This is a genomic window from Bacillus sp. Au-Bac7 (assembly GCF_021341655.1).
Lineage (GTDB): Bacteria > Bacillota > Bacilli > Bacillales > Cytobacillaceae > Niallia.
On the sequence record NZ_JAJTTG010000009.1, the window covers coordinates 57672 to 115342 of the forward strand.

Annotated in this window: 47 protein-coding genes and 2 pseudogenes (2 of these 49 cut by a window edge); 7 read left to right on the forward strand and 42 right to left on the reverse strand. The window is 40.6% G+C overall.

Going from position 1 to position 57671, the window contains the following annotated elements:
* The 8 genes and pseudogenes from LXM54_RS20680 to LXM54_RS20710 all read right to left on the reverse strand — a co-directional run.
* A protein-coding gene (locus tag LXM54_RS20680) for a PTS sugar transporter (RefSeq protein ID WP_233317132.1) crosses the window boundary here: on the reverse strand, positions 1 to 1448 show its 5' portion. The gene continues 136 nt to the left of window position 1, outside the view; the window shows 1448 of its 1584 coding nt (coding positions 1-1448); the start codon lies at positions 1446 to 1448; its stop codon lies off the left edge, out of view.
* 289 nt (positions 1449 to 1737) lie between these two features.
* The gene (locus LXM54_RS28570; protein WP_442780517.1) at positions 1738 to 2739 is read right to left on the reverse strand and encodes an Ig-like domain-containing protein; all 1002 of its coding nucleotides are present in this window, start codon (positions 2737 to 2739) and stop codon (positions 1738 to 1740) included.
* Positions 2722 to 3882, reverse strand: a pseudogene (locus LXM54_RS28575) (arabinogalactan endo-1,4-beta-galactosidase); the annotation flags it as partial. The gene LXM54_RS28570 and the pseudogene LXM54_RS28575, both read right to left, overlap by 18 nt.
* A 725-nt stretch (positions 3883 to 4607) precedes the next feature.
* Positions 4608 to 6671, reverse strand: coding sequence for a beta-galactosidase (locus tag LXM54_RS20690; protein ID WP_233317134.1), 2064 nt, complete (start codon positions 6669 to 6671; stop codon positions 4608 to 4610).
* Positions 6672 to 6702: 31 nt separating this feature from the next.
* Positions 6703 to 7554, reverse strand: coding sequence for a sugar ABC transporter permease (locus LXM54_RS20695; protein ID WP_233317135.1), 852 nt, complete (start codon positions 7552 to 7554; stop codon positions 6703 to 6705).
* Positions 7555 to 7557: 3 nt separating this feature from the next.
* Positions 7558 to 8814, reverse strand: coding sequence for a carbohydrate ABC transporter permease (locus tag LXM54_RS20700; RefSeq protein ID WP_233317136.1), 1257 nt, complete (start codon positions 8812 to 8814; stop codon positions 7558 to 7560).
* An 89-nt stretch (positions 8815 to 8903) separates the two neighbouring features.
* Complete coding sequence (locus LXM54_RS20705) at positions 8904 to 10181, reverse strand: sugar ABC transporter substrate-binding protein (protein WP_233317137.1); 1278 nt, start codon at positions 10179 to 10181, stop codon at positions 8904 to 8906.
* A 186-nt stretch (positions 10182 to 10367) separates the two neighbouring features.
* Positions 10368 to 11360, reverse strand: a complete 993-nt coding sequence (locus LXM54_RS20710; protein WP_233317138.1) for a LacI family DNA-binding transcriptional regulator — start codon at positions 11358 to 11360, stop codon at positions 10368 to 10370.
* A gap of 264 nt (positions 11361 to 11624) precedes the next feature.
* On the opposite strand from LXM54_RS20710, the gene LXM54_RS20715 reads away from it, so the two are divergent.
* Genes LXM54_RS20715 through LXM54_RS20725 form a run of 3 tightly spaced genes read left to right on the forward strand, consistent with a single transcriptional unit; the run spans position 11625 to position 15292 of the window.
* Entirely contained in the window at positions 11625 to 12794 is a 1170-nt protein-coding gene (locus LXM54_RS20715; protein WP_233317139.1) for a galactokinase, read from the forward strand.
* 15 nt (positions 12795 to 12809) lie between these two features.
* The gene (galE, locus tag LXM54_RS20720; protein ID WP_233317140.1) at positions 12810 to 13811 is read left to right on the forward strand and encodes a UDP-glucose 4-epimerase GalE; all 1002 of its coding nucleotides are present in this window, start codon (positions 12810 to 12812) and stop codon (positions 13809 to 13811) included.
* Complete coding sequence (locus LXM54_RS20725; protein ID WP_233317141.1) at positions 13808 to 15292, forward strand: UDP-glucose--hexose-1-phosphate uridylyltransferase; 1485 nt, start codon at positions 13808 to 13810, stop codon at positions 15290 to 15292. Before galE ends, LXM54_RS20725 begins: the two co-directional genes overlap by 4 nt.
* Positions 15293 to 15333: 41 nt before the next feature.
* Here the strand turns inward: LXM54_RS20725 and LXM54_RS20730 are convergent, their stop codons facing one another.
* From LXM54_RS20730 to safA, 3 genes are all read right to left on the reverse strand, one after another.
* The gene (locus LXM54_RS20730; RefSeq protein WP_233317142.1) at positions 15334 to 16491 is read right to left on the reverse strand and encodes an ROK family transcriptional regulator; all 1158 of its coding nucleotides are present in this window, start codon (positions 16489 to 16491) and stop codon (positions 15334 to 15336) included.
* Between the two features lie 94 nt (positions 16492 to 16585).
* A complete protein-coding gene (locus LXM54_RS20735) occupies positions 16586 to 17470 on the reverse strand; it encodes a cation diffusion facilitator family transporter (RefSeq protein WP_233317143.1) in 885 nt (294 codons plus the stop codon).
* 270 nt (positions 17471 to 17740) lie between these two features.
* Positions 17741 to 18331, reverse strand: coding sequence for a SafA/ExsA family spore coat assembly protein (gene safA, locus LXM54_RS20740; protein ID WP_233317144.1), 591 nt, complete (start codon positions 18329 to 18331; stop codon positions 17741 to 17743).
* Between the two features lie 164 nt (positions 18332 to 18495).
* On the opposite strand from safA, the gene LXM54_RS20745 reads away from it, so the two are divergent.
* Positions 18496 to 18888, forward strand: a complete 393-nt coding sequence (locus LXM54_RS20745; protein ID WP_233317145.1) for a tautomerase family protein — start codon at positions 18496 to 18498, stop codon at positions 18886 to 18888.
* Positions 18889 to 18930: 42 nt separating this feature from the next.
* Here the strand turns inward: LXM54_RS20745 and LXM54_RS20750 are convergent, their stop codons facing one another.
* The 4 genes from LXM54_RS20750 to LXM54_RS20765 form a co-directional block, all read right to left on the reverse strand.
* Positions 18931 to 19227: a putative quinol monooxygenase gene (locus LXM54_RS20750; RefSeq protein WP_233317146.1), complete on the reverse strand. Its 297-nt coding sequence runs from the start codon at positions 19225 to 19227 to the stop codon at positions 18931 to 18933.
* Positions 19228 to 19317: 90 nt separating this feature from the next.
* On the reverse strand, positions 19318 to 19752 hold the full coding sequence (locus LXM54_RS20755; protein WP_233317147.1) for a MarR family winged helix-turn-helix transcriptional regulator: 435 nt from the start codon (positions 19750 to 19752) through the stop codon (positions 19318 to 19320).
* Positions 19753 to 19890: 138 nt separating this feature from the next.
* Entirely contained in the window at positions 19891 to 21105 is a 1215-nt protein-coding gene (locus LXM54_RS20760) for a Bcr/CflA family multidrug efflux MFS transporter (RefSeq protein WP_233317148.1), read from the reverse strand.
* Positions 21106 to 21230: 125 nt separating this feature from the next.
* The gene (locus tag LXM54_RS20765) at positions 21231 to 22253 is read right to left on the reverse strand and encodes a C45 family autoproteolytic acyltransferase/hydolase (RefSeq protein WP_233317149.1); all 1023 of its coding nucleotides are present in this window, start codon (positions 22251 to 22253) and stop codon (positions 21231 to 21233) included.
* 173 nt (positions 22254 to 22426) lie between these two features.
* Between LXM54_RS20765 and LXM54_RS20770 the strand changes: the two genes are divergently transcribed.
* Positions 22427 to 22774 (forward strand): hypothetical protein, encoded by a 348-nt coding sequence (locus tag LXM54_RS20770; RefSeq protein ID WP_233317150.1) that lies wholly within the window; start codon positions 22427 to 22429, stop codon positions 22772 to 22774.
* Between the two features lie 73 nt (positions 22775 to 22847).
* Here LXM54_RS20770 and LXM54_RS28580 read toward each other — a convergent pair whose 3' ends face one another.
* Positions 22848 to 23795 carry a methyl-accepting chemotaxis protein gene (locus LXM54_RS28580; protein WP_442780518.1) on the reverse strand — a complete coding sequence of 316 codons (948 nt, stop codon included), beginning with the start codon at positions 23793 to 23795 and terminating at the stop codon, positions 22848 to 22850.
* Positions 23790 to 24560 (reverse strand): annotated as a pseudogene (locus tag LXM54_RS28585) (MCP four helix bundle domain-containing protein); the annotation flags it as partial. The gene LXM54_RS28580 and the pseudogene LXM54_RS28585, both read right to left, overlap by 6 nt.
* A gap of 245 nt (positions 24561 to 24805) precedes the next feature.
* Between LXM54_RS28585 and LXM54_RS20780 the strand changes: the two are divergent.
* Entirely contained in the window at positions 24806 to 25774 is a 969-nt protein-coding gene (locus tag LXM54_RS20780) for a Gfo/Idh/MocA family protein (RefSeq protein ID WP_233317152.1), read from the forward strand.
* Between the two features lie 37 nt (positions 25775 to 25811).
* Here LXM54_RS20780 and LXM54_RS20785 read toward each other — a convergent pair whose 3' ends face one another.
* The 22 genes from LXM54_RS20785 to LXM54_RS20890 form a co-directional block, all read right to left on the reverse strand.
* Complete coding sequence (locus tag LXM54_RS20785) at positions 25812 to 26627, reverse strand: histidinol-phosphatase (protein ID WP_233317153.1); 816 nt, start codon at positions 26625 to 26627, stop codon at positions 25812 to 25814.
* Between the two features lie 117 nt (positions 26628 to 26744).
* On the reverse strand, positions 26745 to 27212 hold the full coding sequence (locus tag LXM54_RS20790) for a PTS sugar transporter subunit IIA (RefSeq protein WP_442780515.1): 468 nt from the start codon (positions 27210 to 27212) through the stop codon (positions 26745 to 26747).
* Positions 27213 to 27242: 30 nt separating this feature from the next.
* A complete protein-coding gene (gene treC / locus LXM54_RS20795) occupies positions 27243 to 28916 on the reverse strand; it encodes an alpha,alpha-phosphotrehalase (protein WP_233317154.1) in 1674 nt (557 codons plus the stop codon).
* 196 nt (positions 28917 to 29112) lie between these two features.
* Complete coding sequence (gene fba / locus LXM54_RS20800) at positions 29113 to 29982, reverse strand: class II fructose-1,6-bisphosphate aldolase (RefSeq protein WP_233317155.1); 870 nt, start codon at positions 29980 to 29982, stop codon at positions 29113 to 29115.
* Positions 29983 to 30018: 36 nt separating this feature from the next.
* Positions 30019 to 30864 (reverse strand): sugar phosphate isomerase/epimerase family protein, encoded by an 846-nt coding sequence (locus LXM54_RS20805; RefSeq protein ID WP_233317156.1) that lies wholly within the window; start codon positions 30862 to 30864, stop codon positions 30019 to 30021.
* Between the two features lie 14 nt (positions 30865 to 30878).
* Positions 30879 to 31754: a sugar phosphate isomerase/epimerase family protein gene (locus LXM54_RS20810; RefSeq protein WP_233317157.1), complete on the reverse strand. Its 876-nt coding sequence runs from the start codon at positions 31752 to 31754 to the stop codon at positions 30879 to 30881.
* A 90-nt stretch (positions 31755 to 31844) separates the two neighbouring features.
* Positions 31845 to 32882, reverse strand: coding sequence for a Gfo/Idh/MocA family protein (locus tag LXM54_RS20815; RefSeq protein WP_233317158.1), 1038 nt, complete (start codon positions 32880 to 32882; stop codon positions 31845 to 31847).
* A 62-nt stretch (positions 32883 to 32944) separates the two neighbouring features.
* Positions 32945 to 34366, reverse strand: a complete 1422-nt coding sequence (locus tag LXM54_RS20820; protein ID WP_233317159.1) for a sugar porter family MFS transporter — start codon at positions 34364 to 34366, stop codon at positions 32945 to 32947.
* Positions 34363 to 35277 carry a myo-inosose-2 dehydratase gene (gene iolE, locus LXM54_RS20825; RefSeq protein ID WP_233317160.1) on the reverse strand — a complete coding sequence of 305 codons (915 nt, stop codon included), beginning with the start codon at positions 35275 to 35277 and terminating at the stop codon, positions 34363 to 34365. The genes LXM54_RS20820 and iolE overlap by 4 nt, the downstream gene beginning before the upstream one ends.
* Positions 35278 to 35292: 15 nt before the next feature.
* Positions 35293 to 37203 carry a 3D-(3,5/4)-trihydroxycyclohexane-1,2-dione acylhydrolase (decyclizing) gene (iolD, locus tag LXM54_RS20830; protein WP_233317161.1) on the reverse strand — a complete coding sequence of 637 codons (1911 nt, stop codon included), beginning with the start codon at positions 37201 to 37203 and terminating at the stop codon, positions 35293 to 35295.
* Between the two features lie 11 nt (positions 37204 to 37214).
* Complete coding sequence (gene iolC, locus LXM54_RS20835) at positions 37215 to 38210, reverse strand: 5-dehydro-2-deoxygluconokinase (protein ID WP_233317162.1); 996 nt, start codon at positions 38208 to 38210, stop codon at positions 37215 to 37217.
* Between the two features lie 18 nt (positions 38211 to 38228).
* Complete coding sequence (gene iolB / locus LXM54_RS20840; RefSeq protein ID WP_233317163.1) at positions 38229 to 39047, reverse strand: 5-deoxy-glucuronate isomerase; 819 nt, start codon at positions 39045 to 39047, stop codon at positions 38229 to 38231.
* An 84-nt stretch (positions 39048 to 39131) separates the two neighbouring features.
* Entirely contained in the window at positions 39132 to 40601 is a 1470-nt protein-coding gene (iolA, locus tag LXM54_RS20845; RefSeq protein ID WP_233317164.1) for a methylmalonate-semialdehyde dehydrogenase, read from the reverse strand.
* A gap of 508 nt (positions 40602 to 41109) precedes the next feature.
* Positions 41110 to 42348: a sn-glycerol-1-phosphate dehydrogenase gene (locus LXM54_RS20850; protein WP_233317165.1), complete on the reverse strand. Its 1239-nt coding sequence runs from the start codon at positions 42346 to 42348 to the stop codon at positions 41110 to 41112.
* Between the two features lie 45 nt (positions 42349 to 42393).
* Positions 42394 to 43440, reverse strand: a complete 1047-nt coding sequence (locus LXM54_RS20855) for an aldose epimerase family protein (protein WP_233317166.1) — start codon at positions 43438 to 43440, stop codon at positions 42394 to 42396.
* 43 nt (positions 43441 to 43483) lie between these two features.
* A complete protein-coding gene (arfA, locus tag LXM54_RS20860) occupies positions 43484 to 44992 on the reverse strand; it encodes an arabinosylfuranosidase ArfA (RefSeq protein WP_233317167.1) in 1509 nt (502 codons plus the stop codon).
* Positions 44993 to 45036: 44 nt separating this feature from the next.
* On the reverse strand, positions 45037 to 45309 hold the full coding sequence (locus LXM54_RS20865; RefSeq protein ID WP_233317168.1) for a DUF6171 family protein: 273 nt from the start codon (positions 45307 to 45309) through the stop codon (positions 45037 to 45039).
* A gap of 4 nt (positions 45310 to 45313) precedes the next feature.
* Positions 45314 to 46804 (reverse strand): alpha-N-arabinofuranosidase, encoded by a 1491-nt coding sequence (locus tag LXM54_RS20870; protein WP_233317169.1) that lies wholly within the window; start codon positions 46802 to 46804, stop codon positions 45314 to 45316.
* Positions 46805 to 46990: 186 nt separating this feature from the next.
* Entirely contained in the window at positions 46991 to 48484 is a 1494-nt protein-coding gene (araA, locus tag LXM54_RS20875) for an L-arabinose isomerase (protein ID WP_233317170.1), read from the reverse strand.
* Positions 48485 to 48504: 20 nt separating this feature from the next.
* Entirely contained in the window at positions 48505 to 49230 is a 726-nt protein-coding gene (gene araD, locus LXM54_RS20880) for an L-ribulose-5-phosphate 4-epimerase (RefSeq protein ID WP_233317171.1), read from the reverse strand.
* Positions 49214 to 50917, reverse strand: coding sequence for a ribulokinase (araB, locus tag LXM54_RS20885; RefSeq protein ID WP_233317172.1), 1704 nt, complete (start codon positions 50915 to 50917; stop codon positions 49214 to 49216). Before araB ends, araD begins: the two co-directional genes overlap by 17 nt.
* A gap of 263 nt (positions 50918 to 51180) precedes the next feature.
* Positions 51181 to 53415, reverse strand: coding sequence for a glycoside hydrolase family 127 protein (locus LXM54_RS20890; RefSeq protein ID WP_233317173.1), 2235 nt, complete (start codon positions 53413 to 53415; stop codon positions 51181 to 51183).
* Between the two features lie 354 nt (positions 53416 to 53769).
* Here LXM54_RS20890 and LXM54_RS20895 point away from each other — a divergent pair, with 354 nt between their 5' ends.
* Entirely contained in the window at positions 53770 to 54879 is a 1110-nt protein-coding gene (locus LXM54_RS20895) for a GntR family transcriptional regulator (protein WP_282581422.1), read from the forward strand.
* 38 nt (positions 54880 to 54917) lie between these two features.
* Here LXM54_RS20895 and LXM54_RS20900 read toward each other — a convergent pair whose 3' ends face one another.
* From LXM54_RS20900 to isdG, 3 genes are all read right to left on the reverse strand, one after another.
* Entirely contained in the window at positions 54918 to 56195 is a 1278-nt protein-coding gene (locus tag LXM54_RS20900; protein ID WP_233317174.1) for a glycoside hydrolase family 27 protein, read from the reverse strand.
* Between the two features lie 100 nt (positions 56196 to 56295).
* Positions 56296 to 57177 (reverse strand): helix-turn-helix transcriptional regulator, encoded by an 882-nt coding sequence (locus LXM54_RS20905; RefSeq protein ID WP_233317175.1) that lies wholly within the window; start codon positions 57175 to 57177, stop codon positions 56296 to 56298.
* Between the two features lie 214 nt (positions 57178 to 57391).
* On the reverse strand, positions 57392 to 57671 hold the 3' portion of the coding sequence (gene isdG, locus LXM54_RS20910; protein ID WP_233317176.1) for a heme oxygenase. Its footprint extends 53 nt past the window's final position; the window shows 280 of its 333 coding nt (coding positions 54-333); its start codon lies beyond the right edge, outside the window — the gene reads right to left on this strand; the stop codon is at positions 57392 to 57394.

Sequence of the window (57671 nt, forward strand, 5' to 3'; positions counted from 1 at the left end):
AGGAATGGTGCTGTAAAGGATGGAACATAAGCTGTTCCTCTTACATTGAATAAGCCGACAAGACCTCCGCCAATTCCTGCTGAAACAAGTGCTCCGCTAAAGACGATTTTATTGGAGAACATGAACGGATACGCTGATTCTACAAATGTCCCAAAGCCCATATTGATTAAAAAGCCCGGTGCAGCTACAGCACTCTCTCCTCTGTCTCTTGGCGCAACGATGTTCGCAAGATTAATTCCTGCAGCCACCATTACTAAGCCAACCATATCGACAGCTCCTAAAAAGCTGTTTCCTGTTTTCTCCATTTCGAGCAGCACAATTGGCAAGATTGCTGCATGATAAACCCCGCCTAAAATTGCAGGCCATATGAGCACGCCGGCTAGTACACCGGCAAGTATCGGATTAAAAGCTACCGCTTGTTCAATAACATCCTTAATAAGGTTGCCAGCCTGTAAAGCAATCGGACCGATTAAATAGTAAACGAATAAGCCAGCAATTAGTCCAGATAAACCGCCGCTGACAATATTGACAGTCGTGATTGGGAATTTCCACTGTATGCATTTGCGGAAGAAAAATTGTACAAGAAGACCTGCTGCAATCCCGCCGATTATTCCGCCAATAATACCGCCTTGAACAGACAATATCCCAGCAATAACACCCGCGATAATAGACACTTCATCCAGTTCAGAAACCTGTTTAGCCGCTATAACTGCAAGCATTACTGGTAAGGCATTTATCATTAAATCAAATATGTCACTTAATCCTTTCAGCGCTGGAATCTGGCTAATAGCGAGAATAAGCGCCATTGCGATAAAGCCTGGCAGTGATGAAACCATAATGCCCCTTATATTAATGTTTTTCCACGGAACTGTATTTGTTGCTTGCGTCTTTTCGTATGAGCCGATGATGGGATTAAATTTTATGTTCCAATGCTTACACAAGGAGGATATGAACGAAATGGCTCTTGTTCTGCTTGTTGATCCTGTCGTACCAGAGGAAGAAATAACATTGGCGCCCATTGCTGTCATTGCAGCCATAGAGGTTCCTCCTGTACCGACAATTGGCAGCTTTCTCTCAATGGCGGCAGCTAAAGTCTCCTTGTTAACAGCTTTTGTGTCAGCACTCATCGCAATGATGCCGTCCACTTCCCCTTTTCTAATACTTGCTGCAATCATGTTATCAAGCTTTGCTGCTTCAAGATTAACCTCTTTTAAAGAAGCCTCAAACAAAGATTGCACCTCATTGTCTTTATAGCCGTAAATAGCCGCATTCGTATGGTCCTTTGCTGTATCCATCGACTCTTTCGCAGCGATAAACTGGATATTAGCTACATTCAATCCATCTGCATGTGCTTGTTTTAATATTTCTTCCAATAGCTGTACTGGTTTTGCGCCGCCGAGGTTAAACAGATTTCCGCCGCTGCTGCCAATAATGACAATATTCTTCATTGCACATCATCCCTTTAATTAATATATGTATAAATAAACACTTCTTTAGTTTGGTAGTTTGGTAAAGTGCTACCATACTAAAATAACATATACAGGTTAAATTCTCTAGTTATTTTTTGATAATTTAGAAGTATTTAAATTCATAAAAGTGTCATAACTTGTACACCTTTGCCGAAATAAATAAATAAATAAATAAATATATATATAATTAAACTAGTAATATTCTCCTTTTTTATTAAATAAAATCAAAAAAGCCTGTCACTTCTCTCAAAAAGTGACAGGCTTGCTTTTATATTTTATACAAAATTGCGCCGCTAACTAAAAGAACAGAACCTAACAGCAAGAAGTTAAAAATGCTTGTAGCTGTATCAGGCAGGCTGTTGCCTTTTTGCTCTTGGTGTGTGTTTTCCTCTTTCACTTGCTTATTTGTTTCATGCTTTTCTGTTTCTTGTTTTGGTTCCTCTTGTTTTACAGGAGTTTCATTGTTTATCTCTTCACCTGCTGAAACTTCCTCCTGCTCATCTGAGTCCTCTGCTTGATCATCCTGTGCAGGCGGTGTCTGCTCCTCCTCTTCTACAGCTTCCTCGTAATCAGCAGTTTTTACGAAGGAGAAATCATCCAAGCTTCCCCATGCGCCAGCGTTCGCCTGAATGCTTGCACCGATCGTAACAGTTCCATTCAATATAAGAATATCGCTGATTTTAGGATCTGCCCAAATATTCCACCCAGTAACATTAGTTGGCACATCATATTGTTTATCATTCGTTTTTACATACAGCTTCATATTGGCAGCAGCTGCATCTCCGCCTTGAATGAACATGGAAGCATCATAGTAGCCTGGAGTCAGTCCTGTGATTGTCTGTTCAACAGTAAAGTCTACACGGTCTGCTGAATAGAAATGCAAAGAATGTTCACCAGATTTAGCATCTGCGGGATTTTTTAGAAAATCGGCATGTGGTGCTAAATCATTCGGATACGTAATTTTCCACATGCTTTTATCTGCCTCTTCAAAGCTTGGATTTTGCACAAAGTTTTCCGGTTTAATTGTAAGATTTGCCTTAACTGACAAACCGCCCTCTACTGTCCCGTTAATAACATACTCACCGATGCCTGCATTAATTGCCTCGATTAAAGCTTGCTCATCCCAAGTGACAGCAATCGGCCCTTCTGTGCCATCATTATAAACAGCTGTTACGGTTTCAGGGAGCTTGATGTCTTCCCCTGCTGCTGCCTCAATTGTAACGTCTGTCAGCTTCTCTATTTTAACTGGGGCAACTGCTCCTGTGTTCACGTATTTAAACACATTTAACGAAGCGAGCGGTTTTCCGTTAAAGTCGAATAATGCCTGGTTATCGACTGCACTTCCGCCAAACCACGCTCCGGCATCATGGGGATCATATTCTGCAGCATAACTTGACGCCCAGCCAGAACCGTATTTCTCCCATATGGCTTTATTTTGTGCTAACTTATCTGGACTGCCGACTGGTATCCAGGCAGGCTCCCAATAAAACACGCCGATGCCTGCATCTCCCACATTAGCGACCGCTTCTATCACATCCCGGACCGCTGTTGCTTGTCCTTGAACAGTGACAGGATAATTTAATGTTTGTCCAGAGCTTTTTGGTGCTGTATTTTCATGGCCATCTCCATCAATACTTGTATATGTATAGGATGTTTCGGCGACCATTACTTTTTTACCGTATGTGTCTGCGACATTTTTCAAAACAGATGTTAAATTGCTTAATGACCCATGCCAAAATGGATAGTAAGAGCTTGCAAATACATCATAATCGACATTGTTATCATCGAGTGTCTTTGCTATTGATGCATAGCGGCCTGCTGTTTCCGGATTAGTGAAATGCAAGGCTGTCAGGATGTTAGGATCCACTTCCTTGATTGCCTTGCTGCCTTCATTAAACAGCTCAGACATTTTTGTCCAGTCCTTTTCGCCCACAAATCCACCTGTCGTTTCATTGCCGACCTGGACCATGCCGATGTTGATTCCTTCGTTAAGCAATGCTTGCAAACTGTCCTTCGTATACGAGTACAACGCCTTTTTCTTGTCTTCAAGACTTAAATTGGCCCAAGCTTTAGGTGCCTGCTGTTTAGCAGGATCTGCCCAAAAATCCGAATAATGGAAGTCTACTAACAGCTTCATTCCATTCGCTGTCGCTCTTTTTCCTATTTCCTTTGCTTTTTCCAAATCATTATTTCCGCCGCCATATCCGTTTCCGCTTGCATCATACGGATCATTCCAGATGCGGACACGTACATAATTAACGCCTGAATCTGCCAATGTTTTGAAAATATCCTGCTCTTGTCCTGCTTCATTGTAATATGTAACACCGCTGTCTTCTTGGGTAATAATGCTGGAAACATCGACTCCCTTGATAAAGTTATCGTTTAAGCCCTCAACTTTTTCAACGAAAATATCACTTTCCACTGGTTCCGTTGCACTGCCATCGACCTTTTTCAGAGAAAAGCCGTCCAAATAACCCCAAGTATTCGGCTGGCCTGCAATTTCAGCGCCAAACTCAAAGTTTGCTGTATCCTGAGACAGTTCAAACGTCAATGACTGTGTCTCCCAGTTGTTATAGCCTTTTGTAGCTGCCTGACTTGTTTTGCTTGAACCTGCGAATAACGCTACCTGTCCAGCTTCTTTATCTGCTCCCCCCATCGTTTGCACGGTTAATTCGTACTTTCCGGCAGGAAGTGAGGCAGCTGTTTGCTTCACTTTAAAGGTTTGAGCACTGGCATTGTCCTTTATCCAGAATTTCAAAGCATACTGTCCTTCAGCAGGTTTTATCCAAGTATCTTCTGCATAAGCAAAATGATGTACCTCAACCTGACTATCATCTAAATCTTGAAAGCTCCAAGAACCATCTGTCCAGAAGTCTGTTTCCATTCCACCATTCACTGCATAGCTGTTTTCTGCTGCTTTAGTGTTTGTCGGCATTAGACTTATCATTAATATCAATACATACAATAAAGGAAGTACTTTCCTCCATTTACCGCACTTCTTTTTCATCAACATCACCTTCTAATTGGAGAATTTTACAACAAAAAGAGAATACGAGTTACAGCACAGTGCTTAATACATTCATTTTTTTAAAATGATGCATGATACTCCTTGCTGTTCTCGCATTCTCTTCCTAAAAATTAGCCTTTTACTTTCTCTACTATTCTCACTTCATACTTATCTAGCTTTATACTGCCATGAAGCTGCTCACCAGTAATAACATCCTTTACTTCACTGCCAAGGACAACTGGCTGCGTATCTTCTGTAAAGTTCATAATAAAGAGATACTCTTTACCTTCATCTTGTCTTGCTTGAACAGATACTCCGCTGCCATGTGTTATCGCGTAATCTGGCTTTAATGACAATTCTTCAATAAGCTTGCCGTAGAAAGCACGATGAAACTCATCATCTAATCGGCCGCCAATATAGTAAGCTTTCCCATTCTCATAAGCATTGCTTGTTACTGCTGCTGTGTTTGCATAAAAATCTTCTTTATACACACCTTCCACATTAGCAGAGGCAATATTTACAACGGTTGCATAATCCTTCAGTACATAATCCTTTCCTTCGTAATGGACAGTGTTAGCATCTTTCGGATAAAGTGTATCTGTTTCAATTGGATTTAGGCCAAACATGTCTTGCAGATCTTGATGCCAGCCTTCCATATACGTTAAGTCATGCTCATTCACGATTCCGCTTATATATGTCATGATTAACGTACCGCCATTTGCTACATACGCTTTTAAGCGGGCAATCGTCTCTTCACTTGCTAAATAGAGCATCGGCACAATCAACAGACGGTATTTAGAAAAATCGTTTTCCTTTGTGATTACATCAACTGGAACATCCTGCTCCCAAAATGTGCGATAATGCTGCTGCAATGTTTGCGGATAGCGCTTCGTGTCTAATCCGTAGCCTTGCGCATCATTCAGCGCCCAGTTATTTTCCCAATCATACAGGATGGCTGTATCTGCTACACGATTTGTACCGACAATATCGGTCAGCTTTTCCAGCGTTGTACCGACCTTGGCAACTTCCTGGAACACCCGGTTATCCGGGCTGTTATCATGGTCAACAACTGCACCGTGAAACTTCTCTGACGACCCACGCGATTTGCGCCACTGGAAGTATAAAACGCTGTCAGAACCATGGGCAACCATCTGCATAGAAGAAAGCAAATGCATGCCTGGACGTTTCGCTTTATTGACTTTATGCCAGTTGACAGCACTTGGTGTTGACTCCATCAGCAAAAACGGCTGCTCTTTTAAACTGCGGAATAAATCATTAATGAAGCCAACCTTCACCGCTAAATCCGCTGTTGTTTCCCAATCATTATGCCAAGCAGGATATGCATCCCAGCTTATCACATCTACGTGACGCGCAAACTTGCTGTAATCAAGACTTTGGAATGGAATCAAATCAAATGTATCTGCCATCAAATTTGTAGTAATCGGAATATCTGGTGAAATCTCTTTAATTGGAACAATTTCATTCTCAAAAAAGTCAATTGTCTGGTCTGTCACAAATCGGCGCCAATCCAAGTTTAAGCCGTGCACTGCATTCTCACCGATTGGAGAAGGAGATTCAATCTGTGACCAGTCACTGTATGTGTGGCTCCAAAACGGCCCCCACCAAGCATCATTGACAGCCGTCAAGTTATTGTCGTACTTTTTCTTCAGCCATTGTCGGAAGGCTTCCTGACAGGTATCACAATGACATTCCCCGCCATATTCATTGGAAATATGCCACATCAGCAAAGCCGGATGGCTGCCGTATCTTTCAGCAAGCAATCTGTTAATCTGCTGTGTTTTTTCTCTATAAACACTAGAAGAGAAGCAGTGATTATGGCGCCCGCCATGGAGCTGCTTCCTTCTAGCTCCGTCAACACGCAGCACCTCCGGATATTTATGGGACATCCATGCAGGTCTTGCACCGCTTGGCGTAGCCAAAATCACTTTGCCGCCAATACCATGAATTCTTTCTATCACCTCATCAAGCCATTCAAAATGGTAGACACCTTCCTCTGGTTCCAAGGCGCTCCACGCAAATATCCCAAGCGAGAAAGTGTTTGTGTGGGACAGCTGCATCAGCTTAATGTCATCCGCTAAAATATCTGGACGGTCCAGCCACTGATCAGGGTTATAATCGCCGCCATGCAGCATAAATTTAGCATCTGTAACAAATGTTTTCTCTTTGTTTGCCATAAAAGTCTCCTTTTTGTTTCCTTATTTTTAGTTAACCTTTTGTTCCACCTGCAGTCAGACCTGATACAAAGTTCTTTTGCAGCAGAATAAATATGATGGCAATTGGAATGCTTATTAAAATGGCTCCTGCAGCGAATGTTGTATAGCTTGCACCCATCACTTCATTAACAAGATTATAGAGTCCAATCGGCAATGTGTAAGATTCCGGTGTGCGCAGGATAGTTGATGACAAAACGAAATCTCCTAACGGTCCTGTGAATCCATTCATTGCTACAACGGCAATCATCGGTCTTGATAACGGCATGAGGATTTGCCAAAAAATTCTTGTATTGCTTGCGCCATCAATTTTGGCACTTTCATCAAGATCCATCGGAATGGAATCCATATAGCCCTTCATTAAATACGTATTCATTGGTATTTGTCCGCCAATATATAGTAAGATCAAAAGCCAATGGCTGTTCATAAGCCCAAGAAGCTGAGCTAAAACGAACAAGGCAATCAATGCAGAGAACTGCGGAATCATTTGCAGCAGCAAGAACACTGTAAGTGCATTTTTTCTGCCTTTAAAACGGAAACGAGAAAACGCATATGCTGTGAACGATACGCTGATAACCGTTCCTATCATGGTAAAGACACTGATTTTTAGCGAGTTCATATACCAGTTGGCATATTGCAGACTCTCTTTGCCTGCGAACAGCTCTTTATAATGATCCAATGTCGGATTGCTCGGAATAATGGACGTACTAATAAGACTGTTGCCAGGATTAAAGCTTGCTCCGATTGTCCAAAGCAAAGGATAAATGATGATTACTGTCATAAAAGCTAAGATGCCATAGGAGACAAGGAGCCGAAAGAATCTTTTTTGCTTCATGTTTGTCTTCATCTCTTACGCTCCTTCTTTAAATGAATTTGTGCGTCTGAACTGCCATAGAGCAATCGCAATAACAAATACAGAAAGCAGAATCGTTAATGCGGCAGCCAAAGAGTACTGGCTTGATTGCATTGTCAGCTTATAAATCCACGATACTAAAATATCGGTGCCGCCCGCTGTTGAACCAGGCACTGCAGGGCCGCCGCCATTAAATAGATAGATAATATTAAAGTTATTAAAATTGAACGTAAACTGTGTAATGATGATTGGCGCCATTGCGATTAAGATCATCGGCATTGTTATATGCTTGAACTTTGCAAAAATACTCGCACCATCAATCGTTGCTGCTTCGTATAAATCGTCTGGAATAGACTGAAGCACACCTGTTGTTACTAGGAATATATATGGGAATCCAAGCCAGCCCTGCATTAAGATTAAGGCAACTCTTGACCAGCTAGCATCTGTCAGCCACGGTATCGGCCCTATGCCTAATGCTGAAAGAATATCGTTGTTGACTGCACCGAAACTGTCATTGAATAATCCTGCAAAAATCAAAATCGTAACAAAACCTGGCACTGCCCAAGGCAATACTAGAATTGTGCGGAAAAATTTCTTAAAGCGGATTTCCTTTTGGTTAACAAGGACTGCCAGCCCAATACCAATGCTAACTTGCACAGTTGAGGCAACAATTGTCCACACAACCGTCCATGCAAGCACATCGAAGAATGTCGAACGCCATATATCTACTGTGAAAATTTCAGCGAATGTTTTCAATCCGACCCAATCTGTCAAATGTGCCGGCGGAGAATGGTATAAGTCATAATTCGTAAAGGCTAACGCGAAACTGAAAAGGATTGGGAAAATTACCGCAAAAATTAAAATGAATAAAGAAGGTCCGCTTACAAGATACGGATATCCTTGCGCAACCAGATTATGGTATTGTTCTTTCAATGAACTTAATTCCATGTTTTCATCACGTAATTTTCCGTTTCTATAAGCATCTCTTAAGTTAAAATAATATACCGCTAATCCAAAGCATGTAACTATGATGGCAATGATTCCTTCTGCTAAAAGGAAAATAGAATTATCACGAGGTACTTCTGTTCCTAAAGTAAAGATTCCCCAGAAACCCATATTAAGCAAATCTCCAAATACTAAAAAGAACATTATGCCTGTTAAAAGCAACAGCAGACCCTTTACCCATTGCTTGTTATAGAACTGCCCAACTCCTGGAATAATTGATAGAATAAGAGCTTTATTGCGATGTTGCACCTTTTTCACCCCTTGATTATTCTTACTTTATGTAATGAGCCGGAATTATGCAGTGCCAAACAATTTTTGTTTGGCACTGTCAGTAAATTTTAGTTGCTGCTATGCTTTGCTTCAATTTGACCTTTAACTGTCTCAACTGCCTGATTCAAGGCATCCTTTGGCTCTGCTTTGCCTGTTGCGATTGTCTGCAGGGCAGCATCAACCGGTGTCCAAACTTCATTCATTTCCGGAATATTCGGTGTCAATTCAGAGAATTGCGACTGTTCAGCAACTGCTTTTGCTATTTCGCTTTCCTTCACAGCCGGATCATCAGCTAATGCCTGTACAGCCGGTACTTCCTGTGTCAATTCGTATCTTGTTTTTGAATTTTCCTCATTAGTCAAATATACTGCCAGCTTTTCAGCAAGCTCTGCGTCTTGAGAATAAGAGCTGACATTGTAGCTTTTCACGCCGATGAATGCACTCATATTTTTACCGTTAGAAAGCTCTGGCAATTTCACAACACCATAGTTGATGCCAGCTTTTTTAAATGGCTCAACATTCCATGGTCCGGAAATAATTGCAGCAGCTTTTCCTTCTGTGAATAATGACTCTAGCACATTGATTCCTTGTTCGCCGATAATTCCAGCTGGAAACAGTCCTTCTTTATAGAACTTCTGAATATATTGTGCACCTTCTAATGCCCCAGCATTGTTTAAACCAATGTCATCAGGCTTATAAGCACCGCTTTCATCTTCACCAAAAATATAACCGCCGTAACCGCTTAACACGCTTTGTGCATAGTAAATTTGGTCAAATAAAGCAAGGAATCCGTATTTGTCCCCAGATGTGTTTTGCTTGGAATATTCATACCATTCATCCAATGTTTTTGGCAGTTCTTCTTCTGAGATCAAATCTTTGTTATAATAAAGCACTGTCGTTTCTACTGCTTTTGGCAAACCGTATACTTTTCCGTCCACTATTTGTGACTGCAGAGCAGACTCTGTATAGATGGATTTTGTGCTGTCATCAACAGCAAGCTCTTTAATAAGTCCTTCCGTAACTGCTGTTCCGATTTGGTCGCCAGCCATTGTTAAAACATCTGGACCAGTTCCTGCAGGACCATCAAGGCGTAAATCCTCGATTTGCTGTGCGTACGGTTTTTCCACTACTTTTACTGTAACATCATTTTCTTCTTCAAACTTAGCAACGATATCTTTAATTCCTTCTGATTTTTCAATATCTTCCCAGACTAATAGATCGTAGTCTTTATTAGATGAAGCTTTCTGTCCGCTTGAACCTTCGCTGTCTTGAGGTCCGCAGGCTGCCAGTGATAAAGTTAAAGCGATGCCTCCAATCAGGCTTAAATACTTTTTAGACTTTTTCATATATAGGACATCCTTTCCAATAGTTTTCCTAATTGCACCAATTGATGTGAAAGCGTTTCACTAAAATCAATATAGCACCGGTAAAGAAATATGTAAACAATTATTTTACTTTATTAAGTAAATTTTTTTACGAAATTATTTTTCTTCACAAAAAAAAGCAGCACTCTTTACAGTGCTGCTTTTAGCTTAATTCGTGCTTCTTCTTATAATAAGCTCTGAGCCTAAATATAAGGTTTTAACCACTTTTCTTTTCTCCACTACCTGCTCTAACAATAAGGTGATGGCGTTTTTGCAAATTTCCTTCATATCAATATGAAAAGTAGTCAGCGGCGGCGATACATATTTGGCAATACTGATATTATTTATGCTGATAATACTGACTCTGTTAGGTATGGATATACCGTGCTCATTCAATGCCTGCAGGCAGCCCACCGCAATTGGATCAGCAGCGGTGAAGAACGCCGTCGGCATATCGTCACCAAGCTTTTTAATGGCCCTGCCCATCAAAGTATAGCCGTTCTCCACAGAAAAGCCTCTTCTGCAGAAAATGTAGCTTTCGTTTAAAAGCCCTCTTTCCGCCATAATTTCCCGGAAGATTTTTTCCCTGACATCCATTTCATCCTTATCTGTATTGGGGTTATGATAAGTACCACTGACTAAGCCAATTTCCGTATGTCCTTTTTCCATTAAGAAATCTATCGTTTTTTTCGTAATTTGCGCCAAATCAGGCCGAACAGAATCAAAATGATCCGGATCAGGAGTAGTATCAATAAATACCCCGTTTGTGGTAATCTTTCTTAAATAAGCTAACTCTGTTTCTGTAAAAGAACCGACAGCAATAAATCCTTCTATTGTATCTGGTATGCTAATGATTCCTTCTGATATTTTATATGTAGACATTTCAACATTTGCTTTCTTTGCTGATTTTTCAATCTCAATCCGCATTTCCTTGAAATATATATCTTCAAGCTCTTCTGTGTCTGTGAGCCAATATAAAAAAGCAATGTTTTTAACTAGCGGTCTTACTGTTTTCTTTCGGTAATTGAGCTTTTCTGCCACTTCATAAATTTTTTCTCTTGTCTCATCTGGAACAGATAAACTTTTATCATTATTTAATACACGGGAAACCGTCGAAACCGAAAACCCTGATTCTTCTGCGATATCTTTAATGGTAGCCATCTTTTACCTCCATGCCTTATCATTCACCATTTTCATCTATGTAATGAACTTTAATAGCTCTTTTTAATCAGTAAATTTTTTTACTTATTTTTTACTAAATTATATTAAATAATAATGATGATGTAAACTGTTTTTTCAAAATGCCACGAATTTAAAAAAATCACTATATTTTTTATTGCGTCCTCTGCAGAATAGTAGTAATCTGAACATAGACTTAATTAAATTAATTAACAAAGTTAAAACAGTCGATAACAGGAGGCTATTATGAATACTAACTATCCTTTACTTGAAACATATCAGTCTATTTTTTCTACAGATACTACGCCTCGGAAGTTCTTTGCTCCAGGCAGAATCAATCTGATTGGTGAGCATACAGACTATAATGGCGGCCATGTCTTTCCTGCATCCATCTCTTATGGAACTTACGCACTAGCTACAAAACGGGATGATTCTGTCTTTCGTTTCTATTCTGTTAACTTTTCTGATAGCGGTATCATTGAATGTGACCTGTCTTCATTAGCATACGATAAGGCTCATGACTGGGCAAATTATCCAAAAGGCATGATTCATCATTTACGAGAAGCCGGCTTTTCAATCGATACTGGTGCAGATATCTTGTTTTACGGCGATATTCCAAACGGCGCCGGCCTCTCTTCTTCTGCTTCAATCGAGCTTGTGACAGGTGTACTCCTTCAAGGTCTGTTCGACCTTCCAATTGAGCGCATACCGATGATAAAACTTGGGCAAAAAGTCGAAAACAGCTATATTGGAGTTAACAGCGGGATAATGGACCAGTTTGCAATTGGAATGGGTAAGAAGGATTCTGCTATTTTGCTAGACTGTCAAACATTAGAGTATAAGTATGCACCGATTAAGCTGGCAAACCATGTAATCATGATCATCAATACAAATAAACAGCGCACCCTTGCTGGTTCAAAGTATAATGAGCGCCGCTCCCAATGCGAAGCCGCCTTAAGTGATCTTCAGACAGAGCTGTCCATTGAAAGCTTAGGTGCTTTGACGGTTGAGGAATTTGATAATGCAAAACATCTTATTAAAGACCCAGTTAATCTATTGCGTGCAAAGCATGCTGTCTATGAAAATGCGCGAACATTGGAAGCGCTGTCCGCATTAAACAATGGCGACCTTAATAGATTCGGTGAGCTGATGAATCAATCACATGTCAGCTTAAAAGAAGATTATGAAGTGACTGGAACTGAACTGGACACAATTGTCGAAGCAGCATGGAATCAAGCTGGCGTTATCGGGGCACGTATGACTGGTGCAGGCTTCGGCGGATGCGCGATTGCGATTGTGGAAGAAGATAAAGCAGAGGATTTCAAAAAGAATGTTAATGAAATTTATCTAAAGAAGATTGGTTATGAAGCAACCTTTTATAAAGCGACTATCGGCGACGGAGCAAAAGAAATTTAAAAAGGTGGGTTATTTATGAGCATTTTAGTGGTAGGCGGAGCAGGCTATGTTGGATCGCACGCTGTGCATCAGCTGCATGATCGTGGGCAAAAAGTAATTATTATCGATAATTTAGAGACTGGCAACAAAGAGGCTATCCATCCTGATGCATCATTTTATGAGGGAGATATTCGTGATATGAATTTCCTCCGTTCTGTTTTTGCACAGGAAGAAATTGAGGCAGTTATTCACTTTGCTGCCAACTCTCTTGTCGGCGAATCAATGGAGAACCCGCTTAAATATTATGATAACAATGTTCACGGTACACAAATGCTGCTTGAGGCAATGGTAGAGTTTAACGTAAAGAATATTGTGTTCTCCTCGACCGCAGCAACTTATGGCGAGCCGGACACAGTTCCTATTACAGAGGATATGGCAACGAATCCAGCTAATCCTTACGGAGAAACGAAGCGGGCTATGGAGAGAATGATAGAATGGGCTGACAAGGCTTACGGCATAAAGTATGTATCACTGCGTTATTTCAATGTAGCAGGAGCAAGAGAAACAGGGGAAATTGGAGAAGATCATGATCCTGAAACACATCTTATCCCGATTATTCTGCAGGCTGCCTTGAACAAGCGCCCATTTGTTACCATATATGGTGATGACTATAACACTCCGGACGGTACATGCATAAGAGATTATATTCACGTGGAGGATCTCATTGACGCCCATTTACTAGCCGTACAATATTTACAACAAGGCGGCAAAAGTGATATTTTCAATCTTGGCAGCAGCCAAGGCTTCTCTGTTAAGGAGCTTGTCGATACAGCCCGTACAATAACAGGCAAAGAAATCCCTGCTGTTATCGGTCCGCGCCGTGCCGGCGATCCGAGCACCTTAATTGCAAGTTCTGCTAAAGCAAAAGAAGTTCTTGGCTGGAAGCCGAGCAGAACTTCCATTGAGCAGATTATGAAGGATGCCTGGAACTGGCACTTGTCCCATCCGAACGGATACAAGAAGGAAGTGGCCAGATGATATATGCTTATATAGACAAACTTGTCCAAAAAGCAAAGGAAGCAGAGTTGATTGAAGCTGCGGATGTCATTTATGTAAGAAATCAAGTAATACAGCTTTTTAAACTGGAAGCTTTTCCAGAAGAATCTGCTGTCGAGAAACTTTCTGATGACCTTTCTATTCATGATGTAATCGACTGGCTTGTTTCCTATGCCACTGATCAAGCTATTATCGAGAACTTATTGGATATGAAGGACATTTTCGCCGCCAATTTAATGAATTGTTTTGTAGCTCGTCCTTCAGCGGTTAGGGAGACGTTTTACGATAAATATAAACAAGCACCGACAGCTGCAACAGCTTACTTTTATCAATTAAGTAAGAACAGCAACTATATACAAATGAACAGAATAAAAAATAATATTTCCTATAAAATTGATACAGCATACGGCGTTATGGATATTACCATTAACCTGTCCAAGCCTGAAAAAGATCCAGAGGAAATTAAGCGGGAACGTGCGATGAAGAAGGATGTTCATTATCCAAAATGCCTGCTTTGCAAAGAAAACGAAGGCTATGCCGGCCGTATCGGCCATCCTGCCAGATCGAACCATCGGATTATTCCAATTGAGCTTGCAGGTGAAACTTGGAACTTACAATATTCACCTTATGTTTATTATAATGAGCACAGCATTGTCTTTTCAGACGAACACAGAGATATGAAAATTGACCGTCAAGCATTCGAAAGACTGCTGCATTTTACCGAGAAATTTCCTCATTATTTCATCGGTTCTAACGCAGATTTGCCGATTGTCGGCGGCTCTATTCTCAGTCATGACCATTATCAAGGCGGCTGTTATGAATTCGCGATGACTCGAGCAGAGGACAGCTTCCAATTTCCCTTAAATAATTTTCCTGACGTCACTGCGTCTGTCCTTAAATGGCCGATGTCAGTGATTCGATTGAGAGGGAAAAGCAGCATAGAGCTTGTCAATGCTGGAGAGCTAATTCTAAAATCTTGGAGAGGCTATTCTGATAAAGCAGCACATATTCATGCATTTACAGAAGCTGTGCCTCATAATACCATTACGCCGATTGCCAGAGTTCGAAACGGGTCCTTTGAGCTTGACCTTGTTTTAAGAAACAATCGGACAACAGCTGAACATCCGCTCGGTATTTTCCACCCTCATGCTGATGTGCATCATATCAAAAAAGAAAACATCGGCTTGATTGAAGTGATGGGGCTGGCAGTCCTTCCGCCCCGCTTAAAAGAGGAGCTTGGTGAAATCACAAAGCTTTTACTCGGGAAAGAAAATACGGTTAAAGATTATCATCAGCAATGGGCTGATGCTATTGTTCAAGAATACGGGATCATCTCCACTGTTTCTGAAGCAGAACAGATTGTCAAAAAAGAGTTAGGCAAAAAATTCGTGAGAGTGCTTGAAGATGCTGGTGTCTTTAAAGAAAAGCAATCCTTTCAGCGCTTCCTCGATATATTAAACTAAACGTACAAAAAAAGCTGAACCTAAGTGCAGGTTCAGCTTTTTTAACTTTGGTCAAACAGCTCGACAAGCAGCAAGGACACAGCTCCTAATACAGTAGCATCATCTCCTAAGCTCGTTGCCACCACTTCTGTTTTTGCTGCTTCTTTCGTCAATGCTGTTCTTTCGATTTTTCTTTGGATGGCAGGCAGCAAATACTGCTCGCTTTTCATGACGCCTCCGCCCAGCACAATTTTATCAGGGTTGAGCAAATGAATTAAATTCGTCAAGCCGATTCCAATCATTTCGCCGATTTGCGAAAGGAAGTCGGCATGAACCTCGCTGCCTGCCTGCGCTAAAGCGAATATCTCCTCACCACTTATCCGCTCGCCGCAAATACCAATCGAGCGCTCTTCTATTGCGTTGCCGCTTATTAATGTTTGCAGGCAGCCTTGATTTCCACATTCACATACTGCACCATGGAGATCAATCGTCATATGGCCGAATTCTCCAGCTATTCCCTGTGCCCCGTGATGGAGCTTGCCATTCAAAACAAGTCCGGCACCGACACCTCTGCCAATATTTATTGCCACCATGCTGTTCACACCACCATGCCCGCCAAACCATGACTCTCCTAATGCCATTGCCCTTGCATCATTTTCCACTCTTATCGTCATGCCGAATTCTTCCTCGAAAAGCTCTTTAACACGTATATTGCGTAAGCTTATATTCGGAGCAACAAGCACCTCTCCTGCATCGACATCAACTACACCGTGCATAGCCATGCCAATCCCAATAACTTGCTCCTTATCAATGCCGGAACAAAGAAATAGATTTATTACAGCTTGCTTTAACGTTCCAATAAACGCTTCATTCGTAATTGGCAACTGCAATTTTGCTGTGCTGCGATCATAGATCTTCCCTGTTAAATCTGTAAGCACACACTCAACTGTTTCTGGTCCCGCATCCACTCCAACTGCAAAAAAAGCTGTGCTGTTAATATGCAGCATTGTCGGTTTGCGGCCGCCGCTCGATTCGCCAAGCGTACTTTCCACCACAAGCCCTTCTGTCATCAGCTCTTTGACAATACTGCTGACAGTCGGCGGAGTAAGGCTTGTTTCCTTCGCAATCTGCGCTCGCGAAATCGGCTCTGACATCCTGATTTTATTAAGGATGATTGTCTTGTTAACAGACTTCATCCATTGAAAACTGCCACGCTCCACAAAAAAATCCTCCATCTAAAAGTCCTTCTATATATCTTTCATTATACCATAACAGCCTGTGGCCGCCTTCATACTTAGGCGTCCACAGGCTGTTTTAATAGTAAGGATTTAAGTGAATAAGCACTTCTTCAATATTATCATGCTTTTTCATCAGCTTTTGCTTTATTTCTCTCGATAAATCATGCCCCTCCTTGATTGTCTTGTCATGATCGATAGAAATCCGCAAATCGACAAGCACATAATGACCATGTTCACGTGCTCTGAGCCGGTCTATTCTTTTTACCTCTGAAAAAGAAGAGATGATTTGCTCATAATCACTTAAGATAGCAGAATCAATATTGCGCTCAAGCAGAATATCAAAAGCTTCTTTGAGCATTTCCCTCGATATTCTGAAAATCAAATATGCCACAATAATACTCGCAACTTTATCGCCAAACAGCAAAAGCTTGATGTCGAACTTATCTCCTATAATGGAGAGAATAACACCAGCTGCTGCTGCAATACTTGCAACAATATCAGCTTTATGATCATACGCGATTGCCTCGATTGCTTTACTTTTTTGGTCATTAGCAATTTTCATGCTGTACCTGTATAAGTATTCCTTGGCGCCATATGAAATAATAGCAATCCACATAGCAAGTATATTCGGAGCTGTAATCGGGTGAAACAGGCCGATGATTGCTTCATAAACAACATATAAAGACACCGCAAACAGAACAATTCCAACAATTCCAGAAACAATGATTTCCGCTTTTCCATGTCCGTATGGGTGTTCAAGATCTGCCGGTTTGTTTGCTATTTTAATAACAAACAATACAATGACAGAAGCAAAAACATCTGCAGCTGAATGAATACCATCTGCAAACACAGCGTCACTGTTTGCCGCCCAGCCGACTACCAGTTTTCCTATCGTTAATATTACATTGCTTATAACGCTAATCCAAGCTACTTTTTTCGCAATTCGTTCTCTTGTCGACAAAGCAATACTTCCCCTCTAAAAAAATCACCTTTGTATCTTAACAAACGCGAACCTTATGGGTCTAGAGAAAAATTGTTGGTCATTACCACAACTATTCACCTAGCCAAAATACAGATACGTTAACCGTTTATATGACGGAAAGCCAAAAAGATGAGACACCATTCATTATTGGAAATTTTCTTCAATTTAAACAGAGGAATCGTTAATTAGATATAAGAGGGATTATTGCCGCCTGCTATTTTTAGTAAGTTGGCGGCAATAACCAAAGGCTTATTTAGAAATGAACATTTGAGTCCAATGATGTCCTGTTGCATAGTAACCTACACCTATTTGAGTGAAGGAGCTGCTTAAAATATTTGCTCTATGGCCGCTTGAATTCATCCAGGAATTTACGACCTGCTGCGCCGTTGTCTGTCCTTTAGCAATATTTTCACCAGCTGATCTATAGCTGATTCCATATGCTTTCATCATGTCAAAAGGTGATCCATAAGTTGGACTCGTATGACTGAAATAATTCTTTTGTGCCATATCCATCGACTTGTCTCTTGCTACTCTCGATAATTCCCAGTTTTCTGTTAAAGGAGCAAGGCCTGCTTTTTGTCTTTCGATATTACATAATCTAATTACTTCACGTTCTACTGTTTTAACAGAATCGATATTCGGAATGTTTAAGCTTTGGCCAGGGTAAATAAGGCTTGGGTTTTTAATTTGAGGGTTAGCTCCAATAATTTCCCTTAAGCCTATTTGATATTTAACAGCTATTTTCCACATAGAATCTCCGCTTTTGACTGTATATGTATCAGCAAAAGCCATTGTAGGAACAGCAAATAAACACAGAAGCGCCATTACTAGTTTTTTCATGTTTTCACCTCCTTATCGAAGATAAGATGCGTCTTTTCCGGTAAAAATATTCAAAAAAATATCCCGATTCTTATTCCAGAAAAAAAGATAATATCTTGGTGACATCTTGGTTAATTAATGATAATATTATGGTATATTAAATCATAAACATTGGGGAGGATAATATGCCGTTAATACGCTTCGATATGTATGAAGGAAGATCTGAGACAGAAATCAAAAAAATACTTGATGTATCTCACCGTGTCATGGTAGAGGCATTTCAGGTGCCAGAAAGAGACAGATATCAGATTGTTTCCCAGCACAAATCATATGAAATGGTCATTGAGGATACAGGGCTTGGTTTTTCGAGAAGTGAAAATGTCCTCATAATAAGTGTGACAAGCAGATACCGCACCCCTGATCAGAAACAGACTTTTTATAAAAGCCTGACAGATGAACTTGAACGCCAATGCGGGATTACCCCAAATGACGTTATGGTATCCTTTACGATAAACAATGATGAGGATTGGAGCTTTGGGTTTGGAGAAGCACAATTTTTGACTGGTAAGTTGACATAGTAAAAAGGGCAGAGTGGATTCTCTGCCCTTTTTGTTATGTTGTTATCTTTCGATTTTCTCTGCATGGTATAATTCTGCTTCAAGCGGTGCAGCTAAATATTCGCCTGCTTTAGAAACAAATCCTTGGAAATGGCTGCTTTTGTTGTGGCTTTCGATAGCAGCTTGGTCTTTCCAGCCTTCAATCATTAAATAAGTGTTTTCTTCTTCTACACTTTTCACAAGATTATAGGCAACATTTCCTTCTTCTGCTTGTGATGCTTTAACTAAAGCTTGTACCTCATTTAAAAATGCTGCTTCTTTACCTTCTTGTAATTTCATTTTTGCGTGAATAATGAACATAGTTATTTCCTCCTTATAATTTGTATAATAAGCGGCTGCAGCTGACTTGCTTAAGGCAGGCAGCCGCACTTAAACTGTATCTAAGCTATCTTATATTTCAACCGTAGACACATTTTTACTCAAGCGGGAGAGCATATCAAGCAATGTTTCCTGCTCGCTTGAACTAAAACCGTTTAACGTCTGTTCAATAAAGCTTTTTTTCGCCTGAAGGGAAACGGTAATTTCCTCCCGGCCGCCTTCTGTTAAACTAACTAACGTGACACGGTTATCCTCCGCTTTTTTACGGCGCGATATTAGTCCTGCTGCTTCAAGCTGTTTTAAATGCCTTGTAACTGCTGCATTATCAATGTTAACTTCCTTCTGCAGGGCACTCTGGCTTATCTCATCAGCATTATAGAGGCAATGCAAGATCTCAATCCTTGTCGGACTGGAGCCTAAACAGGACTCAAACTTTGTATTTACATTATTATTCAGCTTTTGCAGCTGATAAAAAATCTGGAGCTGTATGAGGCAATCATTACTCATGGTATTCTCCTTCCAAACAATTAGTTGACATGTCAATAATTGATACATCAAATATAAACCTATTTTCTCCAATTGTCAAAGAATTAATTCGAAAAACCGCTTCTGTTTAAGAAGCGGCTTATCTATCATCTGTACAAATTACTGTGGTGAGCCAACCACACGGCTGCCCCTTCTTACAAAGCCGTAATAAGACAGCAGCGCCAAAAAGCTCGCTAAAAACATAATCACACCCATCGGAAGGGCTGTTTGCTCGCCGGCAATACCTACTAGCGGCGCGGATATGGATCCTAAAATAAATGGAAGCAAACCGAGCAATGCAGATGCACTTCCTGCAATATGACCTTGTGTTTCCATCGCTAATGAGAAAGATGTTGTTGAAATAATTCCAATGGACGACACAAAAAAGAAAATGGGAATAACAATGGCTAGCAATGGGGCATGAAGCAACAGGGCAATGAATAAGGTAATACCTGAAAGATTGGCAATAAGGAGGCCAATTTGCAGGAAAGTCCTCTCAGAAACAGTATCTGCAAACCTTCCGACAAGCTGGGAGCCAATCATTAAAGCAATTCCGTTCATTCCAAACAGCAGACTGAATGTTGTTGGCGAAACGCCGTAAATATTTTGATAAACAAACGGTGTCCCTGAAACATAGGCAAAGATCCCTGCTACAATAAAGCCTTGTGTAAGTGCATATCCTCTGAATTGGCGATCCTTTAGAAGCGTCCCGAAATTCCGCAAAATTTGCCCTATATTACTCGGCACTCGTTTCTCAGGAGGCAATGTTTCCTTAAGACGCAAAGAAACAGTAAGTGATAGGATTACTCCTACACATGCAAGCACAAGAAATACAACATTCCAATCGCCAAACTTGAGTATCGTGCTTCCTGCGACAGGTGCTAAGATTGGTCCCAAGTTATTAACAAGCATTAATAACGCAAAGAATTTCGTCAATTCCTTGCCGCTGTATACATCGCGGACAATCGCCCTTGAGATAACAATCCCGCCGGCTGCTGAAAAGCCTTGGACAAAGCGTGCTACAATAAAGAAGTAAATATTTGGGGCAAAAGAACAAATGACAGAAGCGATTAAGTAAACAATCAGGAAAATGACTAAAGGTTTTCTCCGTCCTATAACATCACTCATCGGCCCTATTACTAGCTGGCCCGCTCCTAAGCCAAGCAGACAGGTAGTCAAGCTAATCTGAACTAGGGAGGCTGTCGTGCCGTAATCCTTCACAATGGTCGGGAAGGATGGCAGGTACATATCGATCGTAAGCGGACCTAAAATAGCCAGTGAACCAAGCAGGAATGCTAAACGCAGCCTTTTATTTCTTTCCAGTACATCGGACAAAATCTTTCCACCTTCCTATATTTTTAATTAACTTTTGCTAGCTTCTATCATAACTTGATATCCTCCCTTTGAATAGCTGAAATCGTTATTTTTAGATAAAATATTTCTATATACTAAGGATTATGCTAACCTTCGTTGATTTCCCCTGTCAGCACTGACTCAACAATGTCATCTCCCCCCACCCACTTTTTAAAATCAAGTACTAACGGATGAGCGCTTTTAGCAAGAGCAGTCTTAATTAAGCCTTGATTGAAAGCATAAGAGAAAGTATGAATGGTTCCGAAGAAGTCCTGATAATCTGTGAAAAACAGCGGAGATGTGTCCTCACTGAAATGCTCAAATAATTTAGTCTGATTCCAGCTGCTTCCCATCAATTTCGCCAAATGAGTCTGCCTTTGAAGCGATCCCGCTATATTTGTACGGTTTTTTGTGGTCATCTTCTTATGCTTGAAGTGATTTGTACATGCTAGTGAGCCATTCCCCCAAAGAACTTCAACTTTTTCGGGACAGGTTTCCACAGTTGCCATATTTCCTTTTTCATCACCAATGGAGAAATTATAGCAAGCCGCATGGGGAATTAATTTTAATAAACAGACAGCCTCCTCCACGGTCGAACAGTTATCCAGCACTATTCTGCAGCTTACCCATGGGGAAATTCCTTTTCTATATCCTTCATTGCTGACAAAATGCAAACCAATTACAAGCCCTTTTTCATTTACGCCGTCATGCCTTCCAAGCAGCTGTAAATTGTACCCCGCTGAAGCGTACTGACTGTTGGTTTGAATCATGGAAAAAATGCCATCATATAAAAGGGGCGAAAAATCATAGTTTCTTGTATAAACACCATTATCAATGAGCGTTGTACAGCCCATTGCTTTTGTCTTTGGGACATCATAACCGCTAAAACAGGCTGCAGCCGATGTATAGCTAACTTCAAGCTTTTCTGCCACACCTTGAAGCTCCTCTAGAAGATGTGGAGCAAGTTCCCTATAGATGGCTTCCATATTGCGCCAATCAATCGTTTCTTTTGTTACATGTTTATACATAGTCAGCAAATCTGGCTGTTTCTTCAAGAAAACTCCATAATCCTGACCGATTTCAAAGGAACTTTTTCTCAGCTGCCAAATATAAGCCTTGAAAGTTGTCATTTATATGCCCCCTAAATTAAAATTGTAGCAGAGCAAGCTTGCACTGCTATTATAATTAGTTTATATCCGACAGACTGATGAGACCTGTCAATTTTTGCTCATTGAGAACAGAAATAAAAACTTTCTTCGTTTTAAGAGGAGGCTGCATCATCTAATAAGGAGATTCTAGGGACATGAACAGTGGAAAATTTGAAATTACAGTGAATCCCTCAGCCAAATCAATTGATATGATTATTGCGGGGACTTTTACACCTGAAAAGGTAGAGGAGTTTCTTGCTGAATACACTTTACAGGTAAATTGCATCCCATCTTGTGAGCACACATTAAGAATTAACTGTTTAGATATTGATGTGCTGACACAGGCAATGATTCCATATATGGAGCGCTGTTTCCGTGTTTACCAGGAAACAGGATGCAAAAGCATGATTCTCATTATTAACAAAAGCCCCATGCTTAAAATGCAATTTAATCGTATCATTAAAAACACTGGTTTTGAGAATGCTGCCATACTAGAGGTATAATTGACCTGAATATGGACGCATAAAAAAAGGCAAAGCAGCGTTGCTGCCTTTGCCTTTTTAGGGGATACGTGATTTACACTTTAAACTTCTGGATAAGTTCTTGCAAGCTTTCGGCAAGATTTGCTAGAGAAGACGACGATGCTGCAATCTCTTCCATTGACGCCACTTGCTCTTCTGTCGCAGCGGACACATTTTCAGTATTTGCTGCCGCTTCCCCTGCCATGCTGTTTACTTCCATTACCGATACATTAATAACTTCTGTATTCTCCTTCAATTCTTTCAACGAAGTGAACACATTCTCAAACAAGCTGACTAAGTCCAGAACAGACACTTCTATTTTACCGAAGGATTCTCCTGCATTTTTCACAATGTTTAAGCCTAAATCAACTTCATTTTTTGCACTTGACATAGATTGAATCGTAACTCTTGTATCCCCTTGAATTTGACCGATAAGACTTGTGATCTGCTCTGCAGATTGGGCAGACTGTTCAGCCAGCTTTCTTACTTCATCGGCTACTACAGCAAAGCCCTTGCCTTGCTCTCCTGCTCTTGCAGCTTCAATAGCTGCATTAAGTGCAAGCAAGTTTGTCTGTGAAGAGATGTCCGTAATTGCCTTTGTGATTTCGCCGATTTCTTTAATACGTCCTTCCAACGTATCAATAGACATAGCTAAGTTTCCAACATTTGTATTAATCGAATTCATTTGAGCTGTTACTTCCTCAATGTTTTGCAGCCCTTCTTTTGACGCTTCAGCTGTAGAGGAGGCTGTTTGCGCTACTTTTTCTGCGTTTTCGGAGATTTTTTCCGTGCTTGCCGTTACATTGTTAATTCCCTCTGAGCTTGATGCCATTAATCTCATTTGATTCTCTGAGCTTGATGCAAGCTCCTGAATCGTCTCTGAGATATGCTCACTCGCTTTGCTGCTTTCCTCTGAGCTTGCACTTAATTCCTCAGAAGAGGAAGCGAGAGCTTGAGATGTTTCACCGATTGTTTCCACAAGCTCTTTGATTCCGTCAGCCATACTATTGAAGCTTAAAGACAGAGAGCCTACTTCATCCTTCGATGCATAGTCAGATCTTTGAGAGAAATCGCCATTTTCTCCACTTTCCATTAAACCTTTTAGCTTTTTAATTGGATTTGTGATTGTCCGTGAAATATAGAGACCGAATAATACAGACAGCACTAGAAATACCGCAATAATGCTGATGGAAAGCACAAGCGTTGTACTGTAATTATCTTTGTTTTCCTGTGCGATTTTACTTGCCTGGTCTTCATTTGCCTTTTGTAATGATTCGAGCAAATCTGTCATTTCTTCCCGTTTTCTTATTACTTCTTCAGAATAAAGACGATATGCTTCTGCATTTTTATTGTCCAATGCTAATGCTAAAGCTTCATTTGTTGTTTCACTGATTTCAGTCAGTGACTGTTTATATTGATCAAGCGCTGTCTGTTCCTCTGAAGACAAATCCAGCTGGTCTAATTTGCTTACATACTGATCTATTTCATCAGTTGTTTTCTTGTACATTTCATTAAGCTGACTATTTCTTGAGTCATCCTCATTTAACATCAGCTCTAAAACAAACCGATCTGTCGCCTGATCGTCGCTTACTATTTTAGCCACCCATGTGTTTGGTATTAGGCGGTCATTATACATCTCTTCAGATCCGTCAGCCATGTTTTTCATACCATTAATAGCATAAATTCCGACTGTAATTAATGATATAGCACTGAATATAATGATCATTAATATTTTAATAGAAATTTTACTGTTTTTTATCACTTTCATGCCTTTCGCTCCTCATTTTATATTTCTCTCCCCTACTTGCTCTATCGTCCAACTCTACCTTAAACATTAGCACTTTATAAAATTTATTATTCTTGCAAATAATGTACAAATTAGTTATAATATTTCGTTTAAAATTCAAGTTGCAGGATTGGTAATCACTTACGTAAATGGTTTACAATGGAATAATATAGGGAATTATTCTATATAGGTTTCGGGCTATGAAACTATTTAAGAGGTGACAGTAGATGAAAAAATTAAATTGGGCAATCCTTGGACCTGGCAGTATCGCTGCTGATTTTGCAAGAGCGTTAAATGACATGCACGGGAGCATCTATGCAGTCGGTTCACGAACATTAGAAAAAGCAGAGCAGTTTGCAAAGCAATATAATGTTGCAAAGGCATACGGAAGTTATGAGGAAATGCTTCACGATGACAAAATAGATGTTGTCTATATTGCAACCCCGCACTCAAACCACTATGAATTCATTATGAAAAGCCTAGAAAACAATAAACATGTCTTTTGTGAGAAAGCAATTACGGTTAGCTCTGAGCAGCTTCTTGCTGCAGTAAAGCTAGCTGCAGACAAACAGCTTGTACTAGCAGAAGCAATGACTATTTACCATATGCCGCTGTATAAAGAATTGCGTCATCGGATCACTTCAGGCAGTATCGGCAAATTGAAAATGGTTAATGTGCTGTTTGGCAGCTCTAAGGAAGATGATCCTACAAACCGTTATTTTAATATGGATTTGGCAGGCGGGGCCTTGCTTGATATCGGTACATATGCTCTTTCATTTGCTAGATCCTTTCTTTCAAGCCAGCCTCATGAGATTCTGACAACCGTTAATAAATATTCAACAGGTGCAGATGAACAGTCAGGAATTATCCTAAAAAACAAAGAAGACGAAATGGCTGTCGTCACACTTGCAATGAGAGCCAGAACACAAAAGCTTGGCATTATCGCTGGCGACAACGGCTATATCATGGTTCCTGATTTTCCTAGAGCCGATAAGGCAACCATTCATTATTTAGATGGTACACAAGAGACGGTGGAAGCAGGCGAGAGCAGTAAAGCTTTGCATTATGAAATTGAAGATATGGAGCGATTTGTTGCAGAAAAAGAAAAGGAAAGCACATTGCCATTAACGGTTGATGTGATGGAAATTATGACAGATGTTCGCAATCAATGGGGTATACGTTATCCATTTGAATAAAAAAGAAGAATGCAGTTGTTCTGCATTCCTCTCTCTTTTATAGTGGTGCTGTTTGCCTTTTCTGGCCAACATAATAGACCATTTCTTGATATCCAATCTGTTTCAGCTTCTTCTGGACAGCGAACAAATCATCGCCGATTCGGTCAGGATGATGAGAATCGGATCCAAATGTTATATCGACATTATAATAAAAGGCACGTTCTAACATGTCATCAGCTGGATACCAGCCGCCCACATCCTTCATTTTTCCTGATGTGTTCACTTCAATGGATACACCTGATTCGCCAATAATTTTCAGTGTCTCATCTAAGATTGGTGTTTCAATGGCTGAAAAGGCAGGATAATAACCTTTCATTGCATCAATATGACCAAGGATTTGGAAAACACCGCTTTTGGCTGATCCTTGAATTAATCGGTAATAATCTTCCTTCTCTTGAACTTGCTGTGACGCAGTAAGCCCTGGCCATCTGCTTTTATCAAAAATACTCTTTCCATTCACATAATGAACAGAACCGATAATATAATCAAATGGATATTTATCATATTCTTTTTTGTACATATGAAGAAGATGTGGATAATAATCACTTTCCACTCCAAGCAGAACATGAATTTTGTCCTTATAGGCTTCCTTCAGCTTGAGGACCTCTTCCACATAGTGAACAAACTCACTTTTCCCCATGGAGTACCGTGGAAACGGCTGGTCTTCTTTATGAAAGAACAAGGGAGAATGATCTGATATACCAATATAATGCAGCCCTTTCTCAATCCCTGCCTGAATATACTCTTCGATTTTACCAATTGCATGGCCACATCTGTCATGGTGTGTATGCAAATCAAATAAGATGCTGTTCATATGCCTCTCCTCACTTGCTTTTTATCTTGTAAACTAAGTATATACGAATCTGAATCGTACTGTCATGTGAGGCGGACTATAAAAAAAGGCATGGAGAATTCTCCATGCCCGCATCAATTACACAATTTTTATCTGGTTATCCTCTATAACTACCTTTTCATTTTCCTTTAGGTTTGTGAAAATAATTGGTGTAATAACAGACGGCACCTTGTCCTTAATTGCCTCAAAATCTATTTCCATTAATTTCTCACCTTGCTTCACTTTTTGACCGTCCGAAACAAAGGATGTGAAGCCTTCCCCTTTTAAAGTAACTGTATCCAATCCTACATGAATGAGAATTTCTCTGCCGTTGTTATCTGACAGACTAATGGCATGCTTTGTAGGAAAAACATTAATAACTGTTCCATTAACCGGTGAGATTAGTGTGCCATTTGTTGGATCAATGGCTGCACCGTCTCCCATCATTTTCTGGGAAAAGACTGGGTCTGGCACTTCTTCAATAGGAAGAAGTCTTCCTTCTAATGGAAGAATAAAGGAATTCTCATCTGCATTTGACTGGTTTTTCTTAAACAGGTTTTTGAACATACTAGCACCTCCATGAATTTAGGACGAAAGTCAATTCTTTAAATAAAACACAATTGATTCATAAGGACGTAATTCGATATTTTCTAGATCCTCTTTTGAGTCAGAGTAATTAGATAACAGCATGGTTTTTGTATAACCTTCAACCTCTAATGTGTCAGGCAATTCGAATGAAATAGGCTCTCCATAAAAATTATTAACCACAATCAGCTTTTCGTTATCATTGGAACGAACATATGCAAAAAGCTGCTGGTGATCTGGAAGCAATAGCTCATAATCGCCATTTGTAACAATATCGTACTCTTTTCTCAATGATATCAACTTTTGGTAATGATAGAAGACCGAATCAGAATCCTTTAAGGCTGCTTCTGCATTTATTTCATGATAGTTTCTAGCTGTATTTATCCACGGTGTTCCTGTTGTAAAGCCAGCATTTGCCTCTGCATTCCATTGTACAGGAGTTCTTGAGTTATCACGAGATTTACGTCTTAATATTTCGAGGATTTCCTCTTCTGTTTTTCCCGCTTGCTTTAATAGTTGAAACATATTGATTGATTCAACATCCCGGTAATCTTCAATAGAATCGAATTTAGGGTCTGTCATCCCAAACTCTTCTCCTTGGTAAATATAAGGCGTTCCCTGCATCATGTGAATGACTGTAGCAAGCATTTTCGCTGATTCCTTATGGTATTTTTGATCATTGCCATATCTTGAAACGACCCGGGGCTGATCATGATTACACCAAAACAGCGCATTCCAGCCTCCGCCTTTATTCATGCCTGTCTGCCAATCAGATAATATTTTCTTTAAGGAAAGGAAATCCATATCGCCCAGCGCCCACTTTTCTCCATTCGGATAATCAACCTTTAAATGATGAAAATTAAAAGTCATGCTAAGCTCTTCCCGTGTCGGGTTGGAATATTGAATACAATGCTCTAATGTTGTAGATGACATTTCGCCAACTGTCATAGAATCATATTTTGAGAAGACTTCCTTGTTCATCTCATGAATAAATTCATGCACTCTTGGTCCGTCGGTATAAAATCTTCTTCCGTCCCCCACATTGTCATCTGGAAATTGCTGATTTTTTGAAATTAAGTTGATAACATCAAGGCGGAAGCCATCGACGCCCTTCTCAAACCAAAAGTTCATCATTTCATAGATTTTATGGCGAACTTCTTCATTTTCCCAGTTTAAATCAGCTTGTGTGACATCAAACAAATGAAGATAATACTGCCCTGTTTTTTCATCATATTGCCATGCATTTCCGCCAAACTTTGACTGCCAATTATTCGGTGCACTTCCATCTTCTTTACCGTCTTTCCAAATATAATAATTTCGATACGGATTATCTTTCGAGGAAGCCGCCTGTTTGAACCATTCATGCTCTGTTGACGTATGATTCACGACAATGTCCATAATAACCTTAATATCTTTTTTATGAGCCTTACTCAGCAATACATCGAAATCCTCCATTGTCCCGTATTCAGGATGAATGGAGAAATAATCACTAATATCGTAGCCATTATCTCTTTGAGGAGAAGCATAAATTGGTGTTAACCATATGACATCTACACCAAGCTCATGCAAATAGTCCAATTTTTCCACAATGCCTTGAATATCACCGACACCGTTACCAGTAGTATCATTGAAGCTTTTCGGATATATTTGATATACAACTGCCTTTTCCCACCATGTTTGATTCATCTATATACACCGCCATTATTTACATTTATGAACCCTGTATATACAGGTTATATATTTATGATAACATGTATATACATGTTGTCAATTAAAAAATAATGCGTTTTCATTTTTGATTTCTTCTGACAAAATCAAAAAAGCTTATTGTGATTAGGTTTCACAATAAGCTTTGTCTTCATCCAATATTTACATATTTCCTTTACGCTTCGAGCTTTACAGCTTTCCGGCTTGTTCCGAATTCTTTCATTTTGCTTCTCACCGTTGCTATGATCGCTGCTTGCCCAGGTGCAAGTATCGTTCTCGCATCATATACTTTGTCATCCTGGACGAGAAGCTCTCGTACAGCCTGAGCCCATGCCTGCAGACATTCTGTATTAACGTTTATTTTTGCATGACCTAGTTCAATCGATCTTTGGATTTGATGGAGCGGAATTCCCGACCCGCCATGCAGGACTAACGGAACATTTGTAATCCGAGAAATATGCTCCATTTCCTTAAAGCCAAGGATTGGCTCTCCTTTATACGGTCCATGAACAGATCCTAATGCTGCTGCCAGTGCATCAATACCAGTTTCATTGACGAGCTGCAAACACTCATTTGGATCTGCATAGGAAATACCTCCGATTAAACCATCCTCATTTCCGCCGACCGTTCCTACCTCTGCTTCGACAGAAACACCAAAGTTCCTAGCATAATCAACGACTTCTCTTGTCATCCTGATATTTTCTTCAATAGGTGAATGGGAGCCGTCAATCATGACCGAACTAAAGCCTGCATCAATCGCATGCTTGCATCTTGCTACGCTTTTGCCGTGATCTAAATGGAGAGCTACAGGCACAGTGATTTCTAATTCTTCTACTAATGCAGATACACCTGCTGCAATTATTTTAAAGCCTCCCAAATAATCAACTAACCGGTCGGAAGCGGCAACAATGACAGGTGCTTGCTCAGCTTCGGCTGCCTGCAGAATTGCTTGAACCCACTGAAAGCTGTTCATATTATATTGACCGACAGCATACTTTTCTTCTTTCGCTTTTCTCAACATATCATGCATCGAAACAATCGCCATTGCTACACCTCCATCTATTTATTTTCCCCCTAAAACTTACAGAGCTTTTTCCGCTTCAAAATGCTTAGCAAGCACTTGAAGTGTTGTTTCCTTTGCAGTCTTGATAACTTCTTCCGCATCAAGCTGATAGTATTCTGGTCGGAAGAGTTCAACAGACACATGGTCTACACCCTTATTCTTTAAGATAGGGATAATGCTGTCTAAATCAATGGCTCCATGCCCTGGCCATACTCGGTCAACATCCATTAAAATACCAGGCTGATAATCTTCGACGTCATTAATATGAAAGATAAATATCTTTTCAGAATCTGTGTTTTTCAAGCTTTCCAGCGTAGAATTCATCGCATAATATTGGAATGTATCAAACACGATGCCAACATTATGTCTGTCGACTTCCTTGACCACTTCATTGGCGAATTCCAATGTGTTGATAGTGGCATGTGGATGGCCGATAAATTCAATTGCTAGTTTCACTCCATATGGCTCTGCCAAGTCAGACAAATCTCGTAAAGTCTCGACACTGCTGTTGATAATGTCTTTACGCAGAATCTTCTGTTCAGAAACAAGCGGTACTACAACAATATTCTTACAATTAATTACTTTTGAAATCTCAAGCATTTCCTGAAACTCTTCACGCAATGCTGCATATTCTTCCTCTGTGCGATTATTAAAGAACACTAGTGCATTTAATGAGAGCGGCTTTACATGATGAGTTTGAAAGTACTGGGCTAAATCTTCAAGTGTATGTGTTTTTAAGTAGTCTTTCAGCTGGTCGATTGATCTGATTTCTATATAGTCATAGCCGTATTTCTCACAAAGCTCTAAATCCTTCTCTAAGCTTGAGTTTTCCAATGTTGTCCCTTGATTTAATCCTATTTTCATTCTGACAATCCTCCTTATTTAACTGCTGATAATCCTAATCCTTCTTTAATGGATCTCAATGTCACTTCATTGGACCAATCTGGTTTATCCGGATAAGCAAAAACAGAGTTTGTGATAATGCCGTTGAAATTGAATTCTCTCAGCTTGCGGTATAGTGTATCAAAGTCAATTTCGCCTTCGCCTGGGTTCAAGTGCTGATGAACAGTCACATTAGCATTCGGCGGATTGACGATATAGCGCAAGCCAAATGCTGCTTTATGGTTCAGCGTATCTGCAATCAATACATGTGCCAGCAAGTCCTTTGCCTCATCCAGCTGTTTTCCGATATCGCCGATGCCGTCATCATAAAAGAAAGCATGTGCCACAGAGTAAACAAGCTTAATCCAATCCTTATCTAACGCGCGAATCATTCGAACAGCCTCAATATTCAATTCAATGAAGTCATGAGGATGTGATTGCAGATTAAGGGCAATTCCTTCCTTTTCGAAAATAGGCATAAGCTCATCCATGGAGCGAATGAAGGATGCTTCACTTTCGGTTGGGCGGGTTTTATCGCCGGCAAATTCACTGTTCATTAAATCAACACCTAAATCAGATGTGATTTCAATGCATCGTTTCCAGTTCCTCACAGCAGCCTGCCGTTCTAATTCATTTGGGGAAGACCATTGCTGTACAGGCAAAACAGATGAAATTTTCACCCCTGCATCTGAACAGTATCTCTTCAAATCCTTGATTAGCTGCTTATCAACTTTTGGATATTCGTAAAACCAGATGAAATCCTTGCGCGGAGAAAGCTCTACATATTCGTAGCCGAGTCTTGCTACATTGTCGATTGTTTCCTTTAAACCTGTATTATCCCTAAAGTGTGATGGATCGTATGCTAATCTCATATTTTTTAACCTCTTCCCTTTGAAAATTATAAATATGCTTGTGAGGGGAAAATAAATCCCCTCAACCATGCAGAAACTTATACTTATAAATTATAGACTTGCTGCTGATAATCCTTTTTTATAGAAATCTGGTTTATCCGCTAGAACAACTTCTTCTCTTTCGCCTGATTGCTGGGATCTAATACATGCATCTGCAGTCACTTGAGCGATATAGCCATCCCATGCTGTCGGGCCGTTTGGTTCTCCAGTCTTTTTAATAGAATCCATAAAATCCTGAAGCTCTGTATCATAGGCATCAAGAAAGCGCTGCTTCCAATCTACTAATATATTAGAACCTAATGTAGCATTTTTGCGGTATGTGATGCTTTGGAATTCAGGAAGCTTCACAATCCCGTCTTCACCAACTACCTCACATTGAATATCATAGCCATACTGGCAATTAACGGAGATTTCTACATTTATGATAATGCCTGAATATGTTTCTAATAGGACAATTTGTGGATCTCTTAAGTTTTCATGTGCGTATTTAGATTTTCTTGGAAATAGAACTTGCACAGATTTATAGTCATCATCTACTAGCCAATGAAGAACATCAATTTCATGTATTAATGTGTCTGAGATTGCCATATCTGTTGTATACATTTCATTAACTTCCGGATTTCGGTGAGCACAATGAATTAATAATGGCTCTCCAATAAATTTATTATCAATTGCCTCTTTCAGCTGAACATAGCCGCTGTCATAACGGCGCATAAATCCAACTTGCACTAGTCGTTTGCCATGCTTCATTTCTGCTTCTACTATTCTCATGCAGCCTTCTGCTGTTGTTGCCAAAGGCTTTTCACAAAACACATATTTACCTGCACTAATAGCTGCGAGCACACTTGCTTCATGGGCAGGTCCCCAGCTTGTTACAAAAACAGCATCCACGTTATTTGCTGCAACTAATGATACATCATCTGGATAAACGACAGCATCTAAACCATATTGCTCAACAGCCTGTTTTGCCGACTCTTGATTTACATCTGTAACAGCTACGATTTTTCCGCCTGACAGTGTGTTTGTAATTCTTTTAATATGTTCACGCCCAATAGCACCTGTACCAATTACCCCGATATTCAATGTCATATCTCTCATCCTCTTTTCGATTAGTTTCTTTTCTATCCTTTGGTATACGCTTACAAAAAAACTTATTTCGCTTCTGGTATTGCATCATCATCTGAGAGGTTCTTCCCGTAGTTGCGAAATTCCTGTTCTAATTGCTCTAAGGAGCGATCCTTTGTTTCCGGCAAATACTTCTTAACAAACGCAATCGCAATGATTCCCAATCCGACAAAAACGAAGAATGTTGTGGACAGTCCAATTCCTGCCATTAATACAGGGAACAGCAAGCCAACTAAGAAGTTCGTGATCCACAAGCAAAACACTGTCACTCCCATTCCAAGTCCTCTAAGCCTTTGCGGGAAAATTTCCGAAAGCATGAGCCAAGTCACTGGTGAGATAGCTCCTTGCTGGAAGGCTAAAAAGGTTACAGTTAAGGATAAGACGATATATGGCAATGCTGGTGATCCTTCCATCGTAAGAGAAAAGATTCCGATTAACAGCAAGGCAATGGTTGTGCCGATTTGACCTGTAATCAACATTGGACGGCGGCCGACCCTACCTAGGAGCCAGATTCCGACAAACGTAGCAACAACCGATATGATACCGTTTGCAATATTTCCTATTAAAGCTGCTCTTGTCTCAAAACCAGCATCCTTTAAGATTTCTGTTCCATAATACATGATTGAGTTAACGCCTGTTATTTGCTGTACAACAGCAATCCCCAAACCAATAAACACAATTCTTCGAACCCATGGAACATTCAAATCTTTAAAAGTCGCTTTTTTCATTTGAGACTGATCTTCAAGCGATTTCTCAATTTCTTTCAGTTCTGCTTGTGCTCTTGCTTCAGCTCTTACCTTTTGCAGCACGCGCAGTGCATCGCCGATTCTGCCTTTAGAAGCAAGCCAGCGCGGACTTTCCGGGACAACGAGCATTCCAAACCATAGAAATACAGCAGGAAGGGATGCAATGACAAGCATATATCGCCAGACATGAGCTGTATCACCTAGTGTATTTCCTAAAATAGCATTGAAAGTAAATGCTAGCAGCTGCCCTGATACGATCATTAGCTCATTCTGTGTAACCATTCTTCCCCTGTTTTCAGCAGGCGACATTTCTGCCAGGAAAGCAGGTACTGTTACCGAAGCTCCGCCGACAGCAAGACCTAAAATGAAGCGGAAGGTAACCATCAATTCTACACTTGGTGCAAAAGTACAGCCTAATGTAGCAAAGATAAACAAGATAGCAAGATAAAGAATATTCTTCCTCCGGCCATGATGATCAGATAATCTGCCGCCAAACATTGCTCCAAAAGCAGCTCCGAACAAGAGAGAACTTGTGACAAGCCCTTCTGTAAAGGGAGTAAGATTCAACTGATCTTCTTCTGACATAAAGGGGAGGGCCCCATTTATGACGCCTGTATCATAACCGAACAGCAGCCCCCCGAATGTTGAAATAATGGTGATTTTCTTCAAGTGTTTTTTATGGGTATCCTTGCTTGTAGTCATACAACATTCCCCTTTTCCGTGTATGTTTGGACAAGCAATTTCTTATTTATATAATTTCTGGCGATAAGAGCATATTCTAAAGGATTTGCGACTGCGGGATCTTGTTCTGCTTCAATCACAATCCAGCCGCTGTAATTCGTCTCAAGCAAGTAGGCATACACTTCTGTAAAGTCAATACAGCCATCCCCAGGTACTGTAAACATGCCCCGAAGGAAGGATTGTAGAAAGGACAAGCCTTCCTTACTGCATTCAGTAAGCGCATTTTCTCTGACATCTTTAAAATGAACATGCTTGATACGGTCTCTGTGCTTCATAAGCAATGTCATATAATCTCCGTCAGATACGAATATATGGCCAGTATCATAAAGAAGGTGTACATGATTGGCATCTGTATGATCCATCAAACGGTCTATTTCCGCTAATGTCTGAACCCCTGTTCCCATATGATGATGATAGACAAGCTTCAATTGATAAGTTTCAGCAATTTTACCGAGCTCATTCAAGCCGCTGCACAACAGTCTCCATTCTTGATCGGTAAAGAAGGGCTTTGTCAAAAATACATTTTCTGAAGTGCCTTGCACGCTGTAGGTCTGTTCAGACACAACAGCAACAGACGCATTCACTTCTTGTAAATATTTGCAATGCTCATGGAACGCTTCTGCCGCTGAATCCATGCCGTCTCGGATGATGTAACTTGAGAACCATTTCCCAGCTATCTTTAAGTTTCGCAAACCAAGCTCCTTATTCAAGACACTCGGTTCTGGGAAAAAGCCGCCTACTTCTGTTCCTTGAAAACCTGCAACTACAATATCACTAAGCAAGTGCTGCAACGTATTGCCGGCACCAATTTCGGGAATATCATCATTGCGCCAGCCAATCGGTGCAATACCCCATAAGATTTGATTCCCCATCCCCATTCTCCCCTTTTAATATTGTTTTGCTTCTTGAAGTTTCGCCTTCCTGGAGTCATTAGCTTTTTGGACACTTTCCATGTTAGAGGCTTCAGCCACCCCAACATTCCACCAGCTGTCATAGCCGTCTGTCATTGTCTTTGGCAGCACTTTCATTTCAATCAAGGTAGAAATATCTTGTTTTTTCGAATCTTCTATAGCTGCTTTCAATTCCTCGACTGTGTTGGCACGATAAACCTTTGCTCCATAGCCTTCTGCAATTTTAGCGTAATCAATGTTCATAATCTGATTATCAGCATCGCGGAACTCACAATCGAAGCTGCCGCTGCCATGATCCATTTGCAGGTTGTTGATACAGCCCCACCCTGAATTATCAAACAAGAGAACATTAATTTTTTGCTTATATTGCAGTGATGTCACAAGCTCTGAATGCAGCATGAGGAAGCTTCCGTCTCCGACAAAGGAGTAAACTTCTTTTGATGGATCAGCTAATTTCACACCTAATGCTCCAGAAATTTCATAGCCCATACAGGAATATCCGTATTCAAGATGGTATGTGTTCGGGGTACTAGAATGCCATAAGCGCTGCAAGTCGCCTGGCAGAGAACCAGCAGAACAGATAACCGTACTGTCTTTTGCAACACTATCATTAATAGTTAGCAATGCTGTTGTTTGGGCTAACTCTGTATTAAGAGCGTTAGCATATTCATTTAGAATTTCTTGTGAAAAGTGGTTTTTAATCTCAGGATTAAATGCTTCACGGTTGAATTCAACCTTGCCTAATCGCTCTCTTTCTGCAAGCCACTCATCTTTCAATTGGCCGATTCTGCTTCCGAATTCGCTTTCATAGCCTTCAAGAAGCGGGAATAACCGGTCGAGTGTTGTTTTTGCATCTGCTACGACTTGGAATGCATCAAATTTATATGTTTGCATTCTGCTTACGTTAATGTTTAAAAACTTAGCTGTAGCAAAATCAAAGGCCGTTTTGGAGGATGTCGCAAAATCGGTATATCTTGTACCAATACCAATAATGAGATCTGCTTCTTTTGCTGCTTTATTAGCAGCAAGAGTACCAGTAATACCCATACCGCCAAGATTGTTTTTGAAGTCACTTTCTACTGTCGATTTGCCTGCCTGTGTTTCAACGAGCGGGATGTTGTATTTTTCAGAAAATGCGATTAAGCTTTCTCTTGCCTCTGAATATTTCGCGCCTCCGCCTACTAAAATAAGCGGCTTTTTAGAGGATTGGATCAGCTTGACAGCACCGTCGAGCTCACGCTCATGAGGGGCTTTCCGGTCAACATAATGCACTCTTTTCTCAAAGAACTTCACATCATAATCAAAGGCTTCCCCTTCGACATCTTGAGCGATACAAATCGTTGCCGGGCCAGCCTTCCCTGGATCTGTCATCACTTCAAATGCGCGCAGCAAACTTGACATCAGCTGTTCCGGGCGAGTAATGCGGTCCCAGTAGCGGGAAACTGGCAAAAATGCATCATTTGTTGTTACTGCAATGCTGTACTCTTGCTCCATTTGCTGCAAAACAGGGTCTGGCTGTCTTGATGCAAAAGTGTCTGCCGGAATAAATAAAACAGGAATATTATTAGCGTGCGCTGTGGCAGCTGCTGTAATAACATTTGCTGAGCCAGGACCTGAAGAAGTGGAAACAGCAAATATCTTCTGTCTGAGCATTTGCTTGCTGTAAGCAATAGCAGCATGTGCCATCCCTTGTTCGTTCTTACCTTGAATCACTTTTAAATGTCCTCGGTCCTGTTCCAGGGCTTGACCAATTCCTAATACATTTCCGTGACCAAATACATTGAAGATTCCTTCTACAAAAGGAAACTCATTACCATCAACATGGATATACTGCTGATTCAAAAATTTGACCAGCGCTTGTGCAGTTGTCAAACGAATCGTTTCCATTCTTTTGCCTCCTATCTTGATGCTTCAATCTTTTCATTTTTCGCAATCAGTTCCTCAATTTCTTCCACTTGCGGCATCGCCTCAGATGAACTGTGCTTGCTTACTACAATAGAAGCGGACGCACTTCCGTATTTCAGAGCTTCGCCGATCTCCTTGCCGGAAATTAATGCATACAAGAAGGCAGATGCATAGGAATCTCCAGCTCCAAAGGTTTTTAATACATTCGTCTTATACGCTTGCGCTCTGAAGACATCACCTGATTTCACATAAGCGTATGATCCGTCAACACCATGCTTAATGACAATTAATTCAGCACTTTGGCCAAAAAGATGCTGCACTGTTTCATGATTACGGCCATCTTTCCTGTTTTCCATCACATCATACTCATCACGTGTACCAATAATAATTTCCGCTTGCTCTGCAATAAGAGAATAATAAACAGCTGTTTCTTCCTGTGATTTCCATGTATATGGACGATAATCTAGTTCGAACGCTACCTTAACGCCATTCTTCTTAGCTAGTTGGACTGCTTTAATTACTGCTTCTCTAGAAGGACTTGCAGCTAGAGCTGTTCCAGATACAAGCAGCAGCTTTGCTCTTTTGATATATTCTTCGTTTACTTCAGAAGGCTCAAGATATAAATCTGCTACATCATCACGGTACATGAGGATACTGCATTCATCAGGACTTTTGATTTCTGTAAAGGCAAGGCCTGTCTTATGTCCTTCTGTGTCTGTCACTATGTTAGAAACATCTATGCCAACACCTTGCATATAGCTCTTGATAAAGCGGCCATGCTGATCATCAGCAATTTTTCCGATAAAGCCAGCTTTTAAGCCTAGTTTGCTGCTGCCAATTGCTATATTTGCCGGTGATCCTCCTACATACTTGGAAAATGTCATCGTCTCTTCCATTGGACGGTTATATTCCACTGCATTTAAGTCGATGCAGGCTCTGCCGATTGCTATTAAGTCAAACTCTTTATCTGAATTGAATTCATATTTCATTGGTAGCATCCTCCTAATTTAGCGGTTTAAAATCCATTCATGGTCTTTATCATTATTGAATTTCCAAATTCTTGTCGGTCCTGCCATGACATTTAAATAGTAAGATGTATAACCATCCGGCACACCAACAGGATGATAACCTTTAGGCACAATTACTACATCACCATCTTCAACTGCCATCGTCTCATCTAATGATCGGTCATCAGTGTATACGCGTTGAAACAGGAATCCTTGTCTTGGATCGATTTCATGGTAGTATGTTTCTTCCAAAAATGATTCCTCTGGCAAATTATCCTGGTCATGTTTGTGGGGCGGATAGCTTGACCAATTCGCAGTTTCTGTGATGACCTCAACAACGAGAAGGCTGTTGGCTGCAGGATGCGAATCGGGAAGGATATTATGGACAAGGCGCTGGTTATTAAATTTCCCTCTATGCTCTACACTGTTTTCTTCTGCTTTAATCAACTTCGTTGGCTTTGCCTCATCAGAAGGGGAATAACATAGGGCTACTCTAGCATTTCTGCTGTTTGCAGAGATTGTGAATTCATTCCCATTAGAAACATAGACACTGTCTGTTGGAATCCGTTCAAACACGCTGTCTCGAGTGCCGATATTCTCAAATACAGCTGTGCCGTCACTGACAGTAATTTTTCCTGTTACAGCAACAATGCAGCATTCTTCTAAACCGAGCGTCTCTTTGTATTGAGCATTTTGGGATAATTCAATTAATTTAAAACCAACATATTTTAGCGGGGAGTTTTCTTGCGTAACATTATGAATAACTTTTACACCATCGATTGCCTCCGTATGCTGAAATTTTCGCAGCAGTTGACTCATACGTTTTTCCTCCTTAAGCCTTACGATCAGAGTTTGCCACTCTGATCGAGGCCAAAAAATTCACAAAAACTCTCATTCTATCTATCAATCAAAAGTCGGTGCCAAATATCTTGCTGTAACTACTTTTTTGCGAGTATAGAAATCTACACTATCCTTGCCGTTTGCATGAAGTGTTCCGTAGAAAGAAGACTTCCAGCCTGAGAATGGGAAGAATGCCATCGGCGCTGGTACTCCCAGGTTAATGCCAAGCATACCTGCATCAATATTTTCTCTGAAGTAGCGAATGGCAGATGCATTGGATGTAAACAAGCAGGCACCGTTAGCAAACTCTGATTGGTTCGCAATATCAATTGCTTCTTTTAAGTTTTTCACACGGATGACGGACAATACAGGAGCAAATATTTCTTCTTTCCAGATTGTCATATCTGTTGTGACATTATCAAAGATTGTTGGTCCAACGAAATATCCTTCTTCTGGAGCATTTTGTCGACCGTCTGCAATCAAGTTTGCGCCTTCGGAAATACCTTTTTCGATATAACCTAATGTTTTTTGTTTATTTTCCTCTCTGATAACAGGACCTAAGAACACACCGTCTTCCAAGCCGTTTCCAATTTTGATGCTGCTTGTTTTCGCTTTTAATGCAGCCATAAACTCATCTGCAATGCCTTCTTCTACTGTAACGACAGCACATGCCATGCAGCGTTCACCAGCTGAACCGAATGCAGCTGAAACAACATTAGTGACTGTTTCTTCCAAGTTAGCATCATTCAGGACGATTGTATGGTTTTTTGCACCTGTAAGTGCTTGAACACGCTTTAAGTTCTCTGAACCTTTTTTATAAACATACTCACCAACCGGCTTTGAGCCGACGAAAGAGATTGCTTTAATTTCAGGATGCTCCAAGATGCCGTTTACAACATCATGTGCTCCATAAACTACATTGAATACCCCTTTAGGTAATCCTGCTTCTGTGAACAACTCTACTAATCTTCTTGTTAACAGCGGTGTTCTCTCAGATGGCTTTAAGATGAAAGTATTGCCAAGAGCAATTGCCATTGGGAACATCCAGCATGGCACCATCATTGGAAAGTTGAATGGTGCAATTCCGCCGACTACACCGATTGGGTAACGATAGTTTGTCGCTTCAACATCTGTTGCAATGGAAGCAAGTGAGTCACCCATCATTAATGTTGGTGCACCTGCTGCAAATTCTACATTCTCAATTCCTCTTTGTACTTCTCCCAAAGCCTCTGTTAAGTTTTTTCCATTTTCAATTGTAATCAGCCTTGCCAGCTCTTCTTTATTTTTCATAAGCAGCTGCTGATAGTTGAATAATATTCTAGCTCTTCTTGGCACCGCGACATTCTTCCATTTTTCAAATGCTGCCTTTGCAGCTTCTGTTGCCTGCTCAATATCTTCCTTAGTGGAAATAGGAACACGACCGATGACTTCTTTTGTAGCAGGGTTAAATACCTCTTCGTAAACAGAAGTATTGCTTTCAACCCACTCACCATTAATATAGTTTTTCAGTTTTTCTGCTGTAACTGTAGACATCTTCATTTCCTCCTCCAGATATTATTTCGGCTGTTTGAACAGCTAATAAGTTGATTGTATTGCTTCCCTTCTCACTTTATTCTGTCTGCTGATACTGCAGTTCATAAATATATTGGGAAAACTTATTCATACTATCATCATCTTGTTGTTATGTTTTGGTTATGTTTTGATAATTTATGATTACATCATAATACGGATAACGCTTTCAGTCAACCGTTTTCCTCTTTATTTTTTCATATTTTTGGAGATAAAGAGATAAAAAGGATAGGTTTCCTGTCTATCTCTGGTGCATTTTTGTTATTAATAGTGAATAAGAGCTGTAAATACTGAAAAAATTGTCTACCAACCTAAATATTTTACAAATAAAGGTGTTTTCCTCTATTTATTTTTGTTTTTATTGAAAATGATTCTTGGTACTTATTTTCACAACAGTTTTGGATAGATATTCAAAAGTTAACCATTCATAATACAAAAAAACCTGCTGTTTTAAACAGCAGGTTTTTTTGTATTATGCTTTTGCCGCAAAATCATACTCTGTTTGTAACACTACATTCAAAAACTTCAAGACTGTGTAACGGTCTCTAAGATGGTGGGCATGTTTTAGACTGTCGTGCACTAATGACTCCGAGATGCCTAGTTCATTTGGCAAAACTGGCCCACCTAAATTTTCAATCAGCCTTTTAGTGCTTTCAGGATCAGGTATCGCTTCAAGTATTTCTTTCACTTTGTCTTTATTCTCTCTTAAATTAGCCAACACTTTACCATGCTTTTCTTGTATTTCGCCATTCTCTAATATATTGTCCAGTTCATTAAGAAACTCACTCTTATATATGGAGCTTAACAATATAGTAGTAACGCCAACCTTCGCTCCATGCAGGACTTGGGGACGATTGTTTTTCAAAAGGTCCATTTCCCAATAATGAGATAAATGATGTTCTCCTCCTGAAGCTGGATGTGATTGCCCGAAGACAAGCATGGCGATGCCTGACTTGATAAGACTTTCTATTAAGATGGTGATACCTTCGTCCTCTGCTTTCGCTATTTTTTCGATATTGGCAACACATTCATCCAATGCGAGCTGAGTTAATTCAGCAGAAAGCTCACAATAAGGAACATCCGCTGCATAACGCTCAAACTTCCAATCAGCTAGAGACGTGTACTTGGCAATCATATCGCCGACACCTGCTGCAATCATCTCTTTCGGTGCCTTTTTTAAGACATCAATATCAGCAAATACTGCTATAGGTGATGTCATTTGAAATGTTTTCTTCACACCCCTAACAATGAGCGGCGCTCCCAGTGAAGTAAATCCATCAACGGAAGGTGCAGTAGGTATAGAAATGAATGGTATATTTAATGTAGCGCTGCAAAAGCGGGTAATATCATGAATTGTCCCTGAACCGACTGCTATCATACAATCGCTGTTTCTCCCTGTTTCAAGCAGCACTTGAACAAGTGCCTTTTCATCTGCTACTACATCTCCGTTCTCATCTGGAGTTACTTCACAGGATGTTACCGCTAAACCTGCTGAGTTAAGCAGCTCTGTCAATTTATCTCCCGCCGCAGTCATCGTATTGCTGTCAGCAACGATTTTCGGACTGCCAAAAGACTTTTCAGCCAGGAAGGAAGCTACTTTGTTCAGAGCTCCGTTCTCTGCCATAATTGTTTCAATCGGTATGTCATTATGATGATTTCCGCAGCTGCATGTTTTAAATAGATCATGAATTTCGGCAACAAAATTTTCCATTGCAAACTCCTCCTCTAACACCCGCCAAGTCCACGTGTTTATTTATTATAATGTTCCAAAAGTGTAAGTTGTTTTTCTTTTAAATTCCTCGTCTGCCTCCATTACCCATGTCGGAAATTCAGGTTGATTGATTGCATCTGGAAGTCCTTGTGTTTCTAGGCAAAGTCCATGGTATCGTTTTGCCGGAACTTCAAAAAATCTGCTGGACTCGTCAATTTGATTGCCAGTATATAACACAACACCAGCTTCATCTGTACTGATTGTCAAAGTTCTGCCTGACTCTTCTTCCGTTAACAGAATTTCGTCCGTCTTCTCTTTATTCAAAAGGAATGGATGATCATAGCCGCCACCTGCAAGTGATATTTGTTCATCTCTTGATTCAGCACCAGACGCAATAAGTCGTCCTTCCCTAAAGTCAAAAACTGTATCTTCCACGTTTGCTAGGACACCTGTGGGAATCAGTTCTCCATCCAATTCCAGAAAACGGTCAGCAGCTATTGTCAGCTTATGGTTTAGGACATCTCTTTTAAGATTTCCGCTTAAATTGAAGTAAGAGTGGTTTGTTAAATTGACGATTGTTTTTTGATCTGCTGTACCTGCGTAAGTAATGCTTAATTCGTTATCATTATTGAGCAAGTAGGATACTGTTAGCCTCAGCTCACCTGGATAGCCTTCGTCACCATCAGGACTTGTATGAGTAAACTTAACGCCAACTGCCCCGTCCTCTTCTATTGGCTCCGCTTGCCAAACGACTCTGTTATAGCCCTTTACTCCTCCGTGCAGATGGTTTGCTCCGTCATTTTTGGCAAGTGTATACTGCTTGCCATCCAGTTCAAAACCAGCTCCTTTAATTCTGCCTGCTATCCTGCCGACAACCGCTCCTAAAAAGTAGGAATCCTGCTCGTATTCTTGAAGTGAATCGTATCCAAGAACAATATTTTCAAAGCTGCCATTTTTGTCTGGTGTTACTATGCTTGTAATAATGCAGCCGTAGTTGATACACGTAACATCCATTCCGTTATCATTCGTCAGTTTGTATTGATCTACGGCTTTATCGCCGATTTTCCCATATGCTTCTACTGTTATGTTCATATAATCTATCCCTTCCGCTAGCAGCTATTAGTTTAATAGCGCATTATCGTTTTTCTAACCTGATTACGTTCCAGGACAGCTTTGGCAAAACAGCTGTAATAATTCCGTCTTTATATTCGGCATTCCCATTTGTATGCGGCTCTACGCGCTGTTTTTCGGCACTGTTTTCCGCCTTGATATCATCGTTTTCTAAAACGATATGTTCGACAACTTGATACCCTTCAAAATTGCGAATATCACATTCAAGCAGGAGACCTTCTTCTAAATGACGATTCACAGCAAAGATAGTCAGCTGTTCCTGTTCTTCGTTATATACGGCTGTTGATTCTAAAAATGGGACATCTGTAAAGTCCTTACTGTCATATTTCGGGCTGGAGATAATTGGATTCAAGGATACTCCTCTTCCGTAAACAGATGTATGCATATACGGGTAGAAAATAGTCTGTTTCCATGCTGGCCCATTATCCTCTGTCATAATTGGCGCAATAACGTTTACAAGCTGTGCTAAACAAGCAATCTTCAATCTGTCTGCATGCTTTAACATCGTAATCAGCATACAGCCTACAAGCAGAGCATCTTCAAAGTTATAAACGTCTTCAAGCTGATGCGGCGCGATGCTCCAAGGCTCGATCAACTTGTCGTTTTCATTGCTGTGGTACCAGACATTCCACTCATCAAAGGACAGATTTATTTTCTTTTTGCTTCGTTTTTTTGCTTTTACATAGTCTGCAATCGAGATGACAGAGGAGATGAAGTCATCCATTTCGAGTGATAAAGCCAAATAATTGGCTACATCATTAGACTGATTTCCGTAATATTGGTGTAAGGAAATATAATCAACATGGTCATATGTATGGTCAAGCACTGTTGCTTCCCAATCTGCAAATGTTGGCATATTGCGATGAGAGCTGCCGCAGGCTACCAGCTCAATGGACGGATCGACCCATTTCATCACTTTGGCTGCTTCTTGAGCAATTCTTCCATACTCTGCTGCAGTCTTATGGCCGATTTGCCAAGGACCATCCATTTCATTTCCCAAGCACCATGTTTTAATATTGTATGGTTCCTTCACCCCGTGCGCAGCACGAAGATCACTGTAATAGGAACCTCCTGGATGGTTGCAATACTCAACAAGATTTCTGGCAGCATCAATTCCCCTTGTCCCAAGGTTGACTGCCATGTTTACATCTGCACCTACCAGTTTTGCCCATTTCATGAATTCATTTGTACCTACTTCATTTGTCTCTGTCGTTCTCCAAGCCAGATCCAATCTGCGCGGGCGGCTTTCAACAGGACCAACACCATCTTCCCAATTATAGCCGGACACAAAGTTACCGCCTGGATAGCGGACAAGGGGCACTTGAAGTTCTCTAACTAAATGGATAACGTCTTTCCTGAAACCGTTCTCATCCGCTTCCGGATGATTCGGTTCATAGACACCTCCATACACAGCCCTACCGAGATGTTCAATGAATGAGCCATAAATCCGATTGTCAATTTCTCCAACTTTAAAATCCTTTTCTAGAATCATCTTTGCTTTATTCGCTGTCATGTGCTTTACTTCCTTTCTTCTTGAAAGTTTTTTAAAGATAAGCTTTATACAACTTTAGACCATTTAGGGTTTCCGATATTCGGGCATGCTTTTCTTTTAAACTTTGCTCTATAGCGGACAATACATCCGCTATAGGCACAAGTCGTCCCGTATTGTAAAGAAGTGCAGTCTCGGCAAATGCTCAGCCTTTCTTGATAGACTGAATCAAGCACAAGCTTTTCCGGTGTTTCTGCTGCCTCTTTAAGCAGCTCCTCAATGACTTCCTCTGAAACTATTACACTCTCGACACAGCCCTTGCATGCATTCTTTTGCATCATGTTTTTAAGCTCCTGTTATAGCCAATGTCACTACAGACATCGGTGGAATATTCACAGACAGCTTGCTTCCGTTTACTAACACATCTGTAAATGCAGCTGGCTTAACTGTTTCTGGCGCATCAAATGTATTATGAGCATTCATTGCATCTGCTGTCAGGATTGTACCAGACACCTCTTTCGCCTCGGTCAGTCCGCGTAAATCCAATTCGAATGAGCTGCCGTTTACATGATCGATATTGCAGAAGCTCACATTAACCTGGCCAGCAGAATCCTTCGATGCAGTCACACTTACTTGCGGAAGGGATTCTCCGTTATGTTCATAACTGCCAATTTGCGCATCCACACTTAAAAGCTCAGCATCTTGATGGACTTTGTACATATCAAAAACATGATATGTCGGCGTAAGAATCATTTCTTCGCCTTCTGTCAAAATCATCGCTTGCAGCACGTTCACTGTTTGTGCGATATTCGTCATTTGGACACGGTCACAATGCTGATGGAAAATATTAAAATGCAGTGCTGCGACGAGTGCATCACGAATCGTATTTTGCTGATACAAGAAGCCTGGATTTGTTCCCGGCTCTACATCAAACCATGTGCCCCACTCATCAATAATCATGCCAACACGTTTATCAGGATCATATTTATCCATAATATTGCCATGCTTTGTAATGAGCTCATCCATATGAATGGCTTTCTTCATCGTAATGAACCACTCATCCTCAGGGAAGTCTAGTGCTGAGCCTTTACCAAGCCAAAAGTCTCCCGGAATTGTATAATAATGAAGGCTAAGCCCATCCATCAAGTGGCCGGCATTTTTCATGAGCACTTCTGTCCAGTTATAATCATCGACATTTGCTCCGCCTGCAATTTTATAAATTTTGTTATCTCCGTAGTTCCTGACATATGTTTGGTAACGGCGATAAAGATCCGCATAATATTCTGGTCTCATATTTCCGCCGCAGCCCCAGTTTTCATTGCCGACGCCAAAATAAGTCAGCTGCCATGGTTCATCTCTGCCGTTTTCGCGGCGCCAATTTGCCATTGGAGATTCTCCTTCGAATGTCATGTATTCTACCCATTCTGACATTTCTTGGACAGTGCCGCTGCCAACATTTCCACAGATATACGGTTCAGTCCCTAACAGCTCGCACAGAAGCATAAATTCATGTGTTCCGAAATGGTTGTTTTCAACGACGCCGCCCCAATGTGTATTAACCATTCGTTTGCGGTCTTCTCTTGGGCCGATTCCATCCTTCCAATGGTACTCATCTGCAAAACAGCCGCCTGGCCATCTTAAGACTGGAATATTAATTTTTTTTAGCGCTGCTAATACATCATTTCTTATTCCTTTTGTATTCGGTATTGGCGATTCCTCTCCAACCCATATTCCTTCATATATACATCTGCCTAAATGCTCTGCAAAATGACCGTAAATATTTTTATTAATTTTTCCTTTTTTTACGTCCGCGTTAATGATTACCGTATTCCCCATGCTATCTTCTCCTCCTTATTGATTCGCTTACAGAATATGTACTTCGTTAACATTCCCGCTAATCTTTATCGTTGTGATAAAAGAGCTGAAGTCAGAACCTCCATTGTTCTAAAAAAATCTAGAATTGTCATGGAAGTTCTGACTTATCATGCTGTTGTTTTGTTCCGTCTTAATAGATGAATTTTCTTATCCTTTCAAACGGTAATACACATCATTCCAGCGCAGCTCGTTTTCAAATGAAATAGAGTTTGTGTCATTGTTAATAACAACGAGTTCAATACCTACTAATTCTGCTAAGTCTCTAAGCTGTTCTGTTGATACAACATAAGAGAAGCATGTATGATGGGCTCCGCCTGCTTGAATCCAGTTTTCTACTGCTTGGCTTAATGATGGCTGCGTTTTCCATAACACTCTTGCCACTGGCAAATTCGGCATTTCCTCTTCTGGCTGAATCGCATCCACTTCGTTTACAAGCAGACGGAAACGGTGGCCAAGGTCAATGATAGAAGCATTTAATGCTAATCCTCCTCTTCCATCAAACACGATGCGGGCAGGATCTTCCTTGCCGCCAATACCTAGCGGGTGAACCTCGATTTTCGGTTTTGTTGCCGAAATTGTCGGACATACCTCCAGCATATGTGAGCCGAGAACCATTTCATTTTCTGGATCGAAATGATATGTGTAATCTTCCATAAAGGATGTTCCTTCATTGCCGGCAATTATTTTCATTAAGCGGACAAGCGCTGCTGTTTTCCAGTCTCCTTCACCTGCAAAGCCGTAGCCTTGTTCCATCAGTCTTTGCACAGCAAGACCAGGCAGCTGCTTCATACCATGCAAATCTTCGAATGTTGTTGTAAAAGCCGTATAATTTCCTTCTTCCAGGAATGCTTTCATACCTAATTCAATTTTTGCTTGTTCGCGGATGGAGTCTCTGATTGAGCCTTCCTCTAAACCTGCTGGTACGATATCGTATTTTTCTTCATACTCGGCCATCAAAGCGTCGAGGTCTGCATCCGTTACTTCATTCATCTTCGCTACAAGATCTCCGATGCCGTAGCCGTTCACTGTCCAGCCAAGCTTAATCTGCGCTTCAATTTTGTCGCCTTCAGTCACGGCAACCTGACGCATATTATCTCCGAATCTAGCAATCTTCAAAGCTTTGCTTTCAGAGAAAGCAACAGCAGTTCTCATCCAGCTGCCGATTCGTCCGCGGATTTCTTCATTTTCCCAGTGTCCGACAATAACCTTTCTGTTCAGTTGCAGTCTGCTTCCAATAAAACCATGCTCCCTGTCACCATGTGCTGATTGGTTAAGGTTCATGAAATCCATATCAATGGATTCCCATGGAATATCTCTGTTGTATTGTGTAGCAAAATGCAATAAAGGTTTTTGCAAGGCCGAAAGACCGGCAATCCACATTTTAGATGGAGAGAAAGTGTGCATCCATGTGATGATACCAGCACAGGATTCATTAGCATTTGCTTCTAAAGCAAGTCTTCTGATTGAATCAGCATCTTTCACAACCGCCTTAAATCTTAATTTATAGCTTAAAGAAGACGAGGAATCTAAACCGTTTACCATTGTCTTCGTATGCTCTTCCACTTGCTTTAATACATCTTCACCGTATAACAGCTGACTTCCCGTAACAAACCAGAATTCGTACTCTCTTGTATTTAACACATTAATTCCTCCTAGTTATTTTATTTGGATGTTTTTTGTTTTGTTTCTTCGCTTTTTTGTCCGTAATAGGCATTCGCACCATGTTTTCTTAAGTAATGCTTATCAAGCAAATACTGATCAATCCACTCTACATCTGGATTTAACTGCAATGTATGAAGGGCCATTTTAGCTACCTCCTCCAGGACGACAGCGTTATGGACCGCATTATCTGCATTCTTTCCCCAACAGAACGGGGCATGGCCTGTCACCAATATCCCTGGGAGTGCTTTCGGGTCAATGCCCTCTTTTCGAATTGTTTCAATGATGACATTGCCTGTCTCCAGCTCATAAGCTCGGTTGACCTCGTCTTCCGTCAGCTTTCTTGTACAAGGCACCTCACCATAGAAATAGTCCGCATGTGTTGTTCCTAATGCAGGAATTCTTCTGCCTGCCTGAGCCCAGCTTGTTGCCCAAGGCGAATGTGTATGTACAATCCCGCCGATTTCTGGAAATGCACGGTATAAAGCAAGATGTGTCGGTGTGTCAGAGGAAGGGTTTAAATTCCCCTCCACAATATTTCCATCCAAATCAGTGACAACGAGGTCTTCTGCTTTCAGCTGTGAATAAGGGATACCGCTTGGCTTAATGACTACAAGATTGCTTTCTCTGTCGATACCGCTTACATTCCCCCAAGTGAAAGTTACTAAATTATGCTGAGGCAGCGCCAGGTTAGCTTCTAATACTTCCTGCTTAAGCTTCTCTAACATAGTTTCCCTCCTTGCCCTCAAGTGCAGCTTCTTTTTTAATCTGCTTGAGTGTTTTCATCACATTATTTTCACCGCGACCAAAATAATCATATAGGCGGGAATATTCATCAAAAAGCTTCTCATAAACGTTGACATTGTTTTCAATAGGCTGATAGATATGGTCCTTAATTCTTCCCATATCTTGAGCCGCTTCATTAATATGGTCATAACCCCCGCGCTCCTTACCCGCTGCGACAGCACCAAACATTGCACTTCCAAGAGCTGGTGTTTGGGAGGATGCTGAAATTTTAATATCCATGTTCAATACATCTGAATAAATCTGCATCATAAGGGTATTCTTTTCCGCGATGCCTCCTGCTGCGTAAACCTCATTGACTGGCACCCCGCTATTACGGAATGTCTCCACAATCATCCTTGTGCCGTATGCAGTTGCTTCAATTAAGGCACGATAAATTTCTTCCGGCTTTGTTAAAAGAGTGGCACCAAGCAATACTCCTGTCAGGTCAACATCAACAAGTGTTGATCTGTTCCCGTTCCACCAGTCAAGAGCAAGCAGTCCGCTTTCCCCAACATTCAGCTTGCTGGCTTTTTCTGTCAACAGCTGATGGATGTTCAAGCCCTTTTCTTCCGCTTCCTTCTGGTAGCTTTCCGGTACGCAGTTTTCTGTGAACCATTCAAAATGGTCTCCAACGCAAGATTGGCCGGCTTCATATCCTAGAAAGCCTGGAATAACTCCATCTTCGACCACTCCGCACATTCCTGGTACAATTTCCTCTGTTTCACCAAGCAAGATGTGGCATGTTGATGTACCCATAATCATCAGCAGCTTACCTGCCTCTGTTATTCCTACTGCCGGCACAGCAACATGGGCGTCCACGTTTGCAACTGCAACTGCTGTCCCCGGTTTTAAGCCTGTTAATTTTGCAGCTTTTTCTGTGATTTCCCCTGCTTTAGAACCAATGGAATGAATATCTGTAGACAGCTTCTCTTCTACAACATTTTCCAAGCGTGGATCTAGCGCCTTAAAGAATTCTTTGCTTGGGTAGCCTTCTTGTTTGTGCCAGATTGCTTTATAGCCTGCAGTACAGCTGTTTCGCGCAATCTTTCCTGTCAATTCGGAAATAACCCAATCAGTTGCTTCTAGCACTTGATCTGCGGCATCATAAACATCTGGTGCTTCATTAAGAATTTGCCAGATTTTCGGGATTGCCCATTCAGACGAAATTTTTCCGCCATAGCGCTGTAAAAATGTTTCTCCCCGCTGTGCAGCAATTTCATTCAGACGGTTTGCCTCATCTTGAGCTGCATGGTGCTTCCATAATTTCACGTAGCTGTGAGGATTTTGCTTAAACTCTGGCAAGAAGCAGAGCGGAATGCCGTTCTTATCAATCGGCAGGACCGTACAAGCAGTGAAATCAATCCCAACCCCAATAACATCTTCATTTGAAACATTAGCTTTCTGTAAAACCTCTGGTATCGTAATCTGCAAAACTTCTAAATAATCAGCAGGATGCTGAAGGGCCCAGTCATGTTCCAGCTTCGTCTTTCCGTCAGGTAAATACTCGTCCATTACACCATGTGTATATTCCTTAACGGCAGTAGCTACCTCTCTGCCTGTTCCTACCTCTACAAGAACCGCCCTGCCTGATTGGGTTCCATAATCTACTCCTATTGAGTACTTTGCCATGTGTATTTCTCCTTCCTAGCTAAAGTATGCGTTTTCAAAATTGAGATATTTAAATGTATCTGTCTAGTTCTTCCTTTACTTCTTTAAAATCTTTATACGTACAAGAAGCCTGTTGTCTCTGTTCATCAACATTTCTCATTCATCCTTACAACCAGATAACTTTTATCAACTTGTACGTATAACTATAATGTAATTCTAACATCTATTGAAATTATTTCAATCTCTTTTTTGAAAATTTTTTATTTATTTTCAACTTGTATGATTTAGCCCTTAATTGTCCTTAGCTCAAAAACTTTCGGCACCCTTTTGTCTGGATGTGCCCGGAATGTAATGGAAATTCTGTCTGTTGCCACACTAGGAATCTCATATTTAACGTATACAAATTGACTCATTTCTTCCCATTCTATCTTTCCGTCGGCAAGCTTCCTGTCATCTGCTAACACATCAAATTCCTTCATGCTGTTCCATTCATTTTTTGTATAAGCTGCTATAAGACTATTATTTTCGTTTGGCAAGACTGTCAGATTAAATCTGAAATGCCCATTCGGCCATGTGTCGCGGTACTTCCGGTTAGACACAGTTCCAATTCCGACATGCTCTCCTTCAAACTGATGGTCGCGCTCTGGCTGCATTTCTCCAGGCTGAACGAAATCAAGCGTTTTTTCTTGCAGCGCTTGTTCCTTTTGAAGCGCTTCTTTATAAACTTTCTCCGCTTCCTGCCACTTATCTTTTGTAAACACATCCCAATAAACAGTCGCACTTCTGTCATGCAGAAGGTAAAACGGCAATAGCTTCACATCACGAGGATTGCCGATGCCATCCAGCCTGTATTCTGCATCAGCAGTAGCGACTATTGCATGAATTGGATCATCATCTGTCACAAGGACCGGTGTAAATAATAAATCCTTCGTAACCTGTGCGTCACTTATCTCCCCTAAATCTCCTGCAAGCACAATCGGCCCGTGTAAAAAAGCGACTCTGTCTGGATTATCCAGGATTGCTTCCTTGCGAAGTGTCATTGGTATATGAATATCCAGCACGTCTCCATCCTGCCAAACTCTTTCTATTTCAATAAGACTCGCAGGCTGATTATCATGCTGGTACTGTTCACCGTTTATTGAAATTTCCATTCCACTAACCGCCCAGTAAGGATATCTTAAATAGAGAGAAAAAGCCTTTTCCTCTTGGCAAGACAGTTCTATTCTAATTCTGCCATTCTGTGGATATTCTGTTTTTTGCTCGACAATAACCCCCATGTTATCCCAGTCAAGACGAGAAGGTATATATTGATTAACATACAGTTTATTTTCATCATGAAAATAAATGGCATTGCCATGGCTCGCATGGTTTTCCATCCCAGATCCTACACAGCATGTAAAGCTGTCAAACTTAGAGTTGTATTTTTTATGTCCGCCCATATCAAGTGACACAAAATAACAGACACTACCATCATGCGGATTTTGTGATGCAAGTATATGATTGTAAAGAGCTCTCTCATAGTAATCGCCTTCTTCAGCTGTAGGTTTCCACTTGAAAAGATGCTTTGTAAGCTTCAGCATATTGTATGAATTGCATGTTTCACACGTATTTTCACCGAGGCGGTCATTCAGTTTGCCAGCTTCGCCAAAATGCTCATTAAGTGAATTACCTCCAATTACATAGGAATGCTCATGAACGACAGTGTCCCAAAAGAACTCAGAAATTTCCTTGTACATTTCGTTGCCGGAGATTTCGTACTGCCGTGCCGCAGCGACCACTTTCGGTATTTGTGTGTTAGCATGCCTTCCAGCTAAAGCATCCCTTCTATCTGCTAATGGACTTAATACTTCTTTATGATAAAATCTTTCTGAAAGAGCAAAAAATCGGTCGTCACTAGTATGGACTGCCAAGTCAGCAAGAACCTCTGCCATTCCCCCGAATTCACATTTAAGCAGTTCATCCATCTGCTCTTCAGACAAACCCCTAACCATGTCCTCAAGCCAAAGTCCCAGCTTTATTTCCACTTGAAGCGCCTTTTCATTATCTGTGTAAATATACGCATCTCTTAAACCAGCAAACACTTTATGCATGGTGTATAAAGGCACCCATCCTCCATTTAAGTCAAAGCCTTGAGAATAGATTTTGCCTTCTTTTACTTCCTGAAAAATCTCTTTCCCTCTCGGTATGCCACAAATTAAACCTGTTCCGTCCGCTTGTTGGCAAAGCGCTAGTTCGTCAATTATATATGCTGTTCTTTCATTAAATCTGCTGTCACCTGTTGCAGCTGCCATCATAGAGCATGCAGAAATATAATGTCCAAGCGTATGGCCGGAAATTCCTTGTTCTTCCCAGCCCTTATAATGATCTGCTTTCGGCTCTAACCCTGCATATTGTCTGTATCTGGACAATAGCTTATCTGGTTTGAGCTGCAACAGATAATCTCTGTTTAATTCCATCGCATGTTTAAACGGGCCATCCGTAATTCTCACTTGCCTTAAATGAAAAGCTTCAACTGTCATTTTAGCTTCACTTCCCTATCTCTTATTTATAAGCAGTAACTGCAATTTAAGCATCCTTCTATGTAAGCGCATTCTATAATAAAAATTTTATGCTAGTTGTTCGTACATGTCAACTGAATTCCTTTTACATTTCTAGACATGTATTATTCTTTTTCGCTGAAATGGAGAACAACTTGCATACATTCACTTGTACGAAAACACCCTTTTTCCTATAAGCTGAAAGGTGTTTGCTCCAAGTGCATTAGGTAAAAAATTTAATGATAGTTTTTTTCGGTGTTTTTTGGTACGATATCTCTATATCTAATTTTGTACGTATAAGTTACAGATATGGAAACGCGAGAAAGTGGTGATAGTGTGGCACAACAAACAAAATACAACATGGTAAAAGAACAAATTACCGAATGGATTACAACAGGCAAAGTAAAACCAGGAGAAAAAATTCATTCTGAAAATGAACTTGTCAAAATGTTTGGCGTAAGCCGCCATACCATTCGCCAAGCAATTGGAGATTTGGTTCATGAAGGATGGCTGTACAGAGAACAAGGTGCCGGAACGTTCTGCTCCGACAGAAATACAAGTACAAATTCTGCTGGTCAAGCAGTGAAACGCACAAAGAATATCGGGGTAATTACCACTTATATTTCTGATTACATCTTCCCTTCTATTATCAAAGGCATTGAATCTTATCTATCGACAAAAGGCTACTCCTTAACCTTTGCATGTACGGATAATGATATTGAAAAAGAAAAGCAAAGCTTGCAGACTATGCTTGGTAGCAATATTGACGGCCTGATTGTTGAACCGACAAAAAGCAGTAATTTCAACCCTAATATCAGCTATTATTTGGAATTAGAGCAAAATAAGATTCCGTATTTAATGATTAATCAGTTCTACTCCCAGCTTGCCCCGCCTTATATAATCGTCAATGATGAAAAGGGTGGGTATATCGCTACAGAGCATTTAATTAAGCTTGGACATAAACGAATCATCGGCCTTTTTAAAACAGATGATTTGCAAGGTGTCAACCGGATGAAAGGTTTCATTCAAGCATACAAAGATCATTCCGTTCCTTTCTTTCAGGATATGATCATTAACTTTACAACAGAAGACCAAGACAAATCCTTGGAAACTTTGCAGGAAATTTTAAAAAGAGAAGACAGGCCGACTGCGATTGTTTGCTATAATGACCAGCTTGCGATTAAAGCAATCAGCATTTTGCGCACAATGGGCTTATCTATTCCTAATGACATTTCCATTCTAGGCTTTGACGATTCTTTTTTAACAGAAGCTTCAGAAGTCAAACTAACCTCTATTACCCATCCAAAAATGAAAATGGGTGAAGAGGCGGCCAAGTGGATTGTCGCTGCTGTTGAAAAGAAAAGCAAACCTGCCCCATCGATTGTCTATGAACCAGAAATAATCATCAGAGATTCAACTGCGGCAGTTCCTGTCGTAAAACAATAAGCAAAAAGGCTGAACGATTATGTTCAGCCTTTTTGCTATTATGTTATTTTATATAGTCTACTGCTGTGGGGTGCAAGAGTTACTTGGATTTTTTCTTTATTGGAAGTGGCTTCATTGCTCCAAACATCCTTCACTGTAGAAGAACTGTCCCCCCCTAATTCCTCTAAAGAAACCTCTATTTCACAATGTGCTTCACCAATATTGAATAGAGCAACATAAACAGCATCTTCAGGACCATTGGCAGTCCAGACAACTTTATTGTCTTCTCTAAACAAAAGTCTGCTGTGAGAACCTTTTTGGTTTAGTTCCAGCATATCTTTATTTGTAAGCAATGACAGTGTCCAGCTGTCATTATCCCGAAGCTCTCCGCCAAACATAAGCGGTGAACGGAAAATCGACCATAAAGTCATCATCGTAACCTGTTCATCTTTTGTAAATCTTGTCCAGCGGTCTGCTCCCCCTCCATCAACGGAGCGAATGCCAATATGCCCTAATGGCAGCATATCGCAGTCCGGCCAATAGCCTGGTCCCGAAAGACCGCTCCACTTCTCGCATCTATCAAACATATCGTACAAAAGCTCCCATTGGTCCCAATAATCATCTGTCATTCTCCACATATTCGCATTATCACGCAATGTGTCTGCAAACTCTAATGGAGCAGGTCCTGGCGAAAGGCTTAAAACCATGTCTCTGCCGCAATGATCAATCGCCTTTCTGATCAGCTCGATTTCATCCACATGTGTGTTGTAAAGCTTTGATGCAGCAATATCATCGACCTTTACATAATCGACTCCCCATTCAGCATACAGCTTAAACAGCGAATCATAATATGCTTGTGCCCCTTCCTTGCTCGCATCTATTCCGTACATATCAGTATTCCATGGACAGATAGAATTAGGATGAGCAATATCGCGGGCTGTATGAACAGAGTTTAAAATAGGCGTATTCTGATGAACAGCTTGCCTTGGTATCCCTCTCATAATATGAATGCCGAATTTTAAGCCAAGGCTATGTACATAATCCGAAAGCTCCTTAAAACCTTTTCCGTCGGCAGCGGAAGGAAACCGATTGACTGCAGGAATTAAGCGGGAAAACTCATCCATTTCCAGTTCAACAAATGGACGATACATAGAGGAGTTCGCACCAGGCTCATACCACTGGATATCTACAACAATATATTGCCATCCAGACTCCTTTAAATGCGTTGCCATATATTCAGCGTTTCCTCTAACTTCCTCTTCTGTTACAGAAGCGCCGTAACAATCCCAGCTGTTCCATCCTAGTGGAGGAGTCTGGGCAAAACGATGATGATTCATTACTATTCACATCCTTCGCGATTTATAAGTTAATCTTAAAGGAAACGCATACAGCACATCTACGATAACTTTTTGCTTATATATGTAATATATTGCTATGTTAATCTAATTTTAATTGATGTAAATAAGCATGTTCTGTCGCCAAACGAAATTCACCTGGCGAAATACCAATCCACTGATGAAATACTTTAATGAAATAACTGCCCGTCGAGTAGCCAAGCTCCTGAGCAATTGCCTCCATTGTCATATCCGTCTCTCTTAGAAGCCTGATTGCCTCTTCCATCCTAATCTTTGTTAAGTACTCAATAGGTGTGTATCCTGTTGTTTTTTTATATAGTCTTGTAAAGTAATACTTGGAAAGATTAACTTTATCCGCTATTTCCTCCAAGCTTTGCAAGCACTGGTAAGATGCCTCCATATAAGATGCAGCTTCTGCTACTGGCAGGGGCCATGACTGTTTTGCCTTTTTCGCAGATACTTGATGTCTGAACAGTTCCATAACAAACTCATAGACAATCGCAGAGGCCCGAAAGCCATCTGTTATGTGGTTTTTCGCAGCACTGGCAAAAATCCTTTTTAAGAAACGAATCGGCGAGCTGTCCTCTGACATAGAAAAAACAGAGCCAATATTAGACACGACCCTTTGCCATTCTGCTTCAATATTGGTAGGACGGAACATAATAAATAGAATCTCCCAATTCGAATTATTTTCCAGAAAAAAATAACGATGGTCGCTTGGTATCTCGACCATAAAGCCGGTTCCCTTTTCTAATTTATGGAGAGTTCCTTCTATTTCAATGTAACCACAGCCTTCGAGTGTATATTGGAACAAAAAAAGCGGACCATCTTTACGTGTTAATCCATTCCAATGATAAGCTTCCTTTGTAATACTTTGGTTTCCTACAGCAAACAGCTGATAAAATGATTGATTCAATGTGTCTAAAAACCGAAAACCATATACTTCCTGTTTATTATTTGACATGGTTGCTCCTCCAAAAAATGTAAGCGCTTAAATTTATGTGCAGGATAATTTCCTTTATTAGACTTATTGTCTATTATCATACAACATTACCTAATTTTCCACCACTTTTTTTAAAGCGTTTTCAATCCTTAGAGAAATGATTGCTTTTACTGCCAATGACAGATAGCTTAAAGACAAAAGAAAAAGGAGCCTTCACAGCTCCTCTTTTTCCTCATTAGTTGCCAGCAACCTCTTTAATAATCGGCTTCCGTTGCACTCTCACTTCATATTTTGTAGTTTTGTTTTCAATAATGAATTCAGGAACACCGCCTCTATGTGCGTGTGATTCTTTAAATTCCTCACTTCCTACCCAGCCTAAGAAGCCTTCTTTGTTTTCCCATCTAGTGACGATAGTAATTTCCTCATAATCTGTTGTCCCAGCAGTCAACAGTACTTCTAATCCGATAAATCCTGCTTTTTCTTCAATTTTTCCAGTTCTGTTAAATCTCTCGATA

Excerpts from the sequence above, each read along its gene's own strand:
- fba (WP_233317155.1), bottom strand. The coding sequence starts at position 29,982 with ATGGCGATTGTTTCGATGCATGATATGTTGAGAAAAGCGAAAGAAGAA.
- LXM54_RS20725 (WP_233317141.1), top strand. The coding sequence starts at position 13,808 with ATGATATATGCTTATATAGACAAACTTGTCCAAAAAGCAAAGGAAGCA.
- LXM54_RS20850 (WP_233317165.1), bottom strand. The coding sequence starts at position 42,348 with ATGGAAAATTTTGTTGCCGAAATTCATGATCTATTTAAAACATGCAGC.
- LXM54_RS20755 (WP_233317147.1), bottom strand. The coding sequence starts at position 19,752 with ATGAGTAATGATTGCCTCATACAGCTCCAGATTTTTTATCAGCTGCAA.
- LXM54_RS20715 (WP_233317139.1), top strand. The coding sequence starts at position 11,625 with ATGAATACTAACTATCCTTTACTTGAAACATATCAGTCTATTTTTTCT.
- LXM54_RS20785 (WP_233317153.1), bottom strand. The coding sequence starts at position 26,627 with ATGAACAGCATCTTATTTGATTTGCATACACACCATGACAGATGTGGC.
- LXM54_RS20780 (WP_233317152.1), top strand. The coding sequence starts at position 24,806 with ATGAAAAAATTAAATTGGGCAATCCTTGGACCTGGCAGTATCGCTGCT.
- LXM54_RS20890 (WP_233317173.1), bottom strand. The coding sequence starts at position 53,415 with ATGACAGTTGAAGCTTTTCATTTAAGGCAAGTGAGAATTACGGATGGC.
- LXM54_RS20690 (WP_233317134.1), bottom strand. The coding sequence starts at position 6,671 with ATGGCAAACAAAGAGAAAACATTTGTTACAGATGCTAAATTTATGCTG.
- LXM54_RS20710 (WP_233317138.1), bottom strand. The coding sequence starts at position 11,360 with ATGGCTACCATTAAAGATATCGCAGAAGAATCAGGGTTTTCGGTTTCG.
- safA (WP_233317144.1), bottom strand. The coding sequence starts at position 18,331 with ATGAAAAAACTAGTAATGGCGCTTCTGTGTTTATTTGCTGTTCCTACA.
- LXM54_RS20765 (WP_233317149.1), bottom strand. The coding sequence starts at position 22,253 with ATGACAACTTTCAAGGCTTATATTTGGCAGCTGAGAAAAAGTTCCTTT.
- LXM54_RS20905 (WP_233317175.1), bottom strand. The coding sequence starts at position 57,177 with ATGTCAAATAATAAACAGGAAGTATATGGTTTTCGGTTTTTAGACACA.
- LXM54_RS20820 (WP_233317159.1), bottom strand. The coding sequence starts at position 34,366 with ATGACTACAAGCAAGGATACCCATAAAAAACACTTGAAGAAAATCACC.
- LXM54_RS20870 (WP_233317169.1), bottom strand. The coding sequence starts at position 46,804 with ATGGGGAATACGGTAATCATTAACGCGGACGTAAAAAAAGGAAAAATT.
- araD (WP_233317171.1), bottom strand. The coding sequence starts at position 49,230 with ATGTTAGAGAAGCTTAAGCAGGAAGTATTAGAAGCTAACCTGGCGCTG.
- araB (WP_233317172.1), bottom strand. The coding sequence starts at position 50,917 with ATGGCAAAGTACTCAATAGGAGTAGATTATGGAACCCAATCAGGCAGG.
- galE (WP_233317140.1), top strand. The coding sequence starts at position 12,810 with ATGAGCATTTTAGTGGTAGGCGGAGCAGGCTATGTTGGATCGCACGCT.
- LXM54_RS20705 (WP_233317137.1), bottom strand. The coding sequence starts at position 10,181 with ATGAAAAAGTCTAAAAAGTATTTAAGCCTGATTGGAGGCATCGCTTTA.
- iolD (WP_233317161.1), bottom strand. The coding sequence starts at position 37,203 with ATGGAAACGATTCGTTTGACAACTGCACAAGCGCTGGTCAAATTTTTG.
- LXM54_RS28580 (WP_442780518.1), bottom strand. The coding sequence starts at position 23,795 with ATGGCTGACGGAATCAAAGAGCTTGTGGAAACAATCGGTGAAACATCT.
- iolB (WP_233317163.1), bottom strand. The coding sequence starts at position 39,047 with ATGAGTCAACTGCTGCGAAAATTTCAGCATACGGAGGCAATCGATGGT.
- LXM54_RS20865 (WP_233317168.1), bottom strand. The coding sequence starts at position 45,309 with ATGATGCAAAAGAATGCATGCAAGGGCTGTGTCGAGAGTGTAATAGTT.
- iolC (WP_233317162.1), bottom strand. The coding sequence starts at position 38,210 with ATGAAATATGAATTCAATTCAGATAAAGAGTTTGACTTAATAGCAATC.
- LXM54_RS20805 (WP_233317156.1), bottom strand. The coding sequence starts at position 30,864 with ATGAAAATAGGATTAAATCAAGGGACAACATTGGAAAACTCAAGCTTA.
- LXM54_RS20770 (WP_233317150.1), top strand. The coding sequence starts at position 22,427 with ATGAACAGTGGAAAATTTGAAATTACAGTGAATCCCTCAGCCAAATCA.
- LXM54_RS20745 (WP_233317145.1), top strand. The coding sequence starts at position 18,496 with ATGCCGTTAATACGCTTCGATATGTATGAAGGAAGATCTGAGACAGAA.
- LXM54_RS20695 (WP_233317135.1), bottom strand. The coding sequence starts at position 7,554 with ATGAAGACAAACATGAAGCAAAAAAGATTCTTTCGGCTCCTTGTCTCC.
- treC (WP_233317154.1), bottom strand. The coding sequence starts at position 28,916 with ATGAATCAAACATGGTGGGAAAAGGCAGTTGTATATCAAATATATCCG.
- LXM54_RS20790 (WP_442780515.1), bottom strand. The coding sequence starts at position 27,212 with ATGTTCAAAAACCTGTTTAAGAAAAACCAGTCAAATGCAGATGAGAAT.
- LXM54_RS20815 (WP_233317158.1), bottom strand. The coding sequence starts at position 32,882 with ATGACATTGAATATCGGGGTAATTGGTACAGGTGCTATTGGGCGTGAA.
- LXM54_RS20750 (WP_233317146.1), bottom strand. The coding sequence starts at position 19,227 with ATGTTCATTATTCACGCAAAAATGAAATTACAAGAAGGTAAAGAAGCA.
- iolA (WP_233317164.1), bottom strand. The coding sequence starts at position 40,601 with ATGTCTACAGTTACAGCAGAAAAACTGAAAAACTATATTAATGGTGAG.
- LXM54_RS20855 (WP_233317166.1), bottom strand. The coding sequence starts at position 43,440 with ATGAACATAACAGTAGAAGCATATGGGAAAATCGGCGATAAAGCCGTA.
- LXM54_RS20900 (WP_233317174.1), bottom strand. The coding sequence starts at position 56,195 with ATGAATCATCATCGTTTTGCCCAGACTCCTCCACTAGGATGGAACAGC.
- arfA (WP_233317167.1), bottom strand. The coding sequence starts at position 44,992 with ATGACAGCGAATAAAGCAAAGATGATTCTAGAAAAGGATTTTAAAGTT.
- iolE (WP_233317160.1), bottom strand. The coding sequence starts at position 35,277 with ATGGGGAATCAAATCTTATGGGGTATTGCACCGATTGGCTGGCGCAAT.
- LXM54_RS20810 (WP_233317157.1), bottom strand. The coding sequence starts at position 31,754 with ATGAGATTAGCATACGATCCATCACACTTTAGGGATAATACAGGTTTA.